General features: G+C 36.6%; 62 protein-coding genes. 17 read left to right on the top strand and 45 right to left on the bottom strand.

Annotated elements, in window-relative coordinates; all coding sequences use genetic code 11:
* Positions 1–319: 319 nt before the first annotated feature.
* The gene (gene bioH, locus ACE1OF_RS12460) at positions 320–1,177 is read right to left on the bottom strand and encodes a pimeloyl-ACP methyl ester esterase BioH (protein ID WP_448894894.1); all 858 of its coding nucleotides are present in this window, start codon (positions 1,175–1,177) and stop codon (positions 320–322) included.
* A gap of 56 nt (positions 1,178–1,233) precedes the next feature.
* On the opposite strand from bioH, the gene ACE1OF_RS12455 reads away from it, so the two are divergent.
* On the top strand, positions 1,234–2,022 hold the full coding sequence (locus ACE1OF_RS12455) for a ComF family protein (RefSeq protein WP_448894893.1): 789 nt from the start codon (positions 1,234–1,236) through the stop codon (positions 2,020–2,022).
* A 30-nt stretch (positions 2,023–2,052) separates the two neighbouring features.
* On the opposite strand, the gene ACE1OF_RS12450 is transcribed toward ACE1OF_RS12455, so the two are convergent.
* Positions 2,053–4,623 carry a M14 family zinc carboxypeptidase gene (locus ACE1OF_RS12450; protein WP_448894891.1) on the bottom strand — a complete coding sequence of 857 codons (2,571 nt, stop codon included), beginning with the start codon at positions 4,621–4,623 and terminating at the stop codon, positions 2,053–2,055.
* Positions 4,624–4,845: 222 nt separating this feature from the next.
* Here ACE1OF_RS12450 and nfuA point away from each other — a divergent pair, with 222 nt between their 5' ends.
* From nfuA to ACE1OF_RS12430, 4 genes are all read left to right on the top strand, one after another.
* Positions 4,846–5,424 (top strand): Fe-S biogenesis protein NfuA, encoded by a 579-nt coding sequence (nfuA, locus tag ACE1OF_RS12445; RefSeq protein ID WP_448894890.1) that lies wholly within the window; start codon positions 4,846–4,848, stop codon positions 5,422–5,424.
* A 294-nt stretch (positions 5,425–5,718) separates the two neighbouring features.
* Complete coding sequence (locus ACE1OF_RS12440) at positions 5,719–6,069, top strand: VanZ family protein (protein ID WP_448894889.1); 351 nt, start codon at positions 5,719–5,721, stop codon at positions 6,067–6,069.
* 95 nt (positions 6,070–6,164) lie between these two features.
* A complete protein-coding gene (locus ACE1OF_RS12435; protein WP_448894888.1) occupies positions 6,165–6,404 on the top strand; it encodes a hypothetical protein in 240 nt (79 codons plus the stop codon).
* A gap of 103 nt (positions 6,405–6,507) precedes the next feature.
* A complete protein-coding gene (locus ACE1OF_RS12430; RefSeq protein ID WP_448894887.1) occupies positions 6,508–7,557 on the top strand; it encodes a polysaccharide deacetylase family protein in 1,050 nt (349 codons plus the stop codon).
* 72 nt (positions 7,558–7,629) lie between these two features.
* On the opposite strand, the gene ACE1OF_RS12425 is transcribed toward ACE1OF_RS12430, so the two are convergent.
* Genes ACE1OF_RS12425 through ACE1OF_RS12405 form a run of 5 tightly spaced genes read right to left on the bottom strand, consistent with a single transcriptional unit; the run spans position 7,630 to position 11,614 of the window.
* Entirely contained in the window at positions 7,630–8,250 is a 621-nt protein-coding gene (locus ACE1OF_RS12425) for an SCO family protein (protein ID WP_448894886.1), read from the bottom strand.
* Between the two features lie 12 nt (positions 8,251–8,262).
* Positions 8,263–9,177 carry a heme o synthase gene (gene cyoE, locus ACE1OF_RS12420; protein WP_448894885.1) on the bottom strand — a complete coding sequence of 305 codons (915 nt, stop codon included), beginning with the start codon at positions 9,175–9,177 and terminating at the stop codon, positions 8,263–8,265.
* A gap of 20 nt (positions 9,178–9,197) precedes the next feature.
* Positions 9,198–10,220, bottom strand: coding sequence for a COX15/CtaA family protein (locus ACE1OF_RS12415; RefSeq protein ID WP_448894883.1), 1,023 nt, complete (start codon positions 10,218–10,220; stop codon positions 9,198–9,200).
* Position 10,221: 1 nt separating this feature from the next.
* The gene (locus ACE1OF_RS12410) at positions 10,222–10,815 is read right to left on the bottom strand and encodes a hypothetical protein (protein ID WP_448894882.1); all 594 of its coding nucleotides are present in this window, start codon (positions 10,813–10,815) and stop codon (positions 10,222–10,224) included.
* A gap of 1 nt (position 10,816) precedes the next feature.
* Positions 10,817–11,614 carry an SURF1 family protein gene (locus ACE1OF_RS12405; protein WP_448894881.1) on the bottom strand — a complete coding sequence of 266 codons (798 nt, stop codon included), beginning with the start codon at positions 11,612–11,614 and terminating at the stop codon, positions 10,817–10,819.
* Between the two features lie 44 nt (positions 11,615–11,658).
* On the opposite strand from ACE1OF_RS12405, the gene ACE1OF_RS12400 reads away from it, so the two are divergent.
* Complete coding sequence (locus ACE1OF_RS12400) at positions 11,659–11,871, top strand: DUF2909 domain-containing protein (protein ID WP_448894880.1); 213 nt, start codon at positions 11,659–11,661, stop codon at positions 11,869–11,871.
* A 151-nt stretch (positions 11,872–12,022) separates the two neighbouring features.
* Here ACE1OF_RS12400 and ACE1OF_RS12395 read toward each other — a convergent pair whose 3' ends face one another.
* The 5 genes from ACE1OF_RS12395 to lexA form a co-directional block, all read right to left on the bottom strand.
* The gene (locus ACE1OF_RS12395; RefSeq protein ID WP_448894879.1) at positions 12,023–12,907 is read right to left on the bottom strand and encodes a cytochrome c oxidase subunit 3; all 885 of its coding nucleotides are present in this window, start codon (positions 12,905–12,907) and stop codon (positions 12,023–12,025) included.
* Between the two features lie 67 nt (positions 12,908–12,974).
* Positions 12,975–13,532, bottom strand: coding sequence for a cytochrome c oxidase assembly protein (locus ACE1OF_RS12390; RefSeq protein ID WP_448894877.1), 558 nt, complete (start codon positions 13,530–13,532; stop codon positions 12,975–12,977).
* A 2-nt stretch (positions 13,533–13,534) separates the two neighbouring features.
* Complete coding sequence (ctaD, locus tag ACE1OF_RS12385; protein WP_448894875.1) at positions 13,535–15,148, bottom strand: cytochrome c oxidase subunit I; 1,614 nt, start codon at positions 15,146–15,148, stop codon at positions 13,535–13,537.
* A gap of 3 nt (positions 15,149–15,151) precedes the next feature.
* Positions 15,152–16,315: a cytochrome c oxidase subunit II gene (gene coxB / locus ACE1OF_RS12380; RefSeq protein WP_448894873.1), complete on the bottom strand. Its 1,164-nt coding sequence runs from the start codon at positions 16,313–16,315 to the stop codon at positions 15,152–15,154.
* An 821-nt stretch (positions 16,316–17,136) separates the two neighbouring features.
* On the bottom strand, positions 17,137–17,763 hold the full coding sequence (lexA, locus tag ACE1OF_RS12375) for a transcriptional repressor LexA (protein ID WP_448894897.1): 627 nt from the start codon (positions 17,761–17,763) through the stop codon (positions 17,137–17,139).
* Positions 17,764–17,976: 213 nt separating this feature from the next.
* On the opposite strand from lexA, the gene ACE1OF_RS12370 reads away from it, so the two are divergent.
* The 5 genes from ACE1OF_RS12370 to ACE1OF_RS12350 all read left to right on the top strand — a co-directional run bounded on the left by ACE1OF_RS12370 (position 17,977) and on the right by ACE1OF_RS12350 (position 23,139).
* Positions 17,977–18,339, top strand: coding sequence for a hypothetical protein (locus tag ACE1OF_RS12370; protein ID WP_448894871.1), 363 nt, complete (start codon positions 17,977–17,979; stop codon positions 18,337–18,339).
* A 179-nt stretch (positions 18,340–18,518) separates the two neighbouring features.
* Entirely contained in the window at positions 18,519–18,848 is a 330-nt protein-coding gene (locus ACE1OF_RS12365; protein WP_448894869.1) for a hypothetical protein, read from the top strand.
* Between the two features lie 180 nt (positions 18,849–19,028).
* Positions 19,029–20,717: a phosphoethanolamine transferase gene (locus ACE1OF_RS12360; protein ID WP_448894867.1), complete on the top strand. Its 1,689-nt coding sequence runs from the start codon at positions 19,029–19,031 to the stop codon at positions 20,715–20,717.
* Complete coding sequence (locus tag ACE1OF_RS12355) at positions 20,717–21,082, top strand: diacylglycerol kinase (RefSeq protein WP_448894865.1); 366 nt, start codon at positions 20,717–20,719, stop codon at positions 21,080–21,082. Before ACE1OF_RS12360 ends, ACE1OF_RS12355 begins: the two co-directional genes overlap by 1 nt.
* Positions 21,083–21,177: 95 nt before the next feature.
* Complete coding sequence (locus ACE1OF_RS12350) at positions 21,178–23,139, top strand: LTA synthase family protein (protein ID WP_448894863.1); 1,962 nt, start codon at positions 21,178–21,180, stop codon at positions 23,137–23,139.
* A 95-nt stretch (positions 23,140–23,234) separates the two neighbouring features.
* On the opposite strand, the gene ACE1OF_RS12345 is transcribed toward ACE1OF_RS12350, so the two are convergent.
* From ACE1OF_RS12345 to gspC, 12 genes are all read right to left on the bottom strand, one after another.
* Positions 23,235–23,999 carry a type II secretion system protein N gene (locus ACE1OF_RS12345; RefSeq protein WP_448894861.1) on the bottom strand — a complete coding sequence of 255 codons (765 nt, stop codon included), beginning with the start codon at positions 23,997–23,999 and terminating at the stop codon, positions 23,235–23,237.
* A 35-nt stretch (positions 24,000–24,034) separates the two neighbouring features.
* Positions 24,035–24,517: a type II secretion system protein GspM gene (gene gspM, locus ACE1OF_RS12340; RefSeq protein ID WP_448894859.1), complete on the bottom strand. Its 483-nt coding sequence runs from the start codon at positions 24,515–24,517 to the stop codon at positions 24,035–24,037.
* Complete coding sequence (gene gspL, locus ACE1OF_RS12335; protein WP_448894857.1) at positions 24,517–25,830, bottom strand: type II secretion system protein GspL; 1,314 nt, start codon at positions 25,828–25,830, stop codon at positions 24,517–24,519. The genes gspM and gspL overlap by 1 nt, the downstream gene beginning before the upstream one ends.
* Positions 25,830–26,849, bottom strand: coding sequence for a type II secretion system minor pseudopilin GspK (gene gspK, locus ACE1OF_RS12330; RefSeq protein ID WP_448894855.1), 1,020 nt, complete (start codon positions 26,847–26,849; stop codon positions 25,830–25,832). The genes gspL and gspK overlap by 1 nt, the downstream gene beginning before the upstream one ends.
* Positions 26,849–27,523 carry a type II secretion system minor pseudopilin GspJ gene (gene gspJ, locus ACE1OF_RS12325; protein WP_448894853.1) on the bottom strand — a complete coding sequence of 225 codons (675 nt, stop codon included), beginning with the start codon at positions 27,521–27,523 and terminating at the stop codon, positions 26,849–26,851. Before gspJ ends, gspK begins: the two co-directional genes overlap by 1 nt.
* Positions 27,523–27,909 (bottom strand): type II secretion system minor pseudopilin GspI, encoded by a 387-nt coding sequence (gene gspI / locus ACE1OF_RS12320; RefSeq protein WP_448894851.1) that lies wholly within the window; start codon positions 27,907–27,909, stop codon positions 27,523–27,525. Before gspI ends, gspJ begins: the two co-directional genes overlap by 1 nt.
* Positions 27,902–28,540, bottom strand: coding sequence for a type II secretion system minor pseudopilin GspH (gene gspH / locus ACE1OF_RS12315; protein ID WP_448894849.1), 639 nt, complete (start codon positions 28,538–28,540; stop codon positions 27,902–27,904). Before gspH ends, gspI begins: the two co-directional genes overlap by 8 nt.
* Before the next feature lie 187 nt (positions 28,541–28,727).
* Positions 28,728–29,174 (bottom strand): type II secretion system major pseudopilin GspG, encoded by a 447-nt coding sequence (gspG, locus tag ACE1OF_RS12310; RefSeq protein ID WP_448894847.1) that lies wholly within the window; start codon positions 29,172–29,174, stop codon positions 28,728–28,730.
* Between the two features lie 113 nt (positions 29,175–29,287).
* Complete coding sequence (gene gspF / locus ACE1OF_RS12305) at positions 29,288–30,523, bottom strand: type II secretion system inner membrane protein GspF (RefSeq protein ID WP_448894845.1); 1,236 nt, start codon at positions 30,521–30,523, stop codon at positions 29,288–29,290.
* Positions 30,523–32,106, bottom strand: a complete 1,584-nt coding sequence (gene gspE / locus ACE1OF_RS12300) for a type II secretion system ATPase GspE (RefSeq protein WP_448894843.1) — start codon at positions 32,104–32,106, stop codon at positions 30,523–30,525. Before gspE ends, gspF begins: the two co-directional genes overlap by 1 nt.
* Entirely contained in the window at positions 32,106–34,268 is a 2,163-nt protein-coding gene (gene gspD / locus ACE1OF_RS12295) for a type II secretion system secretin GspD (RefSeq protein WP_448894841.1), read from the bottom strand. Before gspD ends, gspE begins: the two co-directional genes overlap by 1 nt.
* Before the next feature lie 121 nt (positions 34,269–34,389).
* A complete protein-coding gene (gene gspC, locus ACE1OF_RS12290) occupies positions 34,390–35,361 on the bottom strand; it encodes a type II secretion system protein GspC (RefSeq protein WP_448894839.1) in 972 nt (323 codons plus the stop codon).
* 288 nt (positions 35,362–35,649) lie between these two features.
* Between gspC and hslR the strand changes: the two genes are divergently transcribed.
* From hslR to pckA, 3 genes are all read left to right on the top strand, one after another.
* Positions 35,650–36,063, top strand: a complete 414-nt coding sequence (hslR, locus tag ACE1OF_RS12285) for a ribosome-associated heat shock protein Hsp15 (RefSeq protein WP_448894837.1) — start codon at positions 35,650–35,652, stop codon at positions 36,061–36,063.
* Positions 36,064–36,068: 5 nt separating this feature from the next.
* Entirely contained in the window at positions 36,069–36,965 is an 897-nt protein-coding gene (hslO, locus tag ACE1OF_RS12280) for an Hsp33 family molecular chaperone HslO (protein ID WP_448894835.1), read from the top strand.
* Positions 36,966–37,286: 321 nt separating this feature from the next.
* Positions 37,287–38,897: a phosphoenolpyruvate carboxykinase (ATP) gene (pckA, locus tag ACE1OF_RS12275; RefSeq protein ID WP_448894833.1), complete on the top strand. Its 1,611-nt coding sequence runs from the start codon at positions 37,287–37,289 to the stop codon at positions 38,895–38,897.
* A 97-nt stretch (positions 38,898–38,994) separates the two neighbouring features.
* Here the strand turns inward: pckA and envZ are convergent, their stop codons facing one another.
* The 3 genes from envZ to ACE1OF_RS12260 form a co-directional block, all read right to left on the bottom strand.
* On the bottom strand, positions 38,995–40,284 hold the full coding sequence (gene envZ / locus ACE1OF_RS12270) for a two-component system sensor histidine kinase EnvZ (RefSeq protein ID WP_448894831.1): 1,290 nt from the start codon (positions 40,282–40,284) through the stop codon (positions 38,995–38,997).
* 82 nt (positions 40,285–40,366) lie between these two features.
* Positions 40,367–41,089 carry an osmolarity response regulator transcription factor OmpR gene (ompR, locus tag ACE1OF_RS12265; RefSeq protein ID WP_448894829.1) on the bottom strand — a complete coding sequence of 241 codons (723 nt, stop codon included), beginning with the start codon at positions 41,087–41,089 and terminating at the stop codon, positions 40,367–40,369.
* Positions 41,090–41,346: 257 nt separating this feature from the next.
* Positions 41,347–41,832 (bottom strand): hypothetical protein, encoded by a 486-nt coding sequence (locus ACE1OF_RS12260; protein ID WP_448894827.1) that lies wholly within the window; start codon positions 41,830–41,832, stop codon positions 41,347–41,349.
* Between the two features lie 322 nt (positions 41,833–42,154).
* On the opposite strand from ACE1OF_RS12260, the gene ACE1OF_RS12255 reads away from it, so the two are divergent.
* Positions 42,155–42,970, top strand: coding sequence for a mechanosensitive ion channel family protein (locus tag ACE1OF_RS12255; RefSeq protein ID WP_448894825.1), 816 nt, complete (start codon positions 42,155–42,157; stop codon positions 42,968–42,970).
* A gap of 110 nt (positions 42,971–43,080) precedes the next feature.
* Here the strand turns inward: ACE1OF_RS12255 and ACE1OF_RS12250 are convergent, their stop codons facing one another.
* The 11 genes from ACE1OF_RS12250 to ACE1OF_RS12200 all read right to left on the bottom strand — a co-directional run bounded on the left by ACE1OF_RS12250 (position 43,081) and on the right by ACE1OF_RS12200 (position 52,311).
* Entirely contained in the window at positions 43,081–43,878 is a 798-nt protein-coding gene (locus ACE1OF_RS12250) for a PepSY domain-containing protein (protein WP_448894823.1), read from the bottom strand.
* 75 nt (positions 43,879–43,953) lie between these two features.
* Entirely contained in the window at positions 43,954–44,481 is a 528-nt protein-coding gene (locus tag ACE1OF_RS12245) for an FMN-binding protein (RefSeq protein ID WP_448894821.1), read from the bottom strand.
* A gap of 122 nt (positions 44,482–44,603) precedes the next feature.
* Positions 44,604–45,782 (bottom strand): porin, encoded by a 1,179-nt coding sequence (locus tag ACE1OF_RS12240; protein WP_448894896.1) that lies wholly within the window; start codon positions 45,780–45,782, stop codon positions 44,604–44,606.
* 216 nt (positions 45,783–45,998) lie between these two features.
* On the bottom strand, positions 45,999–46,958 hold the full coding sequence (locus ACE1OF_RS12235) for a methyltransferase (RefSeq protein ID WP_448894819.1): 960 nt from the start codon (positions 46,956–46,958) through the stop codon (positions 45,999–46,001).
* Entirely contained in the window at positions 46,949–47,110 is a 162-nt protein-coding gene (locus ACE1OF_RS12230; RefSeq protein ID WP_448894817.1) for a hypothetical protein, read from the bottom strand. Before ACE1OF_RS12230 ends, ACE1OF_RS12235 begins: the two co-directional genes overlap by 10 nt.
* 53 nt (positions 47,111–47,163) lie before the next feature.
* The gene (locus ACE1OF_RS12225; RefSeq protein ID WP_448894815.1) at positions 47,164–47,967 is read right to left on the bottom strand and encodes a MipA/OmpV family protein; all 804 of its coding nucleotides are present in this window, start codon (positions 47,965–47,967) and stop codon (positions 47,164–47,166) included.
* A 72-nt stretch (positions 47,968–48,039) separates the two neighbouring features.
* Positions 48,040–48,765 (bottom strand): 3-ketoacyl-ACP reductase FabG2, encoded by a 726-nt coding sequence (locus ACE1OF_RS12220; RefSeq protein WP_448894813.1) that lies wholly within the window; start codon positions 48,763–48,765, stop codon positions 48,040–48,042.
* Positions 48,766–48,768: 3 nt separating this feature from the next.
* The gene (locus ACE1OF_RS12215; RefSeq protein WP_448894811.1) at positions 48,769–49,773 is read right to left on the bottom strand and encodes a BtrH N-terminal domain-containing protein; all 1,005 of its coding nucleotides are present in this window, start codon (positions 49,771–49,773) and stop codon (positions 48,769–48,771) included.
* On the bottom strand, positions 49,770–50,174 hold the full coding sequence (locus ACE1OF_RS12210; protein WP_242283527.1) for a hypothetical protein: 405 nt from the start codon (positions 50,172–50,174) through the stop codon (positions 49,770–49,772). The genes ACE1OF_RS12215 and ACE1OF_RS12210 overlap by 4 nt, the downstream gene beginning before the upstream one ends.
* Before the next feature lie 28 nt (positions 50,175–50,202).
* On the bottom strand, positions 50,203–51,348 hold the full coding sequence (locus ACE1OF_RS12205) for a beta-ketoacyl-ACP synthase III (protein WP_448894809.1): 1,146 nt from the start codon (positions 51,346–51,348) through the stop codon (positions 50,203–50,205).
* Positions 51,349–51,354: 6 nt separating this feature from the next.
* Positions 51,355–52,311 carry a dialkylrecorsinol condensing enzyme gene (locus ACE1OF_RS12200; protein WP_448894807.1) on the bottom strand — a complete coding sequence of 319 codons (957 nt, stop codon included), beginning with the start codon at positions 52,309–52,311 and terminating at the stop codon, positions 51,355–51,357.
* A gap of 75 nt (positions 52,312–52,386) precedes the next feature.
* Between ACE1OF_RS12200 and ACE1OF_RS12195 the strand changes: the two genes are divergently transcribed.
* Complete coding sequence (locus ACE1OF_RS12195; RefSeq protein WP_448894805.1) at positions 52,387–52,854, top strand: DUF2141 domain-containing protein; 468 nt, start codon at positions 52,387–52,389, stop codon at positions 52,852–52,854.
* A 36-nt stretch (positions 52,855–52,890) separates the two neighbouring features.
* On the opposite strand, the gene ACE1OF_RS12190 is transcribed toward ACE1OF_RS12195, so the two are convergent.
* The 4 genes from ACE1OF_RS12190 to ACE1OF_RS12175 form a co-directional block, all read right to left on the bottom strand.
* Positions 52,891–53,793, bottom strand: a complete 903-nt coding sequence (locus tag ACE1OF_RS12190) for a hypothetical protein (RefSeq protein ID WP_448894803.1) — start codon at positions 53,791–53,793, stop codon at positions 52,891–52,893.
* A 230-nt stretch (positions 53,794–54,023) separates the two neighbouring features.
* Positions 54,024–54,284, bottom strand: a complete 261-nt coding sequence (locus ACE1OF_RS12185) for a Txe/YoeB family addiction module toxin (protein WP_448894801.1) — start codon at positions 54,282–54,284, stop codon at positions 54,024–54,026.
* Positions 54,277–54,531, bottom strand: coding sequence for a type II toxin-antitoxin system Phd/YefM family antitoxin (locus tag ACE1OF_RS12180; RefSeq protein ID WP_448894799.1), 255 nt, complete (start codon positions 54,529–54,531; stop codon positions 54,277–54,279). Before ACE1OF_RS12180 ends, ACE1OF_RS12185 begins: the two co-directional genes overlap by 8 nt.
* 180 nt (positions 54,532–54,711) lie before the next feature.
* On the bottom strand, positions 54,712–55,170 hold the full coding sequence (locus ACE1OF_RS12175) for an HPP family protein (protein WP_448894797.1): 459 nt from the start codon (positions 55,168–55,170) through the stop codon (positions 54,712–54,714).
* A 101-nt stretch (positions 55,171–55,271) separates the two neighbouring features.
* Here ACE1OF_RS12175 and ACE1OF_RS12170 point away from each other — a divergent pair, with 101 nt between their 5' ends.
* Positions 55,272–55,826, top strand: a complete 555-nt coding sequence (locus ACE1OF_RS12170; RefSeq protein ID WP_448894795.1) for a TetR/AcrR family transcriptional regulator — start codon at positions 55,272–55,274, stop codon at positions 55,824–55,826.
* On the opposite strand, the gene ACE1OF_RS12165 is transcribed toward ACE1OF_RS12170, so the two are convergent.
* The 3 genes from ACE1OF_RS12165 to ACE1OF_RS12155 all read right to left on the bottom strand — a co-directional run bounded on the left by ACE1OF_RS12165 (position 55,816) and on the right by ACE1OF_RS12155 (position 56,850).
* Positions 55,816–56,124: a DUF6419 family natural product biosynthesis protein gene (locus tag ACE1OF_RS12165; protein WP_448894793.1), complete on the bottom strand. Its 309-nt coding sequence runs from the start codon at positions 56,122–56,124 to the stop codon at positions 55,816–55,818. The genes ACE1OF_RS12170 and ACE1OF_RS12165 overlap by 11 nt on opposite strands.
* Before the next feature lie 154 nt (positions 56,125–56,278).
* A complete protein-coding gene (locus ACE1OF_RS12160; RefSeq protein ID WP_448894791.1) occupies positions 56,279–56,572 on the bottom strand; it encodes a type II toxin-antitoxin system RelE/ParE family toxin in 294 nt (97 codons plus the stop codon).
* Positions 56,569–56,850, bottom strand: coding sequence for a type II toxin-antitoxin system Phd/YefM family antitoxin (locus ACE1OF_RS12155; RefSeq protein ID WP_448894789.1), 282 nt, complete (start codon positions 56,848–56,850; stop codon positions 56,569–56,571). Before ACE1OF_RS12155 ends, ACE1OF_RS12160 begins: the two co-directional genes overlap by 4 nt.
* Positions 56,851–57,354 lie beyond the last annotated feature (504 nt).

Below are 57,354 nucleotides of genomic sequence, written 5' to 3'. Positions count from 1 at the left end.
ATCCTGAGTTGTCTTAAATTATATTGTTCCTTGATAATGCACGTTACTCAATAAAAAGTGTTACCCCCAATGTAAAGGGTAATTTACTGCCCCGTGTCAGAATAAATTCTAACCTACATGGATATTTCAAATTCACTTCAAATTTGACCGTAGATCCCGAGTTGCCTTAAATTATGTTGTTTCATGGTAGCGCACTTCACTCAGCAAAAAGTGTTACACCCAATGTAGGGGGTAATTTATTGCCCCATGTCAGAATAAATTCTAACCTACATGGATATTTCAAATTCATTTCAAATTTTATCGTAGATCCTAAGTTGTCTTAAATCGCTTTGTTTTTAAGATTCACCATCAACCATTGAATCAGTATTTCTTTAAAATCATCCGCATGAGATATAAAAGGCGCATGAGAGGCTTGCTTAAAAATATACACATCACTTTTTGGCGTGAGTTCATTCACTTTTTCTATCACTGATTTCGGCACTAAACTGTCTGCATTACCATACAGGCGCAAAAATGGCTGAGTTACGTTTTGCAATGTGTGTCTATAATCACTGCTTTCTAATAACGTTAAGGATTGATCAAGAGTAGCTTGACTTGCCATTTTCTGTTGAAAAACTAACTGACTAATTTTTTTTATATCTTGGCGAATATGCGGACTTCCCATTGCTTGAATTTTTAAAAAGCCATCAATAGTTTTTTCTATATTCACTTGCAGTTGCTGATGAAACGCAGCAAGTACATTTGCTTTTATTCCTGGCCATATTACCTGAATATTCTCTTCAACTTGCACCTTTTCCTCAATAAATCGAGGTGTACTTGCTACAGTGATCAAAGCCAATACTTTTTCAGGAAAGCGCAACGCCATTTCAGTTGCGACTAAGCCTCCAAGTGACCACCCCACATAAATGGCTGGCTTGGTAATTGTGTTAGTAATGCTCTGACAGATATTTGCTAAGGAATAAGGAGTTATATCTACACTAACATTCACACCAAAACCAGGTAAATCTAACGTAACAACATTAAAAAATTGAGTAAAGTCATCAGGTAAGCTTTCAATTAACGGCTGCCACACAGCAGAATTAAGCCCCCAACCATGAAGTAAAACTAACGGTATTTTTTCACTCGTTTCTAAAGGCTGTAAATCAGAAGAACTGGAAATATTGAGAGTTTCTGCCATGCTCATCTCTAAGGGAATAAATAAATGACGCCCATTTTACAAAACGGATGATAACAATGAAATGGCAAATAATAGAATGGCAAAGAAAAATTCAAAAACTGTATAGGCAGTTTTTATTGTCAGTAGGTCAATGTGACTTATGTGGTAACAATTTAAACAGTACGCCTACACAAGCACCAAGCCTCTGTCAGCAACCCTTATATCACCAAACATTAATCTGTTCATCCTGTTTTGCGGATTTACCACTTTTTAAACAAGAAATAATTCAAAATGACTTACTCAATTGGCCTGCAATAAATAAAGCTTTACCCAACATTCATTTTGATCATTTAATTTGTCTTTCACCTTATTTACCACCATTCACTCAATGGTTACCACAGCTGAAATATCAAGGAAGATTTGAACTGGCTTCACTGCTATCCAATTCACTGGCGCGGTTATTTACTGATGAACTATTAGCAAAATATATATCATCTATTGATCTTGTTATGAGCGTACCAATACACAGCCAAAAGTGGAAAATTCGTGGCTATAACCAAGCTCATTTGCTGGCAAAACCACTCGCTAACTATTTACAACTGCCCTATGATGAAACGGCTTTAATTCGGGTGAAAAACAATATCAGCCAAGTGGGAAAAACAGGTAATGAAAGACGAAATAATTTAGCAAAGGCTTTTAAACTAGCTAAAAAATTACCTTGTCATATTAAACACGTTATGTTGGTTGATGATGTGTTAACAACAGGCACTACAGCCAATGAAATTAGTAAAATATTAAAACACGCAGGTATTAATAAAGTTACCGTGACAACGGCCTGTTTAACACTACCAAAGCCCAATAATTAAGGCACTAATGAATTTATATTTATTAATGCCTTAATTTATTGGCGCACTAAAAGCTTTCGCAAAAAACAAGCTATTTGCCAATAACTTAGCGCTTCCTAACCAATAGCCTCGAAATGCTAAAACATCAGCAGTAGCAATAACACGACCCTTACCATAATCATGGGCAACAACGGCGGCATTATGCGATAAAAGATTAACTAAGTTGTTGTCAGCATAGCCACTCAATAATGGCTCAGCATTGTAAGTTGCTACGGTGATAAAAGATTGCTGTTCTGTATTCATCATTAAAGTGCTGTTTCTAAATAAGGGCAAACTTTTATTGTCATACCCAAAAGCAAGCGGATGTGAAGTATCAAGCGTTGTTTCGAAAATAGCCCCTGCTATGCGCTTTCTTGCACTAAGTTTCTTTTTATCTTGATAGTTGAGTTCACGACTATCAAACAGGTTATCAATTTGTTTTTTATTGATGAAATCAACAAACAATACATCTTCTTTAGTTAACCATTTTGCTGCACGTTTTTGCGCAAAAACAATACCGCCTTGCTTCAGCCACTGTTTTAATTGGCTTATGTTCTTGTCAGACAATCGACTATAATCGCCATCAACCAGTATTAAATGACTATAATTGGCTAACTCTATGTTAGCTAATCGTGAGTGTTCAATAATACTCACTGGTATGTGCAATGTTTCATCAAGATAATAACGAATTTCGCCCGCTTCATATTGCGAAATACCTTCTCCACCTAAAAGCAGCACTTTAGGCTGTGCTAACGAATGAAACGAATGGCTGCCAAAATCGATGCCTTGGCTAGTTAAACCACTCTGGATGGTAAACAGTGAAATATTTTCCTTCGTTGCCAGTTCGGCAAGATTTTCCCGCCAATTTTCAGCTACTTGAATACCAGCTGGAATAATAACCGTGCCACTAGCAAATGTTCTTTCTTGGCCTTTAATTTGGCTAACAAAACTGCGGGTTGCCACTTTAGCTTTAATATTTTTATTTTGTAATTGGTTTAATAATTTTGGGGCCAAAAAATGATGCCATTCAAATGCGTAAGCATAATCTTCATTGCTGGTATTTATTTTACTTACATTAACTATATCGTTAATTGACCAAGCTTTTTTTGCTAACGACAATCCCCATGTACTGTCTAATGCTTGAAAATCAATATTCATTGCCAGTGGCATAGTCCAACCCGAAACATCATAAAAAGTGTTATCAGGGAAGTCTGTTCTTTGCTCAAACAATGCTTGAATTAAACGATACTGACTTTGTGCTAATGGCACATAATAGCTGTTTTCTTTACGATAGTTTTTGCCTTTATAACTGAAATCATCATTCAATTGAAAAACATTAATTTGATGTTGAGATAATTTTTTCAATAATGCATTCAAACGGTAATTATCTTTTGTTTCACTGAACAAATAACCATCAAACTTTTCTTTTTTTGCTTGGTATAGAGCTTGCCGATAAAAGTCTTTTTTATACGCTTTAAGTACATCACGATTTTGCCACGCTCCTTCAATGGTTGAAAGTGATGTTAAAACATGATTTTGAATACCATATTCAAAGGTAAGCAAACCATTAATCGTCTCTTGTTGCATACCTCGTGCGCTAGCCTGCTCAAATAAAATACCTACACCACCATTAATATCGGGGTAAGTAGAGCCTTTACCATAATAGAAATCGTCAAAGCTTTCTTCGCTATAATATAAACGCTGTGCTTTGTCTAATGCCTTTGCATGAAATTTTGCTAACGCTTTAGTTAAGGTAATATTTTGCTTTGGTGTCAATGGGTTTGTTCTACTAGCAATACCAGGTTGAAAGAAATAACTGCTGTTAGCTCCCATTTCATGATAATCACCTACAACATGAGGTTGATATTGATGAAAATATTTTAGTCTATGCTCACTCTCTTTTTGTGTTAACAACAACCAATCACGGTTGAGATCAAACCAAAAATGATTCGTTCTTCCACTGACCCAGCCTTGATGGTGCTCAATATGTTCAGCATCACTATTCTCTGCTGACCCACGATAGGTTGTAACCCAATTAACAAACCTATCCATACCATCAGGGTTAATACTCGGCTCTAATACAATAATAGTATTAGCCAATAAATTTTCTATGGTTTGCTCTTCAGTGGCCGCTAAATAATAGGCGACTACCATCGCCGCATTAGCGCCGCTTATTTCATCTCCGTGAACACTATAACCAAGCCAAATAACTAAAGGGTCATCAGATAATTTAACGCTTTCACTTTGATAGGGCACCTGCCGTTGAGCAAGAATATTGTCTAAATTTTCAAGATTTTCAGGACTTGAAATAGTCACTAAAAATTGTTCTCGTAACTGTGACGTGCGGCCAATACTCGTCGTTTTAATTCGAGTTGAATGCTGCGCTAGCTTATTAAAATACGCTTTTAATTGATCATGTCTTAAATGACGTTCTCCAATAGAGAAACCCAAAGTTTCACTCGGTACAGGTATTTTGGTGTTAAACGTTGCCTGCTCAGGCAAATACTTTTGTACGGGTTGAGCCCACAAAAAGCAACTTGGTAACAATAAAAATAAAAAAGTAAAAGCGCGATACAATGACATAATAAATCCTGATTTGATGAACCGTAATAAAATAACAAATAAAAGCATAAAAATCATTAGCACATCACAAGATTGCAGCGTAAAATGTCCATACTTGAGTAAAATACTCAAGTATACCCAAGCCTTTTGGTTCTCACTGATAATATCTTGTGAGTATTGTATTTTGAGAAGGTTTGAGTATATTCTGTTTCAAAATAAAGCAAACAAGCGAGTTACCGTATTATGATCACTATATCACCCACAGCCCAAGAGCACTTTATTAAACTGCTTTCTCAACAAGCAGAGGGCACCCATATTCGTGTATTTGTTGTTAATCCTGGAACGGCTAAAGCCGAGTGCGGAGTTTCATATTGCCCTGCTGATGCAGTAGAGCCTGACGATATAGAATTACCTTTCGACGGTTTTTCAGCCATGGTTGATGCCGATAGTAAAAGTTATTTAGAAGAAGCTGAAATTGATTTTATTACTGACCAAATGGGTTCTCAACTAACCTTAAAAGCGCCTAATGCAAAATTACGTAAAGTAGCAGATGATGCGCCATTATTTGAACGAGTACATTACTTTTTACAAGCCGAAGTTAATCCTCAATTAGCTGGGCATGGCGGTGAATGTACCTTAGTAGAAATCACTGATGATGGTTATGCTGTATTACAATTTGGTGGTGGCTGTAACGGCTGTAGCCAAATTGATGTTACTGTAAAAGATGGTATTGAAACACAGTTAATTGATATTATGGGTGGCGAAATAAAAGGCGTTAGAGATGTTACTGAACATCAACGCGGTGACCATTCTTATTACTAAAACCTGCTGATTTTCAATAAAGCTTATGTATAATTTGCTCGCTAGATTAGGCCAAAACCCCAAACGAAGTTTAACAATTTTTTTATGTGGATTTGGCCTTTTTATCGTGGGGTTATGCTTTATTGCTGTGGGTTACTTTTATCACCACTTATGGCAGGTTCTCGGTATTATCATCATAGTGTTTGCCTGCATAATTGCTGCTTGGGGGTATTTAGGAATATTTGCAAATCGTTGGTTTACTATTCTTAATAGAAATAAACCTAAACGGCATCCTACTACGACAAATAAAATACCATGATCCACTTCATCCAAAAATATTGGCTTATGCTAACTTGTTTACTCATTGCTAGCATTTCAACATTATCATTATGGCCCGCCACATCTTTACCCAATGTACCTGGTACAGACAAAACACACCATTTTGTCGCTTATGCGGCATTAATTTTTCCTACAGTAATAAAACAACCTAAAAATACTGTTTTTATTGTCATTGGATTTGTTGCTTTTAGTGGTGCAATTGAATTAATTCAACCTTATGTTAACCGATATGGCGAATGGCTAGACATGCTAGCAAATACCTTAGGCTTACTCTGTGGTTGGATTTTGGCAAAGATAACCTTATACATTTGCCAAAAAACAACTTAATAGAAGGATAAAAGATTGAGATATGTTGACGCTTATCAAGCCTATCAATAAAAAATCAACTAGAATACATTTAAAGACTACATAAGGTAACCAGCATGGAAACAGTTAAACACCACCCAAAACATTTTTGGCAAAAAATAATGATAATCGTAGCCAACATCAGTTTTGCCTGCGCAGCCATTGGTGTGGTGATAACACTACTCTATATTGGTGAAGTATCTGAAGAATATAAAGCAGCAATGGGCGCTATTACCTTTATATGCTTTGCTATTGGTGTTGTTTTAAAAGCTATGGGTAGTACTAGTATTCCTAATTTAAAACCCAAAAAAGATTGATTAAAGCTTGGATTAGATTATATTCTAACCATAACCTCTATTTTGTTAGGTATTATAATGAAAAAAAGCAGTTTTAGCCTATCGCTTTTATAAGAGAGACTTCATGAAATTAATACTTGCTGTCATACTTTTGCTTTTCATTCATGCATCGGCTTTTGGTGCCGTCATTTTACAATATCACCATGTCAGTAATACAGCACCTAAAAATACAAGTATAACACCAACACAATTTGAGGCTCACTTAACCTACCTAAAAGAACACAATTTTAACGTAGTACCACTATCACAAATTATAGAAAAAATTAAAAACCAGCAACCTATTAAAGATAAAACTGTCGCAATTACCTTTGACGATGCTTATGTTGATATACTAAATCATGCAACGCCTTTACTTGACCGATTTGGCTACCCTTATACTATTTTCGTTAACCCTGATACTATTAATCAAAATTTCCCCTCTAATCTGTCTTGGTCACAACTAAAACCTTTAGCGGACAAAGGGGTTATTATTGCCAATCACGGCTTTGATCATAGCTCGGTTATTCGGGGAGAAAATAATTTACCCCAAGCTCAATGGTTAGCTAAAGAAACTAAATTATTATTAAAAGCTGAATCAATGATTAAGGAAAAAACAGGCCAAAGTTGGCGATATTATGCTTATCCATACGGAGAGTATGATCCTGAAATACAAAACTGGGTAAGAGAGAATGACTTCATAGCCTTTTCACAACAATCTGGCGCTGTAGGTTTATATACTGATTTAACGAGTGTGCCACGTTTCCCTGCTTCTATGCCATACGACGAAATTGAAAGTTTACGAGATAAGTTAAATTCCTTACCTCTTACTATCCAATTAAAAGGCAATAATACTGAAACTATTGTGCAACACAAACAAGTATCCAAACTATCTTTTACTGTTGAAGTAGATGATTTTAATAAATCAGATTTTAACTGTTATATTTCTGGATTAGGTAAACAAAAAATAAAATGGCAAGACAAGAATTACGTCACTATACATTTTAACAGTCACTTACCTACGGGTAGGGTTCGTTGTAATTGTACAGCGGCTAGTATAAGTAAACCTGGCCGTTTTTACTGGTACTCAAAACCTTGGTTTGTGTTAGAAGAAGATGGCGGATGGTACCCACTTTAATTGAATACGCTTTTCACCATGAGCTGACTTCTACCTACAAATAATAGTAATTACTAACATTAAATAGGATTATTAATACAGTGCGACTATTTTCTGATAATCACTCAATAACTTATCACTATCAATACTAGGGACTTTTCCTATGGCTTGTTCTGGCTTAAAAATAGCCGTAATTTTACCATCAGGGTTAATCAATACTATCGATGCACTGTGATCAACTAAATAATCTTCATCTTTACCAGTTATCGCATACATTAACCCCAAATTACGTGCAAAAGGGAAAAGTGCTTCATGTCCCCCTCTTAACGCAATAAACTCAGCATTAAAATAAGCAATATACTGACTTAATTTTTCTTGGGTGTCTCGCTGTGGATCAACACTCACCAACAACACTTGGCTATTAGCAGCAATCGCTTTGAGATCATCATAAATAAAACCTAAATTTTGTAAGGTTGTAGGACAAACATCAGGGCAAGATGTGTAACCAAAAAAAATCAACGACCATTTACCATTGAACTGTTCTTTAGAAAATAACTGACCATTATGGTCGGTTAATTCAAAGGGCTTTATCTCTCTTGGCTGTTGATAATGAAGCGCATACTCTGGCTGAGGTAGCTCATTAACCTGTTTAAAGGTCAAAATACCAATAATAACGGCACATAACCCCGCGATGTAAATAACAAATTTTCTCATAACTAAGTAATTCTATCCTACGGGTAATAAATAATGGTCGAGCAATAAAATGATGAACAACACCATTAAATGAATAATCGAAAATTTAAACGTGTCCATAGCCGTATTCTTATCAGCATTAAATTTTAACTTCCATGCGTAACCAAAGAAAATTAAGTTTAATACCACGGCACCAATCAAATATAACCAATTGCTCATACCCACCAAATAAGGTAACAAGCCAACAATAAACAATAACACGGTATAAAACAAAATTTGGGTTTTAGTAAAGTTAATACCGTGCGTTACGGGTAACATAGGAATGTTTACTTTCGCGTACTCGTCTTTACGATGAATAGCCAATGCCCAAAAATGTGGTGGCGTCCAAGTAAAAATTAACAAGACTAATAATAATGCGTGTGGGTGAATTTCATTTGTCATTGCAGTCCACCCCAGCAAAGGTGGAATAGCGCCAGCTAAACCACCAATAGTAATATTTTGTGGTGTAGCGCGTTTTAAATATAAGGTATACACAAAACTATAACCCACTAAGCCTGCAAGTGTTAAAAATGCAGTTAATGGATTAACCAACGTATAAAGTAATATAAAGCCTAGTAAAGCAATACTAACAGCAAATATTATTGCATTATACGCTGTTATTCTTCCTTCAGGTAAAGGACGATTATGTGTTCGCCCCATAATAGCATCTATTTTTTCGTCAACAATATGGTTTATTGCCGCTGCTGCTGAAGATAATAAGCCTATCCCTAACATAGCAGGTAAAAATAATTGCCATGGTAATCCTCCAGGCACTGATAAACTCATACCCACAACAGCTGTTAGTACCAATAAAGCAACCACTCTAGGCTTGGTAATATCATAATATGCACGCCATTTAGGTATTATTAACGACGTCATTTGTGTTTCATTTATAGCTTCATCAGACATAATATTTCCTATTCTATCGCTTATATTTTGCAGCGGATACGGTAAGTCAGACTAATCAATGCCATCAACAAACAAACAGCAACAACATTATGACCAACCGCAATTGACAACGGCAATGAAAACAAAACATTAGACATGCCAAGTAATACCTGGCTAGTTAATGCTAAACCAACAAGTATCGCAGTGGGTTTTAACGTATTAGTGCTATCTTTAAGATAAATCATCACAACAAGCCACGCTAAGTAAAGGGTTGTTACAATAGCGCCAAAACGGTGCATTACATGTATGGTAACGCGTTCTTCGTGCTCTAAATGACCAAATTCATAACTTTCTCGCTCAGGTGGTATTAATTTGAAAGCGTTTGTAAAGTCAATATGGGCTTGCCACCCTGGTTGACAAATAGGTAATTCAACACAACTTAATGCAGCATAGTTTGACGAAGTCCAACCGCCTAACGCTATTTGACCCACCAAAATAATAATACCTAACAAAGCATACCTGCTATATTTTTTTACCGACAATGCTGACTTCGGTTTTTGCTTTGGCCATAAGCGTAAATAAAGTAGAAACAGCAAACATAGTGTTGTAAAGCCACCCAATAAGTGCCCCATCACCACAACAGGCATCAATTTCATGGTCACTGTCCACATTCCTAATGCCGCTTGAAAAATAACAACCAATAGAATACACAGTGGCAACCACAAAGGGGTTCCTTGTTTACGGTTTTTAAACGACAAAAAAGCAATCGCCAAAATAAGCAAACCTAAGGTGCCAGCAAAATAGCGGTGAATCATTTCATTCCAAGCTTTTTCTGGTTCAATCTGATGCTCAGGATAAGCTAACTCGGCTTTGGCAATTTGCTCTAAGGTTTCTGGTACATCAATGAAGCCATAACAGGTGGGCCAATCTGGACAACCTAAACCTGCATGCGTCAATCGTGTATACGCACCTAAAGCAACAACCACAAATGCCATTAAAATGCTAATAAACACTAATTTTCTAATAACACTGCTTTGCTGAGTAGACAAGACTTGCTCATTCATACTAACCAACCTTTGAGTATTTAAGCAGCTTTTTCATATCGGCCAAAATCTGTTTACCAAACTGTGGTAATTGCTCAGTATTATCGGGAATTTGATGACTTAAAAACACATTACCAAGCGGGTCAACAATGAAAATTTGAGATTGGTTGATAATATTATTGCCTTTAGTCGGCATTGACATTAACTGCCATTGACTTCCTGAAAGATGTTGTCTTTGATCTACTGATAGATCTTTATGAGATAAAGCAACAGGAATAACTCTAGGCTTGTCCTTGCCTAAGGCGATATAAGTATTATGAACAACAGAAAGTGTTTTTTGGCAATCAACCTCACAGTTCGTAGGGAGGTTATATACAATTAACCAATGATGAGTAAACGTTGCTGGATCTAGTCCTAAATCTTCTAACGTTAATTCATTGGTTAGCAACGTACCTTTATTAGTAACGCCTGTGGCTAACCACTGTCCGTTTAATGCAAATTTAGCCAATATAATTGGCAGAACAAAAATAGTAATCATCAAGAAAAAGCTTCGTCGATTCTTTTTTTGAATATCTTTTGTTTGAGTAACTAAAGTTTTATCTTGCATAGAACTCATACTAATCCGCCTTAACTTTATTTATATTATTGCTTTTATTCTTTACTCTATTACCACCAAATTTAGCCCATAACATCAGTAATAACCAAGCAAGTGCCAGACTAAACCATTGAAAAGCATATGCGCGATGTTTTTCTGGTGGCATAACAATAGGCTGCCAATTTTTTTCAAAGCCTACGACTTCATTTTTGTCTACATACACAATAAAGGGCAAGAGTGGGCGATTAATTATTACAGAAAATTTATCTAGTTCAATTTGCTGTACTCGTAATGGCCAAGTTACTTTTGAAAACACCTGCTCTTGCAATAAAATACCTTTTTCAATTAAACGAACATTGCCTTTAAACTTTTGTCTACCACGCAGTGCTGTAATGTTAGGTAATTCATCCCTGTTGATTGAGCCTTGTACCCAGCCTAAATTTATCAACACTGCATTTTCTTTTGTTCTAGCAACCTGATATACACGATATCCTAAACGCCCTTTATTCACTTGGTTGTCTAATAAAAACAACTCTTTTTCATTAAATTCACCATCAATAAAAACAGGATAATCATTAATGTCAGACTCACTATCCGTTGAAAGTGCGAGTACCTGTGTTAACGATACTGGCTTTTGGTTACTTAATTTTTCAATTTTCGCTAATCGTTGTTCCTTTTCTAATGCCCTAGCACTTTGCCACAAGCCAAGCTTTACTAATGCTGAAAAAACAAGCACAGTAACAATCAACCACAGTAAATTAAACTTAGTGATGTTGCTTTTTTTCTGTTCTTCTAAAATATAAGAAGTACTACTTGGCATTAAAAAAAGTCCTTACAACGCGCTAATTCTTAGGGTACAAGAGTATGTTATTTAAAATCGTTATCATCGCATTAATGATATTTATGGTTTACAACCTGTTTCGCGCTTTACTCCTTATGAACAAAAAACCAGATCCAAACCAACCTTCTATGACGAAATATATTGGCCGTAGGCTTTTGGTCTCCGTTGCTATCGTAGTATTACTACTGATAGGCTTATTCACTGGATTAATCACTCCAAACCCAAGACCTTATTAAAATTCGATCAGTTATATCTCTTATGTACTTTATCGATTTAATCCATTCATGCTAAGCTAAATTCGCTAGAGCAAAATGAAGACACGAAGTTGATGCTAGTCAATATGTAATCTTCGATGAAACTATAGTGGCTTTAGTAACGCATTAACAATTAAAGAATGTAGACAAATACAAAGAGTAATACCCACACCACATCAACAAAGTGCCAATACCAACTTGCTGCTTGAAATGCAAAATGATTATTTGGCGTAAAATGCCCCTTTAACACTCTGAAAAACATTACTATTAGCATAATGCAACCGAGTGTTACATGCATACCATGAAAGCCAGTTAGCATGTAAAAGGTATTACCATAAATTCCACTGGTTAAATACAATTGCATTTCATCAGAATAGCCATGGGCATATTCTTGTATTTGAAAGAAAATAAACGCTAAGCCTAATATAATAGTGAGCCCTAACCAGGCTTTTAATTGTGGACGATTATTTTTCTCTAACGCGACATGAGCAAAGTGAGCCGTAATCGATGAGGTTAATAACAACACCGTATTCAATAGCGGTAAGCCATACCATCCCATACCTGTAGTTTCAGTACCACCTGGAGTTTTAGTTAATGGCCATGTTGCTGTAAATTCGGGCCACAATACAGCACCTGTCATGGCATTATTTCCTGCACCATCTAACCAAGGTACTGAGAACGTGCGTGCATATAATAAAGCCCCAAAAAATGCCGCAAAAAACATAACTTCAGAAAAGATAAACCAACTCATACCCTGTCTAAAGGAATGATCCATCTGGTGGCTATACTTTCCTGCCATCGATTCATTAATAACATTACTAAACCAACCAACCACCATATAAATAACCAAAGCAATACCAGCTAATAATATATATCCGCCAAAGCCGCTTGTTTCGTTTTTAATGTCTGTCACATAATTAGCGGCACCAATCGCAATCATAAATAATGCCACGGCACCGACTATTGGCCAGTGGCTTTGTGCTGGTACATAATAACTTTCGTATTCTTTTGTTGTCATTTTGGTTCCCTCTCTATTATTCTATTTACCTCTGATAGCTACAATAGCTAACAAAGTTATCAATGCTTTAAGAGTTTTCTTTACCGCTAATGTCATACAAGGTGTATGACAACGTCAGTGTGTTAATCTCAACAGGTAGCTCACGGTCAACATAAAACTGTAAGCCCATCTTTACTTCTTCACCCGCTTTTAGCGGCTGTTGTGTAAAGCAAAAGCATTCTATTTTTTGAAAATATCCAGCGGCCAACCCAGGAGAAACAGAGGGGACTGCTTGGCCGATAATATCGTGTTGTGATATATTTTTAGCGTAAAAATTTACAAACTTCATTTCACCAGGATGCACTGATACTTCATTGATTACAGGTTCAAATTGCCAAGGAATTCCCTTAGCCATTCGTGTAATAAACTGCACTTTTACGGAACGTGATGTATCAATACCATCATCCGTATACAATGCAGCAACTGTATTAGTTTTACCATTTAGCCCCGTAATATCACAAAAAACATCATACAAAGGCACTAATGCAAAGCCAAAACCAAACATAGCAAAAACCACCAAGACTAGCTTTTTAATAACTTGGCTATTGCTTGGTTTATTTGTTCTATGTGCCGTCCCGTTACTCATTTTTAGTGCTTATCCTCATTGATTGGCGGTGGAGTGCTAAAAGTGTGATATGGCGCTGGGCTTGCTACTGTCCATTCTAATCCCTCTGCCCCATCCCAAGGTTTGGCAGGAGCTTTTTCACCACCTCTGATACATTTAATCACTACCGCTAAGAAAATTAACTGCGATAAACCAAAAGCAAACCCACCTATACTGACCCATTTATTAAAATCAGCAAACTGCAAGGCATAGTCTGGTATACGACGTGGCATTCCTGCTAACCCTAAGAAGTGCATAGGGAAAAACAATAAATTTACCGAAATTAACGAACACCAAAAATGCCATTTTGACAGGGTATCGCTATACATATGCCCAGTCCATTTAGGTAACCAAAAATAAGCACCCGCATAAATAGAGAACAGCGATCCTGTTACTAATACATAATGAAAGTGAGCCACCACAAAATAAGTATCATGGTATTGAAAATCAACAGGGGTTAACGCCAACATTAATCCTGAGAAACCACCAATGGTGAATAAAATTACAAATGCGATCGAAAACAACATGGGGATTTCAAAAGTCATAGAGCCACGCCACATCGTAGCAACCCAGTTAAATACTTTAACGCCTGTTGGTACCGCAATTAACATGGTGCAATACATAAAGAATAGTTCACCAAATAACGGCATTCCCGTCGTAAACATGTGATGAGCCCAAACAATAAATGACAACAAAGCAATAGAAGCTGTTGCATAAACCATTGAACTATAACCAAATAATTTTTTACGCGCAAAAGCTGGAATAATCGTTGAAACAATACCAAATGCAGGCAGTATCATTATGTATACTTCTGGGTGCCCAAAGAACCAAAAAATATGCTGGAACATGACAGGGTCGCCACCACCCGCGGCATCAAAAAAGCTGGTACCAAAATAGGTATCGGTTAGCAACATTGTTACTACGCCAGCTAAGACCGGCATGACCGCAATAAGCAAATAAGCCATAATAAAAAAGGTCCATACAAACAATGGCATTTTCATGTACGTCATACCTGGGGCACGCAAATTCATAATGGTTACAACAATATTAATTGCGCCCATAATTGATGATATCCCCATAATATGAACGGCAAAAACAAAAAAGGCAGTACTACCGTTTGAATACGTTGTTGAGAGTGGCGCATAGAATGTCCAACCAAAGTTTGGTGCTCCACTTTCCATAAAGAAAGAACTGATAAGAATGGCAAACGCAAAAGGTAATATCCAAAAACTCCAGTTATTCATTCTTGGTAAAGCCATATCTGGCGCACCAATCATCATAGGCAGCATCCAGTTCGCAAAACCTGTAAACGCTGGCATAATCGCACCAAATACCATGATCAATCCATGAACTGTAGTTAACTGATTAAAAAAATCAGGCTCCACAATTTGTAAACCTGGCTGAAATAGTTCAGCTCGGATCACCATGGCAAGTGCTCCGCCTGTTAACAGCATAATAAAAGAAAACCATAAATATAATGTGCCGATGTCTTTATGATTTGTCGTAAATAACCAACGCTTTAGCCCTGTCATTTTATGATCATGATGCTCATCGTGATGCACTTCATCAAGCGATTCATTTATTGTATTTGTTGTCATTTATTACTCCCCGCTTGCCGCTTTAACATCAGAACTTTGCACTAAATCACCCGTGTCATTGCCCCATGAGTTTCGTTCATACGTAACCACTGCTGCAATTTCTTTCAAACTCAATTGCTTACCAAATGGCGGCATCATGTTTTTACCGTGTAACACTAAAGCAATATGATTTTCAACAGGCCCTTGAGTAGCTACTGCGCTACCTTTAAGCGCTGGGAATGTAGGCGGCAAGCCTAAACCCGTAGGTTGATGACAAGCTGCACAATAAGCCATATAGGTAGTTTCACCCAACTGCATTAACTCTGCTTTACTCATAGAAGCACTTAAAGAGGCTTTTTCAGCATCAGCCGCTTTGGCGGTTAATTCATGTTGCTCTGTCAACCACGCGTCATAATCTGCGCTGGATTTAACATCAACAACAATAGGCATAAAGCCATGATCTTTGCCACAAAGTTCTGCACATTGGCCGCGATAAATACCTGGCTTATCTACATTCGTCCAAGCTTCATTAATAAAACCTGGGTTAGCATCTTGCTTAACCGCAAATGCAGGTACCCACCATGAATGAATAACATCGTCTGAGGTAATTAAAAAACGAACTTTTTTATTGGCAGGAATAACTAATGGTTTATCAACTTCTAACAGGTAATCTTTCCCTTTAAGTACACCGTTACCATCAAAACTACCATTATGATTTTCATATTGTTCCCGAGGAGTTGATAGCACTGAATAGTACTCTATATTTTGATCAAAATATTTGTAATGCCATTTCCACTGTGAACCAGTAATTTGAATAGTAACATCGGAATTATCATTATTTTCCATGTCGATTAATGTGCTAGTTGCCGGAACAGCCATAGCGATGAGTATAATGACAGGAATTGCAGTCCAGAGTATTTCTACTGTTGTGCTTTCATGAAAATCAGCCGCTTTTGCACCTTTTGATTTGCGATGAAAGAACATTGACCAAAACATAGCACCAAATACGACAATACCAATGGCGGTACAAATGTACAGGGCTAGCATATGTAAACCGTATACTTCCCTACTAACCGCAGTTACTCCTTTGGTCAGATTTATCTGTGCCTCCGACCAAGCTGAACAAGAAAAAAAGCTTGTAAAAAAAAGCCCGATTCCCATCCACCAACATTGATTACTTTTACTCACTCAACCTCTCCTCTATCAATACCTATTCATTGAAAATAGCTTGGTTAGCATTTTCTTTAAAACAGGGTATAGAAAACAGAAAGCAGCAATGTACATCACAACTCATTGAACTGATTATCTGTTAATTTAGTTATTATTATTTTCTAATTAAGCGCTTATTAATTAGTAAAGCACATCATTTAAATTTTATTAAATTAACCGACGTAAATAGCCAACTCATCTATGGTGAATAGTTAAACATTCGGTATAGGCATAGAATCAACGTATTGACGTCTTTTTATACAGTTTTGCTAGTTATTTTTTGTTCAACCTCCCCTTAAGAATCGCTCAAAACTTGATCTAGGTCAAACAATTATTATGATAAAAGTCAAAAGGATGCCAGTTTTTCAACTAGAGTATTAACTCAAAAACAAGCCTACCTCTTGACAGATATAGGCTAGGGATATTCTACCTATAAATAAAATAAAAAAATGAATAAGAGGTACAACAACTAACTGGGATTATTAGGAGTTTAGTAGAAGAAAATTGAGAAAGAGCGCATAAAAAGAGATAAACCGAGAATACAAAAACGCATTATCGCTAAAAAATTTAGCGATAATTCATATAATCAATATATAGATTAAGCAGATGAATAATATCAGTTTCATTAATTAGGTGATCTACTTTATACGCAGAAAAAACAGCCAAATACAAGGCATTTATTTTAATAACTAGTTGTTCTAATTATTAAATATTAATAACGTCGTAGTTGGTTGTTTTAACCAGTAGAAATGATCACATAGTTAGTGAGATTGGTATAAAATCAGTTTTAGTGAAAAATACTACATCCAATTTCCATTACGAATAACACCAACAGCTAGCCCTTCAATATTAAATTCTTGACAGGTAAGATCTACTTTTATTGGTTCAAAACTTTCATTTTCAGCATGTAAATAAACAATATTACCATCACGTTTAAAACGCTTAACAGTGACATCATTCTCAACTCTTGCAACAATGACTTGACCATTTTGTACATCAGTCGTTTGATGCACCGCCAATAAATCGCCATCTAAAATGCCAATATCTTTCATGCTTTCACCATTTACCCGAAGTAAATAATCGGCGGCAGGATGAAACAAGTTCCCACTCATTTGGTAATGATCTTCAACATGCTCTTGAGCTAATATAGGTTCACCTGCTGCAACTCTACCAATAAGTGGTAGTCCTGCTTCTTCAATAAATTGCTCGGCTAACCGTATACCGCGGGAAGTCCCAGGTATCATTTCAATATACCCTTTTTTTGCTAAGGCTTTTAAGTGTTCTTCTGCAGCATTCGCTGATTTAAAGCCAAAAAAGTCTGCAATTTCAGCCCGCGTTGGGGGCATACCTGTTTCTTGAATATTTTCTTTAATAAGATCAAAAATTTGTTGTTGGCGGCTCGTTAAAGGCTTTAATTCATTTATCATTGACATACGCTTTTCCTTTCTAGGCAAAGTCCTGTATTTATTTACAACTGTCAGTATATACAGCAACAAAATAAATGCAAGGCTTTAGTCATATACCCACACCACCTCATCAAGGTCTAAATTTAATAGAAATGACTAAAAAATATCTTTTATATCTTTGTTGTCTTATTCGTTATATCGTTAAGCATTACTAACATATAACGAGGAATAAATATGAATAAGAAACTTTCATTTATGGCTTTATCACTTACAGCATTATTAAGTTTAGGTGCTTGTAGTGATGATAAGCCCAAAACAACTGGTGAAAAAGTTGACGAGGCTATTTCAAAAACTAAAGATGTTGCTAAAGACCTTGGCGAAAAAGCCAAAGATGCGGGTGAACAGGCTAAAGAGGCTGCTATTGATGCTACCGAAAAAGCTAAAGAAATAGCAAGCGATGCGGGTGATAAGGTTAAAGAAGCAGCCAAAGGTGCTACCGAAAAAGCAAAACAGATGGCAACTGACGCTGGAGATGCAATTGAAGATGCCTGTGAAAAGGCTAAAGAAAAACTAGATGTAAAAGATACTGATTGCTAATTTTTAAAGTATAGATTATACCTACCGTAAGTAATAAAATTCCATCACTACAACACTATCTACTATAATAACCAATAGTAAGTAGTGTAGTGAAGGTGTTCAGAAAAACGGGGTTATTTCAGTAAAAACTCAGCAAATCTTAAGATAAGTTTGCTATGTTATTTACTTAATATATCAAAATGGAGAAGGTTGATCTTTCAACGCTAATTAATTCAACCATCGCCCTTGAAAATAAAGTGAACAGAGAAATAATTGTTCGTGTAAATGAACAATGCCCCGCAATTCATACTAATGAATTTGCATTAACAACCATACTGAAATATTTAATCAATAATGCTATTTTCTATAGCCCTAATTCAACCCCCATTATTATTTCTTCTGAACCTGAGTTAGCGCCTCTGCACATTAAAATAAGTATTGCTAACATCAGTAATATTGATTACTCAAAAGAAGATTTAAGTCTTTTTTTTGAGCCTTTAAAAACACTCCAACCTTACTCATCACACTAAACCCCAATAAAGCAAACAATTAAATCACATTCAGTTTAATTTCGACTGATAATCAGTTTTTCCTAAGCTTAACTTAAGCTTTCTTCTTTACTATATCTTCGTAGTCGTTATTCCACGTCTTGATGATCAGGGCTAATTGCAAGCTTACTACTCGTCAGGCAAATGTAGAAGGTTAATATAGTGAAAGCATTTATTTTATATTTTAAACACCGTTCTTTAACTACTAACCAATTATTATTACTTACCTGTAGTTATATTGTATTTGTTTTAAATAGCCCCTTTTTAAATAAAGCTGTGACTGCTGTTACAGCATTGCAAGACTACAATGTATTGTTTCTACTCTCGTTACCTATTTTTTTACTGTCATTGAGTATAATTATACAAGGAGTTTTAGCGTTTAAGTTAATAATAAAACCCCTGTTAATACTAACGATACTTAGTTCATCTTTAATCTTTTATAGCACCCTTAATTACGGTACTATTTTTGATTACACTATGGTTCAAAACACCATAGAAACAGATTCTGCTGAATTGATGTCTTATGTAAACCTGTACGCAATTTCATTTATTTTTATTACAGGTGTCATCCCCGCTTTATTGATTTATTTGGTACGCATAGATTACAAACCTTTCTATCAAGAAGTATGGAGTCGAATAAAATTATTTGGTGCATGTATTAGTGCGGTACTTTTAATTGCTATCTTTTTTTATTCAAATTACGCCTCTGTTGGCAGAAATAACAAAAATCTTATTAACTACATTACCCCCTATAAAATGGTAGACGCCTCAATTAAATTTGCACGAAAGCACTATTTTTATCCACCACTAGAATTTAAAGTACTCGACACAACACCGTCCATTGAACGAGAAAGTAAGAAAAAACACGTTACTGTGATGGTATTAGGTGAAACTGCTCGTGCCCAAAGCTTCTCACTCAATGGTTATGAAAAACCTACCAACCAATATACTGAAAAACAGGGGGTGGTCTCTTTTTCACATATGAGTTCCTGTGGTACCGCAACGGCTGTTTCAGTACCCTGTATGTTTTCACGTTTAGATAAACAGCATTACGATAAACGTATCGCCACAGCGCAACAGAATGTTGTTGACCTAATTCATTTGGCAGGCGCTGATGTACTCTGGATCAGTAATAATAATGGTAGCTGTAAAGGTGTTTGTAGCCGCGTAAAAACAGAACAAATAAAACCGAATAAAACCAACTCCTTGTGTGATGGTGAATATTGCTTCGATGAAGCACTTCTAAGCCCATTGAGTAATAAATTAAATAAATTATCAAGTGATAACACCTTGATTGTACTGCATATGATTGGCTCTCACGGACCAACTTATTTCAAACGATACCCTAACAAGCATAGACTCTTTACACCTGATTGTCAGCGCAGCGATATTCAACATTGTACCGAAAAACAACTTATCAATAGCTACGACAATACCATTGCCTACACTGATTTTGTTCTCTCTGAAATTATAAATAAGTTAAAGCGGTTGGCAGATAAAGAAAACATCGAAACATCATTGCTTTATATTTCAGATCACGGAGAATCACTTGGCGAAAGTGGTGCTTATTTACATGGATTACCTTATGCTTTTGCGCCAAAAGAGCAAACTCATGTTCCTATGATTTATTGGTCTGACGCGGAACAAACAGATTTGAGCCTTAACTGTTTAAATACAATCTCAGAGACACCACTTTCGCACGACAATGTTTTTGATGCCATGTTAAGTGTTATGTCAGTTCGAACAAAAGTATATACTAGTGATAATGATCCTTTCATTCATTGTAAATCACAAAGTGCTATTGCGCGTACAACGGTAGATACATCGTCACAAAAAGAGGCAAAATTCTAGTGTTTGACCATAAAAATAAACCCACAGGTATTAAACGAATCTATTTAGCCACATTAAATTCTTCACGGGCATTTTTATGGTTATATAAAAATGAGTCTTCCTTTCGGCAAGAAGTTATGCTGTTATTAATAGCAATACCCTTATCATTTTTCTTTAACATTAGTATTAAAGAACAAGTTATTTTGTTGCTTGCCATCGTCTTTGTCATTTTTACTGAAATACTCAATACTGCTATTGAAGCCGTTGTTGACCGCATTGGGCTAGAGATACATCCTTTATCAGGTTTGGCTAAAGATCTAGGGTCTGCCGCCGTGCTAATCAGCCTAATTATTGCCTGTAGTATTTGGATAATTGTCTTATTGTAATTTAATCGGTTGGTTTTATTTCAGTTTAACCTAAGCATTTCTTAAGCTTCAATCTTTAAAGTAATCATCGTGTTTTATTAATGATATGAAAAACGATGCTTACTTCTGTACTTAATTTATTGCGTCCCTTTTTACTTTTCTCTCTGTTACTTATTGCGATGCTTTTGCTGTCAAGAGTTGGATTAGCACTATGGCAAGTGGAGCGTTTCGCTGACTTAAACACTATAGTAACCCTGCTCATTAATGGGCTTAGAATCGATTTAAGTACATTAGGCTACCTACTTATTTTACCTGCACTCTTTCATCCTTGGCTTATGCTTTCCAGATATAACATATTTTGGCTTAACAGTTTAAAATGGGTGCTCTTTGTTGGCTTTATCTCTGTTTTATTTTTTGAGCTTGCTACACCTGCTTTTATTAAGGAATATGGCTTTAGACCAAATAGATTATTCATTGAATATTTAGCCTACCCAAGTGAAGTAATGAAAATGTTAGTTAATGGGCACTTACTAACACTTATTGCAGTGTTTTCACTACTCATTTTCACAAGCTATTGGGGTTGGCGCATTATTAATAAAATCGTATTCATAAGCAAAGTGAATATCGCACGGTCACCATTATCTGCTTCATTGGCATTTTTCATTTTATTAATAGTACTTTTTCTGAGCGCAAGAGGTACAATTGGGCATCGGCCTATTAATCCATCTCTTGTCTATTTTTCCACTGATCCGCTCATCAATTCATTAACCCTGAATTCTATTTATAGTGTCGCACATGCCTATAAGCAATTTGGTAATGAGAAAAATGCCGCGAAATTGTATGGAAAAATGCCAACCAGCAAAGTTATTAGCCTTATCCAAGAAAATACCAGCATAAACGCACGCGCATTTACTAATAAAAATTTACCTTCAGTGACTACTCGGTTACCCGTTTATCAAGGAAAACCTAAAAACTTAGTCATTATTTTAGAAGAAAGTTTGGGCGCACAATTTGTTTCATCACTAGGAGGGCTTCCACTTACGCCTGAGCTTGATAAATTAAATAGTGAAGGCTGGGCTTTTAAAAACATGTATGCCACAGGTACACGCTCAGTTAGAGGCATTGAAGCCGTTATAACAGGTTTTACTCCAACCCCAGCTCGCTCTGTTGTGAAACTTGATAAATCACAACACGGTTTTTTTACCATCGCAAGTTTACTTAAAGACAACAATTATTTAACACAATTTATTTATGGGGGTGAAAGCCATTTTGATAACATGAAAAGCTTTTTCTTAGGCAATGGTTTTACCGATATTGTCGATTTTAAGGATATTAAAAACCCGCAATTTGTGGCGTCATGGGGAGCAAGCGATGAGGATTTATTTCGTCAAGCAGACATTGAACTATCAAAGTTACATCAGGCTAACAAACCCTTTTTTAGCTTAATTTTTTCTTCAAGCAATCATGATCCTTTTGAAATTCCAGATGGTGTAGTGACACCAATAACTTATTCAAAAAAACAACTAGCCCACTATGATATAAAAGAAAAAATGCGCCATAAAGCAATTCAATATGCTGATTATGCCTTAGGAAAATTCATCAACAAAGCTAAACAGCAACCTTATTGGCAAAACACTATCTTTTTAGTCGTGGCAGATCATGATGCCAGAGCAATGGGCAGTGATTTAGTACCCGTAAAAAATTTCCATATTCCTGCGGTTATTATCAATTCAGGAAAGCCTCCACAACTAGATGAAAGAGTTGCTAGTCAAATTGATTTAGCACCAACCCTATTATCTTTAATGGGCATTACTAATCATTCACCAATGCTGGGCCATGATCTTAATAATACTACGGTGTCAGGTCGTGCAATGATGCAATACGCCGATAATTTCGCTTATATGACAGGTAACGATGTTACGATATTACAACCCCAAAAAGCAGCCGTTAATTTTAGCTATGATTTTCATAACAAAAAACTAACTCCTCAGAAGCTTAATGCTAAACTTGCTGACATTGCCTTAGCACATGTTTTATGGGGTAGTCTTGCTTATGAGCATGGCTGGTATACTAATTAACTAGAGCTCATCTTAATCCACCTCAAAATGCTGAATCCTGTATCTTGAGGTGATTTGGGTATAACACACATCAGTGGTGTGAAATTGAACCTTCCCTAAAACGCTAAACGATAACGCCCTTGGTTATCTTTTCTACCTAAAAACGGTAAGGCGTCATTCAGTTCTGCAGGAAATTTGGCACCTGGTTTTAAGAAACCATTGCCCGATACCTTACCTCCTTGGCGTACATAGGCTGTAAACGTTAACCCTAAATCATTCTTCGGTGAAATAATCACGGTTAAAGCGCCATTTTCACAACCTATATCAGCGTTCAATTGGTCAAGCTTAATATTTTTATTAAATGCTTCAACACCCGCTTTTGACCAAGCAATGTCGCCTTTAACCGCGAGACATTGATTATTATTTTTCAAATCAATGTCTGCATTTATCACAGTCAATTCAACGTTACCTTGTGCTGTTACAGGCAAAGGCAATGTTAATTGTTGTGCTACTTCACTTGCTTTTATGAACAGTTTTAGATCATTAACTGTTGCTTTATTCTGCGAAAGTAACAATTCAGCTTTACCTTCAGGCCCTGCTGAAAATGAATCACCAAAGGTAATTGTAAGTTTGGGCGTTAAGCTAAATAACGACCAAAAACTTAACTCAGCGTGCACTTTTTCAATTCGGCTGCCATTAACAGCCATTTGTGCAATATCGGTTTGCCATATACTGCCTGTTACACCAGAAAACTGAACAGCATTTTTAATATTAGTAGGCAGTGAAATTTGATTTAACACAAATGTAGTGGGTAACGTGGCGATTAAAAAAACCAAATAAGTGATTAAGAAAATACCACTCATGGCGAATTTGTTTTTCATTGAATATCTCTGCTTAACGCTTTAAATTAAAATTACTATTTTGCTAACTGTAAACGGCGAACGCGAACTTCACCCTCAACATCACCTTTGGTCAAGTCGATTGCCTGCACTTGCAAACCTTCTTTGTTCGCTAAATGCTCCAACCACGAAAGAAGTTGCGTAAAAGGTACACTATCAAGCCAAACCTGCAATAAATCTCCTTGTGGTTGCATTCGCGTAATCGTCAATTGTTGTTGGTTAGCCGTTCGGTTTACGATACTTGATAAACTACCTGTACTTGGTTTATTCGTTCCCAAAGATTGGGCACTTTGATAACGAGCTGCATTTTCATCAACCCAAAGAAGCAAGGCTTGGCGACTTGCAATGCTCTTTTTAGTGTTCGCTAAATTATCATTTAACGGTTGCCATACAAGACTATAAAGTAAAAATATAATCACGGCTGAACTCATGGCTATTACCAGCCGTTGTTCACGTAAAGCAAGTGTATGCCACCATGTTTTAATTGCAGATACATTCATTATGAGCCTTCCTTACTGCTTGCTTTACTAACAATGCTAAATGAGCCTGTAACTTGATCACCTTGATTATTTTGAGCCCCTTGTTGTACTGTTAAATTCTCCGCAACAAGTGCACTTTTAAAGCGTTCAAAATGCTGATAATCATCTGCTATTGCTTGTAAACGTAGTTCTTGTCGTTTACCGTCAAATTTTAATGATTCTGGTTTTAATGCAGACACTTTGGCAAATGCAGGTTGTACCTGAGACAACATAGTTAAAAAGCCTGTCTGTTCACTCACGCCACCTAATTGTGCTAATTGCCTACTTAACTGAGATTTTATCGTGCCAATTCGTACCTTCTTAGCACGGGGAAATACTTTTTTGTAACGTTCGAGAATTTGAGTTTCAATGTGAGCTTTCTCTGACGAAAGTTGCCATAATTGAGTACTTTTATAACCAACATTAAACAGCAAAGCACAAGCTGCAAAACCTGCTGCCCAGAGCCAATTACTAAGATTCTTTGAGCGATGCTCTTTTACTTTAAACTCACCTTGTAATAAGTTGAAACTACTTTTTTCACAGTTCTGTGCAAATAACGCTAGAGGCAATTCTTCCTCAGCACGCACAACAGTAATCCCTTCTTTATCTTGTAGATCCTCAACAAAAGGTAAATCAGAATAGGCATTAATTGTGACTGCTTCCCCTGCTTCAAGACTATCTAAATTTTTTGGTGAGGCAATAATATTATTCAAGGTAAACTGCCACGCGTCACTATCTAAGATAAAACCTTGCCACTCTCCATGACGAACGACTATTTGCGTTAATTTTGATGGGTTATTTGTCTCAGTACTTACACTATGAAGCGCAATAGCACTATATTGACCATCAACATAGGGCATAGTTAATACATCAGGTTGCATGCTTTTAGTAACAATATCAGCTTCTTTTAGCCATGACTGCCAAAGCAGCATTTGTTCACGTTGCGTAATAGCCACAAAACAGTTGTATTCACTTTTATTGTTAGTCATATTGGCGTAAGCAAAGAATAATTCATCAACATCTTGTGCTAACTCGTCTTCAAGCATGTAAGGCACAGCAGACCGCATCGCGCGTTGTGACTTCGTGGGTACAACTAAACGCTTTAATAATACATCGCAGCTAGGCACAAATACCTTAACGACGCGTTGCTTTGCTTTGTCAGTTAATTCACTTAACTGTTCTGCGTTCGATAATTCGCCACTAGCAATAATTTCTTGTTCTATTGTATTTATAATCAGCCAAGAAATTTCATCTTGAGCTTGACTACCTAGGCGTATGTATAAAATTTCGGCCATTAATTACGTCCTACAGTGCGACTTATCACATCAATATATTTGTTATTAGTTACTTTCATCACGGAGTTCATGGCAAAATAGCTATCATTAAAACTCGCACTCGTTTTTAGTGTAAAGTATTCGCTATCAACTACAAACTGATCTTTTTTATCATTAAAATTTTTGAGTTTTACAACTTCAGGTAGGTTATAAAAATCATCAATAGAAGCAAAACCTTTTTCGCCTCTTGCGCTTAATATATCTTGCGCTTCATTTGTCGTTACATCAAGCAAGGCTTGCAGCAGTTCAACATGTTCACTATTGAGTGTATTAATGTTTATTTTATGCATATCTGTGGCAGGTATAACGCAAACATAGGGTTTTATTTTTTCAATTACATTTGGGGTAAAATGTTCAACTACTCTTAATTCGTTTACACTCGCTAAATAATGGTTTGCTGCAAGATAAGGAAATTCACGTGACGCATAATCATTATCTTCTGCACCGCCTGAACTACTTATCCCGCTATTTTCGTCAAGCCAATCGGTGAGAGCATCTGCCATAGACTCTGCTTCAAATTGGCTAACATCGTCAATTTGCAAATTTATTAATAATGCTTCAAATGCCAAACGTGCTGGCACTTTATTTTCCTTTACATTGTTGCCGCCAGAATTATTGTTTTTTAATGGTGCACGCAAGGCATTTAGATTTAAACAACTTTGCAAATCTGATATTTCTCCCGTTATTTCACCAAAATCAACAGGGTAAGTGGTTTCACCTTGTGCCCAAATCTGTTCCAAATTTGTTACTTTTTCATCACCTTGAAACGCAGTGATCAATACTCTTTTTGCAAAGGCTTCCGCTCCCATAGCATACCAGTAGGCCTGTTGGTTAAATACCATATTAGCACTACGTTGCATCTGTACTTGCAAACGGGCCGTCATTTGACTTGCAATCACCGCACATAAAGCAACAATGAGCATCACAGTGATCAGTGCAACACCCTTTTGTTTATAAAGCCTAACTAGATTGCCTATCACTAGTTACTACCTATTGATTGCGTTTGTTGGCTTTGACCGTCACCAGGAACTAAAAACTGTCGACGAATAATACCGTAATCTTTTGTATCAACCTCAACGGCCATTCCTAAGGGTAAAGCATTACTTGACCATTTTTTTTGCCATGTTTTGCCATCGTAATACTCAAATGTTATAGCATTAACCTCTTTAATTAAGGGTCTTACTTTTGGCTCTTCGCCTACCACTGAATCAACAAAATTTGTGTGTAAACGTTGTAGTGTGCCTTCAACTAACCGATAAGCTACTGATTGCATATCACTACGTGGTAATAGCAAACCCGGATTAGTCCAGCCTTGTCTAACAAACGCAACAGCTTGGTCTTCAGTGGCAAAACTATCGCTAACGCTGTGTATATATTTCGTTGAAGGAGCCTCGCCTTCAATGCGCATGCTACGACGTGCTATTTGGATAATATCACGTTCAATAATCAAAAAAGCACGTTGTAATTCATTTTGTCGATTACTGCGATCTTTAGCCGTTTCATCACCTTTTAATACCGAATCAAAAATAGTAAAGCTCGATAAACTCACCAGTGAAAATATTGCAATGGCTATCAACACTTCTAATAAAGTAAAGCCTTTATCATTCGTATTAAATGGTCGCTGAAAAACTAACGTGGCACGAGTACAGTACATTATTTCTCCACTTTAGACACATAGGTGGTAAAACTACTGACGGCTAATTCGTCATCTTTATGTAACCGCACTTCCATCACAACAGCACGCATATCCTTATCCGTTGTTTTTATCACTTTTTGGGTCCAAAACCATGTTCGGCCAGCCATTTCAACCTCACCTTTAGCATTGTTTTTTGGTGGCCAAGTGGTATCTAAACTCACCGCAACTAATTGGTTTGATGCCACCCAATTAGCAAACATTTTATCTTCTAAGTGACCAATATTACGCGCATTATTGCTTGCAGCACTTAATAAGGCAACACCAGCAATTGAAAAAACACCCAATGCCAGCATCACCTCAATTAACGTAAATCCTAAAGATTTAGACCTAAAGCGACTAATCATCTAACACCGGACCTTCTATCGTTAACGGAATGCTATATATGCCCGTGACACGATATGCTAGCGTTGATAGATCATCATTGATTGATACTTGCTCTGTAAACTGAAAAGTGAGGCTAAAGGGGGTAATGTCGCCACCTGACAATATATATACTTGAGGTATTAATTGTTTTTCTTTTTCTGAATCACTGTCTTGTTCGTCAGAATCAAAAGACAAAAAATCGTCATCTTCATTGGTAAATACAGATGAATCAAACAATAAAGGTTCTTCAATGGGTAAATCATCTAAAGCTAACGTAAACTTTACACCTTCAGGTAACGTTTGTTCAGTTAACCAATCTTGCGACGCTATTTCACTCCACTTAACACCGTCATAACCTAAAAACTGATAGGTATTTTTATCAATATACAAACCTAATTCAATGTTATTCAATAAGCCATAGTTAGCCGCACTTTCAAAAAGCGTGGCAAACTTATAGCTAGCTTTTTGTAAGGTTTCTTCAGGTTTTTTGCCCGAAAAATTAAATTGCACTACAGACACTATTAAACCAATAAGCGCGATCACCATTAGGACTTCAAGTAATGTAAAGCCTTTAGAGTTTGTGATTGTTCGTTGCGAAAAGGTTTTTATCATTAAACTAAATCTAAAATTGATAGGGTATATATCATGGCTTTAATAGGCACAAAACACTCTGTTTTTATTCATTATATCGGTTGAAATTTATACCAATATAAAACAATAAAGGGCAATAAATTACCCTTTTAGCTTTTATACTTAAACCAACACATTGGTTTAAGTTATCGGTCTAAAGTAAGTTTAATTACTGATAGTCACCAAGGTTCCAATTACCAATATCGTCTTCTGTACCTACTTCACCGTCTGGTCCTGAGGTAAATACATCCATTTTACCTTGCTCGCCTGGGTTCAATAAAAGATATTCATTACCCCATGGATCTTTAGGAAGACGTTTCACATAACCACCATCAGGAAAACGACGTGGTATTGGTTCAATATCAGTTTGTGTTGTTAACGCTTCTAACCCTTGTTCTGTACTTGGATAATCATAGTTATCTAGTTTGTACATACTCAAAGAGTTTTCTAATGCCGTAATATCTTGCACAGCTTTTTGTAATTTAGCAGTATCTTGACTACCCATTAAATTGGGAACCACGACACTAAGCATCATGCCGATAATAACAATAACTACCATTACTTCTAATAACGTGAAACCTTGCGCACTTTTACTTTTGAGTCTATTTTTAAACATCATGTTTCCTACTAACTTATCTAATGTAAATGTTAATTTGATCTGTTTAACTGTATATGTTCACAACAATATGGAACGATAACTATCATGTTGAAATGAATTAATCATTTTAACTACCCGCCAATGAAGGTATTTAATTTTAATATAGGTTCTAATATTGCCATTACAATGAACAACACAACACCTGCCATCACAACCATCAATGCTGGTTCAAAAGCTTTTAATGAAATATTAACTAACGCTTCAAATTCTTTATCTTGGTTGTCAGCAGCCCGTCCTAGCATTTGATCAAGTTGACCACTTTTTTCACCACTGGCAAGCATATGTAGCATCATCGGGGGAAATAATTTTGTTTGCTCTAACGACAAATGCAAACTAGAACCTTCGCGCACTTTATCTGCTGCCAATTTAACCTGTTGTTTGATGTATAAATTATCAAGTACTTCACCAGATATTTTCATACTTTCTAATAACGGTACTGCACTGGCTGATAATATACTCAATGTTCTTGCAAAACGGGCGGTATTAAGCCCTTTAGCCACTTTGCCAATACCTGGTAAAGTAATAATACGTTCATGATATGCCATTTCAAACTTTGGCTTTTTCAATAACTCTGAGAAAGCCAACATAACAATGGCAATAAATAACACAATGAACAAACCATTAGCTTGTAAAAACTCACTACTGGCTATCAAAAATTTAGTTGACCCAGGTAAATTGGCACCCATATGCTCAAATTGGCCAACAATTTGAGGAACAACCTTGGTTAACAATATTGCAACAACACCAATAGCTACAACGGTCATAATAACGGGATACACTAAGGCTTGAATTAATTGTGAACGCATTTGCTCGCGCTGTTCAGTGTAGTCAGCTAAACGATTTAATACTTTGTCTAAATGGCCAGATTTTTCACCTGCGGCAACCATAGCACGATAGAGTCGGTTAAATACTTTCGGATATTCCGCCATACTTTCCGCTAAGCCATACCCTTCTGTGACCTTAGTACGAACCCCCATAATCATACTTTTAATACGATTTTTTTCACCCTGCTCAGAAACAGCCATTAAAGCCTCTTCAAGGGGCAAGCCTGATTCAACCAAGGTGGCTAATTGACGAGTAATTAATGCTAACTCGGCTGCAGAGACTTTTCCTTTGTCCTTTTGCTTTTCTAACTTGCCAGATGCCCCCAATTTTGATTTATTTCGCGCTAAGGTTGGTGTTACCTCGGTTGGCATCAACCCTTGTTCACGTAACAAAGCACGGGCTTGTCTTGGGGTATCGCCTTCAATAACCCCTTTTTTAGTTCTTCCTTTGCGATCTACTGCTTGGTAATCAAATGCTGCCATTAATCTTCTCTTGTGACACGTAACACTTCCTCAAGTGTTGTTTGTCCTGTCATCACTTTGTCAAAACCATCTCGTCGGATTGAAGCGGTATTGGTGCGAATATATTTTTCAATTGCCTGTTCGCCATGTCCGTTATGAATAATTTCACGCACATTGTCATCAACCACTAATAACTCATGAATACCCGTACGACCACGATAGCCTTTAAAGTTACATTCACTACAACCTTTAGCACGGTAAATAACTTGTTGATTATCAGCAGGCAAATTAAGTAGAGTACATTCTTCTTCGTTTGGTAGATGACTTTCGCGGCAATGAGGACACAAAGTTCGCACTAATCGTTGTGCCAGCACGCCAAGTAAGCTTGACGAAAGCAAGAAAGGTTCAACACCCATATCTTCCATACGGGTAATAGCGCCCGCGGCTGTATTAGTATGCAGTGTTGATAATACTAAGTGACCCGTTAAACTTGCTTGCACACCAATTTGAGCCGTTTCTAAATCTCGAATTTCACCTACCATAACCACATCAGGATCTTGACGTAATATTGCGCGTAATCCACGAGCAAAGGTCATATCAACTTTGGTGTTTACTTGTGTTTGTCCTATGCCTTCAATAGCAAATTCTATCGGGTCTTCAACCGTAAGAATATTACGCTCTTTTGAGTCAATTTGAGTTAAACCAGCATATAAAGTAGTACTTTTACCCGAACCTGTTGGCCCAGTAACAAGAATAATACCATGGGGCTTATCAATAAGCTGACTAAAGATACGACGGTTCTTATCTGTCATACCAAGCTCTTCTAGATCTAATCGTGCTGCATTTTTGTCTAATAAACGTAATACCACACGCTCACCATGCCCCGTTGGCATAGTTGACACACGTACATCTACCGCTCGGCCACCAATACGCAAGGAAATACGACCATCTTGAGGAATACGTTTTTCAGCAATATCAAGTTTAGCCATAACCTTAATACGAGAAACCAGTAATGAAGCAAGTTTTCGGTTAGGTTTCAAGACTTCCCGCAATACACCATCAACCCGAAAGCGAATCTGTAAAGCATTTTCAAAGGTTTCGATATGAATATCACTGGCACCTTCTTTAATAGCTTCACTGAGCATAGCGTTAATCAATTTAATGATTGGCGCGTCATCTTCATTTTCTAATAAATCTTCACTTTCAGTCATTTCATCAGCAAGTGAGTATAAATCAACTTCATTGCCGATATCTTCCATCATTTGCTGTGCTTCCGATGAATCGCGTTGATAAACTTGTGTTAATAAAAGTTCAAACGATGAGGCATCTTGAATAGCAAAACTAAAGGGTGCTTTAATTATCCGACGTACTTCAACAATTGTTTCTAAACGAATGCTGTCGAGGCAATGTAAAACATACTGGTTGTCTACTTTGGTCAATAACACACTATAGCGTTTGGCAAACGCAAAGGGTAAACGCCACGCTACAGCACCTTCATCGTCCAAGTTTTCGTCGGCATCCTCTACAAGTGACTCAACTATTTCATCAAGGGCAACCGCCTGTTCAACTGCGATATCGTTGTCTTTAATGGCTTCCTCAGACATTACTTATTCTCTTCTACTGCAAGCGGTTTCAATGATTCGTCTACTGCTGCATCTTCTTGATTAAATTTACCGTCTTTAATCGACTCTTGATACTTATCAAACGAAGGCGGCAAGGTTAATTGATCATTCCACTGCGGTAAAAGAGGTAATTTTTCATCACGCATCAAAGATAATCCTTCTTCTTGTTTACGTAATTGGTCTGCGCGAATAAAGTTATATTTCTCTTTGGCTAAATTGTGCATCACATCTGAGTCAGTCATAATTTGTGGTTTAAGAAAAACCATTAAATTACGTTTTCTTGTGGTGTTTGATGTTGATTTAAACAAATGCCCAATAATTGGTATATCACCTAGTAATGGCACTTTTTGCACACTTTCTTGTACATCTTCATCCATTAAGCCACCTAAAATAACGGTTTGACCACTTTCAACCATTACCGTGGTTTTAATTTCACGTTTGTTAATTGAAATATCAACACCCGTAGTACCACTCACTGATGAAACTTCCTGTTCAATCGTTAATTGTACACTGTTACCTTCATTGATTTGTGGGGTTACTAACAGTTTAATTCCCACTTCTTGACGGTCAACCGTTTGAAACGGATTAGAGTTATTACTACCTGTTTGTGAGCCAGTGATAATCGGAACTTCTTGACCTACTAAGAAAGAGGCTTCTTCATTATCTAAAGTAGTAATACTTGGCGTTGCTAAAATGTTAGAGTTAGTATCAGCGCTAACCGCCTGAATAATTGCACCCCAATCATTTTTCATAATACCGAACATACCACCGCTCACTGAACCTAGTACTTCTGCCAATAAGGTGTAATCACCTTCCGTATCTTGTTTATAGTAGCCTTTTTGAATGACTTCATTATCACTATTAACTAAAGCAGGTACAAATTCACCTTTTGTTTTTTCTGCCGCTTTAGCTGCTCCTGCAACAGATGAGATAGATGCTGGTCCATTAGTAAACTGGGTAAAACCACCCGTTTCGCTATACCATTGCACACCTAATTGAACGCCATCTGACTCATATACTTCAACAATAATGGCTTCAATATGCACTTGCGCGCGAGGCACATCAAGCTGACGAATAACCGATTCTAACGCACGTAACATATCAGGTTGCCCTGTAATGACTAACGTATTGGTTGATTCATGCGCTTCAATACTGGTATCAGTTTTTGAATTAGCCGCGGCACGTGATTTATTCACGCTGTCTTCTGAAGCAATCGTTTTACTGACGCCATTTAGCACTTTTACTAAATCTTCTGCTTTTGAATATTTAAGGTAATAAACACGGGTATTGCCGCTCGACTCTAATTCACTATCGAGTCGCTTAACTAATTGTGCTGCGCGTTCACGCGCTTTCACTTCACCACTAACAATCACACTATTACTGCGATCATCTGCCACAATTTTGGGAATAAGGAATGTTGGTTCACCTGCTTTACCACCAGAAGGCTTATACATGGCTTCAATTATACGCACCATTTCACCTGCTGATGCATACTGTAATTTGATAATTTCTATGTCTTGATCGCCCGCTCTGTCAACACGTTCAATAATATTAACCAATCTATTAACGGTAGCAGCAGTACCCGTAAGCATGATAACGTTGGCAGGATCATAATTAGTAACATTACCACCACCCGCTTGATCTGATAATTGTCTTAGCAAAGGTACTAACTCACGTACAGTAACATTTTTTACTTCAACAATGCGGGTAACCATTTCGTCACCCAGTATTTTCCCATCATCACCAATAACAGGAATAGCTGCCGTTTTTGCATCCTTATTACGAATGATTTTGATAATGTTATTATCTCTTTCTATCGCTGAAAAGCCATATACCTGTAAAACGTTAAGGAAAAATTGATAATATTGCTCTTCTGATAATAAATCATAACTACGCACATTAATTTTACCGCGCACGTTAGGATCAACAATCATGGTTTTTTTCAAGTTTTTGCCTACAATAGTGACAAATTCAACAATTTCCGTGTCTTTAAAACTTGGCGAATATTCCGCAGCACTGGATTGACCTACAACAAAAATGCCACTAAAAGCGACTGCAGTTGTCAAAACCAAACCAAATTGCTTAAGTTGCTTAAACTTGTGGCGTAACGGTTTAACCACAATGGCGTTTAAGGGTGTACCCATGAAAAATTCCTTATTGCTGCTTTATTTATATCAAAAGTTTTTACTAAAAACTTACGCGTATTTTAGTTAGTTGCTTATTTATTCAATTTAGTTGCTAATTTTTTACTTTATTATTCAATATTTATTCAATGCTGAACAGTATTTGAACTAAGTCATTGTTGCGGTTAACTAATAATGTAATATCTCGTTCAGTCTTCAATGCTGTCATTGCTTGTGCTGCTTCAATAGGCGCAAGTAAATCATATCCATTCATTTGCACTGCTATATCACCTGCTTTTAGCCCTGACAAATTAAAGAAGTCAGGTTCTTTACCTGCCGATAAACGATAACCAACAATTTCGCCATTCTTACGTGCTGGAGAAATACGAAGATAATCTGTTATTTTACCAGGATCATTACTTAAATCAGCCCGTAATTTTTTTGCCGTGTTACTTAAGCTTTGGTTAGCACGTTGGTCAACAACATTTGTTGTTGCCGATGAAGACGATTGACTTGCATCATTCTTATTTTGTTGAACACTTTGTTTAGTACGTTCTTGCTTATGCGACACCGTTTGCGCAGGTTGATTATAATCTGCGCCATCAAGCATTAGCGTTTCAGCGCGGCCAGACTGCTTTATGATAACACGATCAATTAACACTTGCTCAAGGCTGGCACGTGTATCTTTTATAATATCACCAATACCGTAAGTTTCTTGCTTGCCTTTGTTTTCAATAATGGCTGCCGCAATACCAACGTCATCACTTGCCACTAAACCAGATAAAGTAAGCTGTAACCGTGTTTCAGGCGCATTAGTAATTTGCTCCACAACCACCTCTTGCTCTTGAGTTTTATACTCACCAAATAAATTTAGCGCTTTTAATTTAGATAAATCATAATTTTTATCATGTGATTGATTTTTTGTTGGCTTAACACTGCCCATACCATTAATATTAATGGTATGGTTTGCGCTAGGTATTACCAGCCACGTTGTTTTTGCCACCATAAAAGCAATGTAAATTAACAACAATATACTAACGCCTTGCGCAATTTTTTGTTGAGGTAATTTTGCCAAAGCAGCAGAAAATGATGTTAGATTATTTGTTAATGCCATTGATTATTTAGCTTCTTTTATTCTTCATTTAAAAAAAGTTAACTAAGATAACTTAGGTAGCTTTCAATATAATACTTTTGTGATATTACAAAAAATATGTAATTTACAAATATAAGTTGACGATAATACTCGACCATTAGCCTACCAACAAGCAATGACCGCACTTTTTAACGAATATTTACAAAAGAAACAAAAAGTGTGCGAAGTTTATCCGTGAATATGTTATTTTTCGCCAAAATAACGACGGTTATTTACTATATAATCACGACGGATGTAATAGACACATTTATGGCAACAATAAATAAAGATAGTTCAACTTTATTAACATCAACTAGGCTTGACAAATGGTTGTGGGCTGCACGATTTTACCGAACCCGTGCTATAGCAAAACAAATGATTGATGGTGGTAAAGTATTTTACAATGGTCAACGTGCAAAATCAGGTAAAGCTGTTGCGGTGGGTGATTCAATAAAAATTCGTCAAGGTTTCGATGAGAAAGAAGTTATAGTAATTGCATTAGCTGATACGCGTCGTGATGCCACTTTTGCCCAAACCTTATATGAAGAAACAACCAAAAGTATTGAAACAAGAGAAAAAAATGCGCTTGCCCGAAAGCAAGGTATTTTACTCAGCCCAGCAAGTGATACTAAACCCGATAAAAAACAACGTCGAAAATTACGAGAATTTAAAGAAAGGATGTAAACATTATGTCTACAACTAAGACTAAAGCAACCGACATACTTAACCGTTACTTATTCAACGACAGGCACGTACGTGGTGAACTAGTTCAACTAAGTCAAAGCTATCAAAGCATTATTAAAAATCATCATTACCCTGTTGGCGTACGTATACTATTAGGTGAATTATTAGCGGGCACTTGTTTATTAACTGCAACGTTAAAATTTGAAGGTAGTATCACTGTACAATTACAAGGTAATGGCCCTGTGGGCTATATGTCTGTTAATGGTGACAATAAGCAGCAAATGCGTGGCATTGCAAAAGTTGTAGACCCCGAAGGTGCCAAAGATGCGCATTCTCTGCAAGCCTTGCTTGGTAAAGGCAATATGATTATTACCATAAAACCTGATCAAGGCGAAGCCTACCAAGGGATAGTGGCCTTAGATAAACCAAGCCTCGCTGAATGTTTTTCACATTATTTTGACGTTTCTGCCCAAATCCCCACACAAGTTTGGTTATTTAGTGATGATGAAAAACAGCAAGTCGCAGGTAGCTTGGTACAATTACTACCTGATGGTGACGGCAGTAATGAAAATAAAGCGCAACAACACGAAGATTTTGAGCATTTAGCACAATTGACAAATACCATTAAAGGGGAAGAAATTTTTTCACTTGAAGCGGAAGCTTTACTTTATCGCTTGTATCATCAAGAAGAAGTCAGTTTATTTGAACCCCAAATCGTGACTTATCAATGTGGTTGCTCAAGTGACAAATGCTTATCAGCTATCGCCCAGATAAAGGCAACAGAACTTAAAAACATGTTGGCAGAGCAAGGAAAGGTTTCAATGACCTGCGATTACTGTTTAACCACTTATGACTTTTTTGCTGAACAACTAGAAAGTTTCATTTCGAAAGATATCCATTAGTTGTTAACTTTCATTCTGATCAAAAAACGTCTTATCTACACTCTTTTAGGCAAATATTGCTTAAAAGAGTGTTAAAGCCTTACTTTACTGCAACCCTTACTACTATTATGTTGTAATATTACTAACAACGCATACCACTCTATTTTCACTATTTCTGTCGCTTATACTGAAAACTTTCATCTTAGGTTATTTTTTACTTTCGTTTTGTTCATTTTTAAAATAGAATATCGAATTATTAGCTCGATGAAAATTTTTACCCATTATTTCAGAATTAACTTAACCCCAACTTTATATTCGTCATACCCTAGGAGTGAATTTGCTATGACCGCCCAAGAAAACTCAATTGACTTGTCACAATACGGCATTAACGATGTATCCGAAATTATTTACAACCCATCGTATGAGTTACTATTTAGTGAAGAAACTAAAGCCGACCTCGAAGGTTTTGATAAAGGCGTAGTCACTGAGCTTGGCGCAGTCAATGTTGACACGGGTATTTTTACAGGCCGCTCTCCTAAAGATAAATATATTGTTCGCGATGACGTTACCCGTGATACGGTTTGGTGGTCTGATCAAGGTAAAAACGATAACAAACCAATGACACCTGAAACGTGGGCTGAGCTTAAAGGTTTAGTTACTACTCAGCTTTCTAGTAAACGTTTGTTTGTTGTTGATACTTTTTGTGGCGCTAATGACGATACACGCTTAAAAGTTCGCTTTATTACTGAAGTAGCATGGCAAGCACATTTTGTTAAAAATATGTTTATTCGTCCATCAGAGCAAGAATTAGAAAGCTTTGAACCTGATTTTGTAGTGATGAATGGAGCGAAAACAACTAACCCTAACTGGCAAGGGCAAGGGTTGAACTCTGAGAACTTTGTTGCTTTCAACTTAACCGAAAAGATTCAGTTAATTGGTGGTACTTGGTACGGTGGCGAAATGAAGAAAGGGTTGTTCTCAATGATGAACTACTACTTACCATTACAAGGCATTGCTTCAATGCACTGTAGCGCCAATGTTGGAAAAGACGGAGACACAGCTATTTTCTTTGGTTTATCAGGCACAGGGAAAACAACCCTTTCAACCGATCCAAAACGCCAATTAATTGGTGATGATGAACACGGTTGGGATGACAATGGTGTTTTTAACTTTGAAGGTGGTTGTTACGCAAAAACCATAAATTTAAGCAAAGAAAATGAACCTGATATTTATAATGCTATTCGTCGAGATGCTTTATTAGAAAATGTAACCGTAGCTAACGATGGTACAGTTGATTTTGATGATAATTCTCGTACTGAAAACACCCGTGTTTCTTACCCTATTTATCATATTGATAATATCGTTAAACCAGTTTCTCGTGCTGGTCATGCAAAGAAAGTTATTTTCTTAACGGCTGATGCATTTGGAGTATTACCGCCAGTAGCCAAATTAACACCTGAACAAACTGAATATTATTTCTTATCAGGCTTTACCGCGAAATTAGCAGGTACAGAGCGTGGTATAACAGAACCAACTCCTACTTTTTCAAGTTGTTTTGGTGCAGCATTCCTAAGCTTGCACCCAACACAATATGCTGAAGTTTTGCAAAAGCGTATGCAAGCTGCAGGCGCCGAAGCTTACTTAGTTAACACGGGTTGGAATGGCACAGGAAAACGTATATCAATAAAAGCAACACGCGCTATTATTGATGCTATTTTAGATGGTTCAATTGACAAGGCAGAAACTACCATAGTGCCTATGTTCAATTTAGAAGTTCCTAATGCCATTGATGGCGTTGAAGATAATATTCTTGACCCAAGAAATACCTATGAAAATGCAAGTGAATGGCATGAAAAAGCGGTAGATTTAGCCAATCGCTTTGTTAAAAACTTTAACAAATTCACTGACACAGACAATGGTAAAGCATTAGTTGCAGCTGGGCCTCAACTGTAATAACTGATGCAAATAAAAAAACCACTAACAAGTAATTGTTAGTGGTTTTTTTATGATTTTTCTGAGTTAACTAATACCATATATGGTATAACTACAATTAAAACTTCTTTGGTAAATAAACTTTTGCTTGTAAACCACCTGTGGGTTTATTAGATAATTCAACCCGACCGCCATGGGTATCAACAATACGTTTGATAATTGCCAACCCTAAACCACTTCCTTCAGTTCCCCTAGCTTTATCACCTTGAGTAAAAGGTTGAAATAAACGTTCAATATCAGCATCAGGAATACCCTCACCTTCATCACTCACAATGAAATAAACATACTTTTTTTCATGCCCTGTAATAACTTCAATATTCCCTTGAGTATATCGTAAAGCATTTTGAATTAGATTAGCCAAAGCTCGTTTAATTGCAACATAACGCAATGGTATTTCGGGGCAATTACCAGCAGTAAAAATAATGTTTCGGTTCGCAGGCGTTTCAACGTTAAGCACCTCCTCCACTAACAAATTCAAATCCCCTAACTCAGCTTTGTCTTTAGAACCATGACGTAAATAATCAATGAATTGATCGATAATATTATTCATATCATCAATGTCATTCTCAATACCTTCTTTCAAAAAATCATCCATATCTGACATCATTTCACTGGCTAAACGGATGCGAGTAAGCGGCGTTCTCAAATCGTGCGAAATACCTGCCATAAGCAGATTTCGATCATTTTCTAATTGTTTAATCCCCTTAGACATATGATTAAAAGCTTGCGTTACTGCCATAATTTCTGACGTACCATGCTCAGTTAAGGGTTCAGGAAAATTGCCTCGTCCTACTTCTTCTGCCGCACGTTGCAAAGATTTCAAAGGTCGATTTAACTGCCGTACAAATAGCCAACCGCCTGCTACGCTCAAGACACCAATAATACCAAGGAAGAAAATGAGGGGGGAAAAATTTGCTTCCTCTAAACCCATTAAAGGAATTTTAACCCACAAACTAGGGGCTTGTGGCGGACGAATCCAAAAAAGATATTCATCACCCTGAGAAATTCTTACTTCGGCTGGGCCACCCAACAATGCCGACATTTGCTCGCTGCGATATGGATAATAACCCGCAGAAGCTAAACCTAGCTTTAATGCATCTTGCTCACGATATACCCCAATACCCGTTTCATGATGAAACGCCTCGGCCATTTTGGGGCTTAAGCGAACATCATTAATGTCAATAAAAACAACCCTAATCTGTTTAGCTAATAACTGATTTATTTGTTGCTGATTTGGCTCAATAACATATAAGGCAAACGATATATACGACACAACTTGGTTTACAAATAACAAAAATCCGATGAGTAGAACGGTTTGTCCAAATGCGCTACGGGGTAATACTTTCATGAAAAACCTACGATTAAGGAAAAATCCCGTTTGCAACAAATAAGTTCAATGCGCGATAAAATCCCATCTATAACCAATAATGCTAAACAGATGTGCCGTCAGGCACAAAAACATAGCCTAAACCCCAAACCGTCTGTAAGTAACGGGGCTTTGCAGGGTCTTGTTCTAACATTCGGCGCAAACGTGATACTTGTACATCAATACTACGTTCAAGTGCTGAATAATCACGACCACGGGCTAAATTCATCAATTTATCGCGGGATAACGGTTCTCTAGGATGAGTTACTAACGCTTTTAATACCGCAAACTCGCCACTGGTTAAAGGCATATTAACGTCACCTTTAACCATTTCACGAGTGGCTAAGTTAAGTTCATACTCGCCAAACACAATGTTACTTTCTGCCATAGAAGGCGCACCAGGTGCTTCTTGTATCCTACGACGCAATACCGCTTTTATACGTGCTAATAACTCTCTTGGGTTAAAAGGCTTAGGCATATAATCATCTGCGCCAATTTCCAAACCAATAATTCGATCCACTTCATCACCTTTGGCTGTCAACATCACAATAGGGATACTATTATTTTGTTGGCGTAAACGTCGACAAATAGATAAACCATCTTCGCCTGGTAGCATTAAATCAAGCACTAACAAATGAAAGTTTTCTCGTTCAAGTAATCTATCCATTTGTTCTGAATTAGCTGCGCTACGTACAGTGAACCCTTGTTCGACCAAGTAACGTTCTAATAATGAGCGTAAACGCATGTCATCATCTACCACTAAAATTTTTTGAGTTTCTTGGGGCATTTTATTTTCACCATAATTTTGCATTGATTATAAAATTACTATAAGCGATATGGCAATGAATTCAAAAGAGCGATTAGTAAATGTTTCCAGCCATTTGTTACAATTTATGAATACGGCTGCAACACTCATTCATTAGGCTATGCTTTTTACTCACAACTCAGTTTAACACCTAATGCCGTGAATAATTTATTGCGCTGTGTCAGAATAAATTCTGACCTACATAGTGTATTTCAAAGTTAACAGTGGCTCCAGAATGTCTACTGTAGATAATTAATTGCTTGAGTAGATACACATTGAGTAAAGCTTTTCTTCCGTTCGCTGTGCGACAAAGCATTAATCGCTTTTTTTACTAAAGCCATTTTTTGTTTTCGTTCAGCATCAGGTAAATGCATTAATTGTTCTTCAAAGCAGCCTAATAGGCCAAAATTTAACGCAATGTCTGATTTCATACTATCAGTGTCAAGACAACGAATTAATTTTTCTGCTAAACGATTTTTATCCATACGCAAAATAAGATCATTAATTTTATAGTTAACAGGTTCTATTTGCCGTGCTTGGTTACATGCAAACAGCATATCTGCTACGGCAACCTTTGGTATAAGGTTTTGATGCTGTTCACTAAACTGTTGCTTTAACCAGGCATTATGTTGCGCAGATTCATCAATTGAATTTGCTTCAGAAGCGTGTACACATACAAGATAAAAGTTATTCAGAATAAGTAAAGTAAGAATGATAATTTTCATTTTATAAGCTTACTTATTGTACTTCTTAAATTCAAGTGATAACTCCGTAAATATCTCCTTGCGAAACATACACGCGAGTAACTAAAAATAATAGATATTCATTGTTTTATGTGATAAATATCACATTGATACGGTATGTATTTTTAACTGGCTATTGCAAGCATCCGACATTTTTATGCATTATCATTGCTTTTGTCGTATATTCAATAGCGTAACTATTAACTTTTAGCTCGCGTTCAAGAGAAATTTTACAAAATTGTAGGTGCTGCATACTAGCCTTTAAGCGCATTTTTTACCACTATGTATAAATCAGGGAAACATTATGAATACAGAAGAAATAATTAATCGAGTCACCGAAATGACATTGTTTTATGGTCCTAAATTAATTGGTGCCATAGCCGTATGGATCATTGGTGGCTGGATAATTAACGCCATTGGAAGCGCTGTAAAAAGAGCATTAGAAAAAGGAGGAACAGATCCATCTTTAATGCCTTTTCTAACAGGTATTGTAAACGGTTTGTTGAAAGTAATGTTGGTTATTACTGTGCTGGGTATGTTGGGCATCGAAATGACCTCATTTATCGCCATTCTTGGTGCTGCTGGTTTAGCTGTAGGTATGGCTTTATCTGGCACATTACAAAATTTTGCTGGTGGTGTGATGATACTCATCTTCAAACCATTCAAAATTGGTGATGTAATTGAAGCACAAGGCTATACAGGTAAAGTAGAGCAAATACAAATTTTCAATACCATTATGAAAACCCCTGATAATAAAACCATCATCATTCCTAATGGTGGTTTATCAACATCTTCAATGGTTAATTATTCAACCGAAGCTACAAGACGCGTTGACTGGACTATTGGTATTGCTTATGGCGATGATGCCGACAAAGCCCGTGAAGTTATTAAGCGTTTATGTGATGAAGATTCTCGTATTTTAAAAGATCCAGAGTTATTTATTGCCGTTTCAGCCTTAGCAGACAGTTCAGTGAACTTTGCCGTTAGAGCATGGGTTAACGCTGCCGATTACTGGGGTGTATACTTTGATTTAAATGAAAAAGTATACAAAACGTTTGAAAGCGAGGGGTTAAATATTCCGTTTCCACAAATGGATGTTCACGTACACAAAAACGATTAATTAATTTTTATATCCTGTTAAATACAAGAGCCACCCATTAAGTTGAGTGGCTCTTTTTATTTTCAACAGTGCAATCTATCAAAACCGAATGCCAGTTACCTACTATATTGCTAACGTTTAGCATTAGCATATCTCAACCAAATATAGATACCGCTCACTGAAAGTAAAATAAGCAATATCGCTACTGCATCCATAAACAACACACCAAACAATCCAAATATTCGGCCACTGTGGGCATCTAAGATAATGCGCTCTAACGTTAAAAACTGCGACCGATAAGCTAATTCGATTTTCGCCTTTAAAGTCTCTGATACTTCAGAAGGAGACAGCCAGCTTGGTTCTCGAACAAAAGCAACCTCTTGCCAAACTGAAAAACTGCTATCACTTTGAAAATACCCCGACGCTGTTTTAAAAATAATACTTTCTTGATTCACCTTTATAGCACTGATGTTAGTTGGAACGCCAAAATCTTCTCCTAGTTGATCGATTAAATCACCTTGCAGGTTAAATAAACTTATTTGGTTACTTTTTACCACCAAAATGATTGGTGAGTCTCCATATAAAGCTGAAGAAATTAATGTCGCGGCAATAATCTCAGTACTACTTTTCATCAATAAATGATTATTTAACCAAAGTAAATTGTTGCCAACTCGAAGGGTGTTCTGCTTTTGTTTGGAGTTTACCTGATAAATGCGAACATCGTTTGGAGGCGAAATACCATAAAGATCCAGTAACCAAAGATTAGAAATAGGTTGATGCGCTAGTGAAAGTGTTGTTGTATGATTTAGTGCAACTCCGCTGAGGGACAAGAATATAATGAAAAATGCGGCCATTATACCAAGCTTGCGATGCCACTCACGTAAATGTCGAATGAGGCGAGAATGTAACAATTTGGAGTTAAATTTCATTACGAATAATTTGAATAGGATAGTTTGGTTTAATTAACTATTTTGCCGTATCTACTACTTTTTATCCAGAAATTATCAATTATCATTCATCACTTTTGCATTCAACCAAAGGGCTACTCGAGCGATTTTAGTTGTTGCTCTCACAGATAAAGTGGCACCAGTAATGCCATCAATGTGTTGGTTTAGCTGATTGTCCTCTCCAATTTTTGCATTTAAAAATTGTTTAGTATAAAAGTCATATCGAACTTCATCACCTCGACTTTCTCTAAAGGTTAATACTTTAAAATGACTAATTTTCTGCTCTTTTATGTGCACACCAATAGTAATTGGCTTTTCTTTACCAATTTCATCTAAAATCCAGACGGTTTCATTACCTAACTGCCAATATCTAACTCGTATGAGGTTATAATTATGCTGCAAAATTTCAGCAATAACAGCTTTATCTTCTGAAGTAAGCCAAACCATTCTGGCTTCAGGTGCTTGGTCAGGAAACACATAACTAATAAAGTCTTTAGACGTTTGATAGACACCTTTGGCCGCAGAATGACTACTCGAAAAAAATAAAAGCAACGCAATAAACAAAACGAAAGAAAACTTAATCATAGTTAGATTCACCGTTTACTGAAAAGTGTCATTGAAGTAATGAAAATAACGATACTTAATTATCCGAAATGACATCATACCGTTATTCACTTATTTTATCCTGATATCAATATTAGTTAACCTTAAAACTGGTAACCAACACCGAGGTTAAAACCTTTAGAATCTTTGGCTCCACCCAAATCTTCATAATCAGCTTTTAGCACAACATTTTCGTGTAGATAGTAATTTACCCCCACATTGGTTGATTTCACTGCTGTAGCATCATTATTGCCTGCATTATTGTCATATTCTGCATAACGAGCAAAAACACCTACCTTTTCATTAATTGCATATGAAGGCTCTATATACCAACCTGTTTGTTCATCACGACCCAATGCAGCAGCTTCATCACCATTAATATCCCAACGAGCATATAGTGCTCGTACAGTGAAGGCATTCACTTGATAAATAGCATGTGCTTCTAACAACGTTGCCTCTGCTGTATCAATAGGAGCACTAAAGTTAGTGCCGCCTTGTGTAATATCAGTTTGGTATTGCAATGTTGCTGCTAACTCTAAACCGTTAATAGCGGTGTACTTAATACGTGCTGTATACGCTAAGTTTTCTGCATTTGCATTAGCTACTTTTTGACGACCACTTCGCACTTTAAAGTTATCACTTACTGCTAAACCACTTGTTGCCGCGCCATCAATACTGACACCAGCTGCTGGTTTAAAGTTAAATAAAACACCTGCTTCCCACCACGTGGCAGGTATAATGTTTTTCTCAACAGCATTACGCTCTACACCATAAAAAGTGGGTGGCTCATGAGTTTCATTAATAATACCGACAGGAATAAGAAACAAACCTACTTTACTGCTTGTCAATTCAGTAATATCTATTTCAATAAAAGCTTGCTCAAGTTCAACTTCACCTGATTGACCTTCACCCGCAATTGAATGCTCTAACTCAAATTCTGAAAAAAAACGAATACTGTCATTAAATTCATGGCCAAAAAATAAAACAAAACGGTGAAAATCAATTTTTGCATCGCTATCATCATAATTATTATAGTGTAATTCGCCATACCCACCTATGCTGGTGTTCGCAAACAATCCTTCTTGATTTTCTACTTCGGTTTCAATGTGTTCTGCCGTTGCATTAAGTTTCTGGTCTGTTTCATCTAAGCGTTTTTCTAACGCTTCTAAAACTTTTTGTTGTTCAGCAATCGTTTGTCTAAGCTTATCTGTTTCTTCGTTAGCAGTGGCAACATTACTAGCAAAAAGACCTAATAAAGCCGACGCAATAAGTGTTTTTTTCATCATGTTTATTATTCCAATATAAATGTAATTATGTTTTTGATACTCGTGGTATCAACAAAATCAAATAATAGGAAGGCTTTATTATTAAAGTAACAGGGGCGCCTTCTCAAAAGAGGCGCTATTAAATCACGAGACTGAATAACAATCAATATCGTTTGCATTATTCATACTATAGGTGTACTAACTTTGATTTAAATCATGAATAACTTTCATATATTAAGTTAATGAAGTAAATGCTTTACCACAAATTAATAAACTGTGGCCCAAACCAATATTATCAATACGTTTTTCAATAGCTAAACCACTCGCCTCAACCAAGGCTATGAATTTATCTGCCGCGTACATTCTACTATTACCGTTAGCAAAACAAGTAAAATATAGTGACGTTGCATTTAAACTGAATGCGGCAGCATCAAACTGTTGTGCGTCCCAAAAAGTTTCTAAAATAAACACTTTTTGCTGACCCGTAATACCATTAACAATGTTGGAGAGAATAATTTTGATTTGAGGTTCAGAAAAACAATCTAAAAACTGACTCATCCAATAGATGTCTGCCTTGTCTGCAAGCTTTTGCTTAGGATCTAACATGTCGCAAGGAAATTGGTGAAAGCGTTCAACTAAATCCGCGGCAGAAATATTTTGGCTTGCTTTAGCTAATTGAGGCGGCAAGTCCATAATAGTCATGTGTACTTCGCTATTATATTGTAAACACTTAGTGGTAAATCGCCCCGTATTACCGCCAATATCAACAATATGTTTTGGATTAGACTCAAAGATTATAGGTAGAATTTCATCAAAGGCGTGATCAGAGTAAAAATGATCAAATGAAAACCAACTTTCTCTTATTTGATCAGGTAATTCAGCAAGATGCGGATAGAGTGTTTCCCAATTGCCAAATACTTTTAATCCTTCTGGTTTGCCTGTTTTAATTGACTCAGTAAGTTTGGCTAAACCCTGGTAACCAAAATGTTGAGTAAACTCAAAGTTTACGACTGACATTTCGTCGTGTAGAAGAAAAAAAGCAACCTTGGTTAAGCTATAACGATCCAAGTTCTTTTGATCATTTTCATCATCAGAAATAATCGTAACTAAACCACAGGTCAGCGCAAAATCTAACAAAACACTTACGCCATATTCACTTACATTTACAGCCTCAACAATCTCACTTAACAGCACCCCTTACGTCTATTTTTATCAATAAACTGTAAAATACCAAGCTCTTTCATTGCCACCGTTGCTTGAAAAATATAGGGCGAAAAGGCGATATGCTGTGCCATTGATTTAGCATCTAATGCCGATACTTCATCCTGTTTAGGTAATTGAATCATTTAATTTTCGTCCATTTCAATTTGATTTTTTATGGGGTTATATTGTGAGTATTTTATTTTTCCATAAATATATAAGATACTGATAACCCTATTAATAGGTTTGCATTTGATTTCATTAGTGGACTATCGTCAAAGGATGTATTTTTAAGGTAAGTATATCGAGTAAATAAACCTAGCCAAATATTTTCTCGTCGCCATGTACCGCCAAACGATACTTTAATACCAGCATAACCACCTTTAGCACTGTATTCAGCCCTATTGTCCTTTGCATCATCAGCTGATACAGAATAAAAATATTGGGCATACTTATCGGAATAAAATAATGCTGCCACGGAGGAGTCTATAATGGTTCTACCCCCCAAAATATCAGCGTTAAATTGATATTTATTATTCAGGCTAATTTGACTAGTCCATCCTGCATCTGCAATTTTTTTAAAATCAGTATGAACCGCTTTTCGTACAGAAAAATCAATAAAAGTGCGGTTTTGTGAGCGACTATCTCCAGCAAAGTAATATTCTAAAGAGGGGCCTAATTCACCAACCCAGTCTAAGTCATCCATACCTTGTCGGGTTTTATTTTTACTACTATCAACAGGAATAGAGCCAGCTGCGTCCAATGCCAAATGCCATTTTTTATTATTAAACAAATCACCTTCAAACGCATTTCGGTCAATAACAACAGAATCATTTTGATAATATATATAAGGAGTAGGAATAAAATAAAAACGCGACTCATCAGCGCCAATATAATCATCAATGGTCATCATTGATACCCCAAAACCTATTGAGTAATGGGCAGTGTTTTCACTTTTATTCCTATTTGTTTCCGTATTAGCATTCTGTTCTTTGGGGATCACCTGTTCGTTTGCCCATATCGTTTGAGCAAAGAATAGTATGAAAAATAAAAGTATTTTGAATATATTCAATGATTACGCAATGCCACCGTTAACTGAAATGACCTGACGAGTAATATAGCTTGCCCCATCAGACATTAAAAAAGCCACCGCACTTGCAACTTCATCGGGCTTGCCCATTCGTCTTAAGGGGATCATATTTTTTAAATCCGCAATCGGCAGCTCATCGGTCATTTCTGTTTCAATTAAGCCTGGTGCAACGCAATTCACGGTAATTTTTCGTTTAGCTAGTTCAAGCGCAAGCGCCTTTGTTGCGCCAATAATCCCGGCTTTTGAGGCGCTATAATTGACTTGCCCTCGATTACCTATTTCACCAGAGAGTGACGAAATAGTAATAATGCGACCGCCTTTTCTAGCGCTTACCATTGGCATAACTAACGGATGCAATACATTATAAAAACCATCTAAATTGGTATGAATAACGCTATCCCATTCAGCGCTAGTCATGGCAGGAAAAGCGGTATCGGCTGAGATACCTGCATTACAAACAATGCCGTAAAAATTGCCATATTCTGCAATATGTGTTTCTAACGCTTTTTTTGTGCCTTCTCTATTAGCCGCATCAAACTGCACAATAGTTGCTTGTACACCTTTAGCTGTAATGGCTTGAGCCACTTGCTCTGCGCTTGTCATGTCAGCACGACAATGAAGACAAATATCAAAGCCCATCTCTGCCAGTTTTATCGCAATGGCTTTACCAATGCCTTTACTGGATCCTGTTACTAAAACACGGCGATTCATATCCTATTTACTCCATTGTAATAATTTTGAACGCAATAGTGCTTCTTGCTCAGCACAAACCTCAAGGCTAGCGGCAACATCATCTATTGTCACATTTTTTCTATTTTTACAAAACAAAACCGCTTTCATTGCAAACTCACGCCATAAATCACCAATTTCAGTAGTAAATGTTGAAATTTCGAATAAAGCATCATCGTTAAGAAAGGCTGCGGCTTCGTCCAAGAAACTAGCAAACATAAAACGGAATCCAGCGCCTCCTGTGCCAATTTCTTCTTGCATGCGCACGATGTTTCCTAAAAACATGGCTGCGTCTTTATGGGGTTTATCCTTTAGTGTTTTAATTTTTTTAACTAGGTGTCTAATACCTTTATTACCAAAAAAGGGTAATAACAAACCATTCATCATTTTGGCTGTTTTCTTAATGCTACTTTTAATTTGTGGGGCTAAATCAACCTCAGTTGTTGGCAAGGTCATTTCATACATTAACCCTTTTGCAGCTAAAACCCCTTTTGCAAAACGAGCACGCTTTAAATCATCTGCAGGGCAAGTCACCACGTCTTCAAAAACAGGATCGCTAATTAAATAATCACCTTGCTCATTTTTACCGTAAACTGTTAAGTTATGGGCATTAAATTGAAAACGCATATCTTCAGGAAAATAAGGTAACCAATAAACTGATGTTTGTAAGCCAACCAGTTTTCCTTCGCTTAACGCTTTGTCTAACGCCTTCATGCCAGCTTCAGGGTTGGAAAATTTTTGTGAATTAACTTTTACGTTTAACTTTTTACACACAGAAGAAATAATAGATTTTGGTGGCATTCTGTAAGCAATAAGTGGTAAACCTCCTACCTTTACAATAGGAAGATAAACAAAAGTTAACGCTGAGGATAAACCAAAAACCATTGGCTCTGACAGGTTCATTCCTTGAGAATTAAGCATATTGGCTACAACGCCAGATTCACAATGAGATGATTGTTGATGGCTTATTTTATTTTCAATTGCGTTCATTCTTTAATAACCGGTTGTTTTAAGTCTTCAAGTGAAATATTAAACGCTTCACAATATTTAGTTAATTTTTTGTCTGATAACTTGGCAAAGATTTCTGGTTTCATGTGACGTTTAATTTGCCATTGAAAAAAGCCAGAAGCATGAGCAAGCGACATTAAATCAAACCGATATAGGGGTAAATAATAGGCAATGGGAGATACTGTACCCGCTAAAAGCGCTTTTTTCATGTCATTTAATTGCTCATCAAGTGCTTGAACAGCCATTTCAGTGGCAAAACCTTCCACTTCCCACCCTGACGATTGTACGCCTTGATAATGGCCATTTTCATCCACAGCATAAATAAGCTTTTTATGACCGTCATAAGATTTGCAACTATCTTGTGGTACTTGCTCTTTTTTCATAAAATAATGCTCGTTACAATGTTGTTAGTTAACATACAGTTAATTGCATAAACCCACTAGAAAACCGTCCACTTTCGGGTACATAACACAATAACTTATCTCCCGATTTTAATCGACCCGAATTAAATAGCTCTTCCAACATAATAAATATAGAAGCAGACCCTGTATTTCCCTTGGCGGTTAAATTGGTAAACCATTTGTCATAAGGTATGCTAAAGCCAATATTTTCTAGTCCGTCAAACAGTTTTTCGCGAAAGTACGTTGAAGAATAATGGGGCAAAAAATAAGTGAAATCTTCTGCTTTAATGGCACGTTTAGCCATTATTTTAGATAATGCCTTCTCTACCGTTATCGATACAATATTTTCATTTAATATCTTAACATCTTGCTTAACTGACATAATCGATTGTTGTGAACGTTCGTCGTCATCAAACCTCATCCAGCCCTGTAAACTGCCCTCTACTTTATCAGCTCCTGCATACATACAAGGTTCCATTTGATCAGCAAAAGACAAAGTTTCAATCCAATCAATTTCAAGTGATAGCTTATTAACATTAGGCTCATTAGACAGTAAAGCAGAGCCAGCACCATCTGATAACATCCAACGTAAAAAATCTTTTTCAAAGGCAATTTCTGGTTTTTGATCTAATTGTGCTAATTTGTATTCACTCTCAGCTTCAAATCTTTCCGATCGCATAATACTTGAGGCCAACTCACTTGCCACAACAACGCTACGGTGACTTTCACCCGCTTTAATGTTCAAAAAGGCATATTTAAGTGCGGTAAGTCCACACAAACAAATGCCCGCTGTTGATACAACTTCACATGGTGGGTTTTTTAATTCGCCATGAACCATAACCGCATGATTTGGCATAATTTGGTCAGCCATAGACGTACTGGCCACTAAACAATCAATGTTGTTTAGTTCGTCTTCATGCTTAAATAACCCTTTAACCGCATTCGCAGCTAAAGCAGCGTTAGTATAATTAAACTCACCCGTATTTTTATCAATGGCGTAATAGCGTGATTTAATACCATTGCTGCGTAATATTACCGATTTTGCTCTAGATTTTTTGCCCGAAATTTTACCAATTATATCTTCCATTTCAGCATTAGACACTTTTTCGTTTGGAAGAAATGCTGAAATACTATTGATGAAAACGCGTTTTCCCATGGTTTTCTACTCTCCTGATGGTTGTGCGTAATAAGCTTTTTGTTTCGCTATTTTTGTTTTAAAAACTGGGGATATTAATTTAATGATTAAGGCGGTAATAGGTACAATAGTGACAATTAAAGTCAGCAAAAACATAAAATAAAAACATAAACCAACATCTCTTCTAATAGAATTTTGTGGGCCTAGTAGCATTAACAATTTGCCCCATACTTTAAAGCTTCTGTGTCCAATTTTTTCACTCATAATTAATTTTTCATTAATTTTTACAGCAGACAAATTTGTCATCATAGGCTCTGAAATTTTACTATGGTTTTCGCTTAACCGTTTATGTAGTGCTACGCCAAAACGCTGTGCTTGCGCAATTTCCTGATCTGAGACTCCCGCTTTAGGCACCCAAGATACAGGCTTTTTATTACCCGTTAGCATCCACAAAGGTGTAGCTAAAAAACTAAAACCAGCTCCGCATTCATCTGTTAGCACAATATTGTCAACCAAATTAGCATTTAACTTGGCTAATAGCGCTTTCATTTTTTCTTGAGCCGTTAACCACATTCCTCGGCAACCAATAACGGTCATAACGGGGGTGTCTTGAAAAAGTATTTTAGCTTGTTCTGATTGTAAAAAGCTTGATATAGGCAATGAAGGTGATAAAAACCACACTTGGTAAGATAAAACAATCAAATCGTAAGGCTCATTAATAGCATCGGTCGCACCGTCAAAACGACTATCAATACGACTGTGTATGGTCACTTTATCTAGCTCTATTTCCTTCATATAAACCGACTCTGGCATTACTTGAAAGAATTTAAAAAATGACCAAGGAAAAGGAAATTTAACTTTGGACTGAATGGCAAGTGAATCAATTTGGATATGCTCATCATTAAGCAAAGGTTCCATTATTGAGTCTACTATTTTAGTTAACTGACCCGTTTGAGAGTAGCTAACAACAAGGATTTTTCGCACCAACAACCACCATAATTGCTCATTAAATTTAAGTCGCGTATCATACCAAAGTCACTTCTAAATAAAAACAAACTCATGACTAAGTTCATAATAACCATCCTCCTTTTTAGCATTGCTTTATATTCAAACCCATCCTTTTCGCTTGCATTAACCGTTAAAGTAGAAAAAATAAAAAATATCGATCCAAAGATAGTGATGGAAGTGTATTTATTAACTGATACAAACTCTCAAGATTGGCAAGGTCTTCATTTAATTGATAAAAAAATTACTGAATCCGATACCAACAATCAAGATATTATTTTTACTGGGCTGCAAGAAGGTAATTATGCCATAAGACTATTTCAAGATATGAACAACAATGACATGCTTGATAGATCGTCTAATAATATACCCTTAGAGCCTGTGGGTTTCTCAAATAATCCCAGTTTATTTGGGGGTGAACCAACCCCCGAAGATAGTGCCTTTGTATTAATCAAAGATCAGAGCATTACCATAAACCTTAAACACAGAAAACCCAAAAAAAGACGTAAAAAACGCCCGTAACAAACTAACTATCAAAATAAACTTAGCTAAAGATTCTTACTTCTGTTGAAATTCATCTAAAATTTTCTGAAAATTAACGCTATCAATAATGTAAGGTGTTGTATTCAAAGATAATGACCGACTTGCCGATAATGCATAATTACGAAGTTTTTTGTTACTCACTTGGTTAGCAACCTTCTGTAAGAGTGTTTTATAACGCCCATTTTTACTTTCACCTAAGGTTCGGCAAATCCATGCGAGCACGTCTATTTTTTTATTATCTAAATTATAGGCATACATCTCAGCTAAAAACTGCCCTAGTGCATCATATACCTCTATCTCTGCTGCTCCAATTTTCTTCACTTTGCTTATGTGCTGAGCAATATACTTAATTGTTTGCCATTCACCTTTAGCAATAGCAAATATTTGCCTTTGATTAGCAGTAAGTGAGGCTTTGGGAATTAATTTTTCGTTTTCCCCCCGTTCAAGTAAGTACTTACTACTTGCATTAGTTTTACTTTCTAAGGTGGCTGTACTTTCACTTATTACAGCCAATTGTGCGGTATTAAGTAAATTTTGATAGGCTTTATTTGCATATTTTTTTAATTTTTTATGTGCGACTTTGCTTTGGTATATGCTTTGCAAAAGTGGCATATATTGGCTATCACTCGTTGCCCCCAACGCTCGACATCCCCATGACAAAGCATCAATACGATTTGTAGGCGCAGTTTCGTACTCTTGTTTAATAATATTAGCCAATAAACGTAAATTTTCTGCCGTATTTTGCTTACCTGTTGTCATCAGTTTCGCTGCTTGCCTAAGCTGCTTAGTGTTACCTGATATAAGTAAGCTATGCACATCATTTTGCGCATAAGTGATATTACAAAATAGTCCTAAAAAAGCGGTTACCAGTAAAACAATTTTAATGTTCATCATATGGTTGAAAGCCAAAATAGACACAATAACTCCCCGCGAGATACTAGCCTCTAAACGTGGGTTAGTTTTACAAACCAGAGCCATAATATATGTATCAACAATAATATTTTACTGTCGGCGAATAATATCTATTAGATCACAGACAAAAACAGGCTTCAAGCTTAAAAAACAATCAATGGGTGAAATATGAGCATAATAACGAGTAATAACTAGGACATTGTCGGAGTTGAGGCGCTTGTTAGCTGCCGCCTAAACTAATAATGGTAGCAACAGGAAATTATAGTTAAATACGAATCAGATACGGCATAAACTAAACGATTAGTTTCATCTATTCGTCTAGACCAAAAGCTCGATAAATTTTCTTTTAGTGACTCAGGTTTACCAACACCTTCAAATGGTGAACGCTTGGTATCATTAATTAATTTATTAATACGTTTAAGAGTCTTCTTATCTTGGCTTTGCCAGTATACATAATCACTCCAAGCTTCATCAGTCCATGCAAGTTGCCTAGTCATCAATTAAATCTCTAGACTGCACCTTTCCTGAATTATACTGTTCTATTGATTTAGATAAATGTGCAGCGTTAGCTGGAGATTTAAGTAAATGAACAGTTTCCATAAGACTGTTGTAATGATCCATAGACATTACTACTGCATCTTCTGCATCTCTGCGAGTTATAACGGTGTAGTCAACATCGTTCACAACATGATCTAATACCGATTTAAGCCCATTTCTTGCTTCAGTAAAAGACACTATTCTCATAATTAACTCACTTTAAGTTGTACAACTAATAAGACAAGTTTAACTAAAAAGAGGTACATGTGCAATGTTTAGTACAAGTTATATTGAAGCAGCAACGCCGCATTAAAGTGTGAGCGGCGCTTGGTTATACTTGAGCGAAGCGAAAACGCCAAGCGTTGCGAATCACTCTTAAATGCTTTATTAGCACTCTGATTTTAAACTGTATAGTTGAATTTTTTGAAGACCTTTACTCATTAAAACTATCACGACAGAGCCAATCAAGACAGGTGTAACTAAGAATGACCAACTATGTCCTGCCAACATAATTAGAATTGGATTCGCTCCTGCCGGTGGATGCGTTGTTTTAGATACCAACATGCATGTAACCCCTAACCCTGTCGCAATAGCCAAACTTATTGGTGTTACGCCTACATATTGGGAAAATATTATACCAATACTAGCTGTAACTAAATGACCAAAAATTACATTTTTGGGTTGAGCCAGTGGGCTCTGTGGTAAACCAAAAACTAATACTGCTGTTGCCCCAAATGGAGCCATTACCAAAGCTGCACTTTCCACATTAGCTTCTACCATCAAAAGAAGACCAAGTGCAATTGAAGCCCCAACTCCTGCTACTAAAGCAGACACATAATGATTCATACAAACCTCACAATTAAAAGTAGAACAACTTGTCTACCTTTAATTGTAGACAGGTTGTTCTACCTTTGTCAATATACGTAAAACCGACTTTGAGGTGTTTTATGAGCAAAAAACGAGACTTACTATTAAATACAGCATTAGAACTTTTTTACCGACACGGTATTAATTCCATTGGAATCAATGAAGTAATCAAGGTTTCTGGTGTGGCTAAGAAGACGCTATACAGCCACTTCAACAGCAAAGAAGATCTGGTACTTAAGACTTTAGAGAAAAGACACCTTACCTTTGTGCAATGGCTTGAAGCTAAGCTTGAAAACACAGCCAATAATAATGAGTTGATTGACACACTATTTCGTTCTTTAGAGAGTTGGTTTGATGGTGATGAGCCTGAACTAGGCGATTTTAACGGTTGTTTCTTTATAAACACTTCGGCGGAATTCCACGACGCTAAAAGTGAAATATCTACCTATTGTCGCTTCCACAAAGCGCAAGTACGCCAATTAATACAAAGCAAGCTAAGTGGGAATTCAGAAGATTTACTCAATGCGATATGTTTATTAAAAGAAGGGGCAATTACAACTGCTTATATGACAGGTGCAAGTTCTGAAGTGATAGAGAACAGTGTGAAAATTTTGCGACGCCTTGTTATGTGCTGATTCTCAAAACTAATTTCCTTACACCAATTAAAACACCGCCAAATGAAATTGGAAAGAGTATTAATACAAAGATTAGTGTATCAATATTAGAGACATCCATACCTGGACTTCCAATAACAGCGAGAGTATTTATTAACAGCAACACTAAACTCGATTGAAGGAAGCCCTTGTAACCAATAAAGCCCGCAAACAACAACATAATAAATGAAACACCTATCGCTGGAGTAAAAGGTGCAGCTGCTAGCAACATACAAATAAAAGAAAGTACAATAGAAAATCCGATTGCTACTTTGAACATTGAAACCTCCATGGCACATAACGAGCCTGTAGAATTTCTCTTTTTGAAAAAACAGGCACAAAAATTATTAAAAATTAAGCCTCAAAACAGTTTGCTAAAATATGAAACGAAGTGGCACCGAGAAAACTGTTACGAATCCGACTTTATTGCCTTGTTATAACTCAATATTATCAGAATTTAACAGCTGACGACTATTGCGTAAAGTTAGTATTTTAATCTTCTTTTCAATTTTATAGATAATGCGATAACTACCAAATATGACTTCACGATAGTTTGCTCCTAATAACTCTGGAACTTCTCGGCCTATTTCAGGTTGAGTAGAAAGTAAATCTGTGCGGTCGAAAATGTCGTTTACCCATTTATCAGCTGCCAATGGTTTATCAAGAGCAATATACTTAGCAGCTGCCTCCAGTTTTTCTAGCGCTAGAGGAGACCAAATTACTTTCAACGCTTAATACTCTGTAATATTCTTTCGCGAGCATCTGAATTAGAAACACCTAAACCAGCATTAAGTTGAGCTTCTGCTTTTTGCACTTCTTCAAGTAATTCGATCTTTTCTTGCATAGATTCATATTCAGCTACATCAACAACAACGGCTACACCTTTTCCTCTTTGGGTAATAACTATCGGTCTTCTTGTTTCATTAACCTGACGTATAAATGATGCCGCTCCAGCCCTAAAATCTGAAAGCGGCTGAATATCTTGATCAAAATGAAGTCTACTCATAATAACACCTCTAGTTGTACTTTATATGGTACAAAGTATAGTTAAAATCTGTAGGCAGCACAAGAGTTTGATTTTGAGTTATAACGAGCCTGTAGAATTTCTCTTTTTGAAAAAACAGGTACAAAAAATATTCAAAATTAAGCCTCAAAACACGTTGCTACGTGAAATCTGAGACAATAATACATTAAAACTTGCCTTTTAGAGACTCTGTGAACATAAATTTAACCCGTGATTTTCTACTTTGGAGAAATTCTACAGCCTCAACGCTTTGCTATGAGGCCAAAATGGTTGGCTTGCTTTTTTGCGTTACTTTGCAAAAAACGAGTAGACTGTTTTAGTCCTTTTGAGCAACTGTGTTGAACGAAGCCGCTACGCGGCAGAGTAGTATTTTACTAACCGTCCATACTCAATAATAACATCGCCATGGTGGCGATGTTCTTTATTGGAGTATACCCTCATGAATAAATTACAAGCACAACGCTATCATTACCTTTATGAACAACA

The sequence above is a fragment of the Colwellia sp. E150_009 genome, from assembly GCF_053543955.1.
Note: the sequence above shows the minus strand (reverse complement) of the source record. Positions and strands in the feature narration are given on the sequence as shown.

Bases quoted from the DNA above. Each gene is read 5' to 3' on its own strand.
- bioH (WP_448894894.1), bottom strand. From the start codon at position 1,177: ATGGCAGAAACTCTCAATATTTCCAGTTCTTCTGATTTACAGCCTTTA.
- ACE1OF_RS12455 (WP_448894893.1), top strand. From the start codon at position 1,234: ATGAAATGGCAAATAATAGAATGGCAAAGAAAAATTCAAAAACTGTAT.
- ACE1OF_RS12450 (WP_448894891.1), bottom strand. From the start codon at position 4,623: ATGTCATTGTATCGCGCTTTTACTTTTTTATTTTTATTGTTACCAAGT.
- nfuA (WP_448894890.1), top strand. From the start codon at position 4,846: ATGATCACTATATCACCCACAGCCCAAGAGCACTTTATTAAACTGCTT.
- ACE1OF_RS12440 (WP_448894889.1), top strand. From the start codon at position 5,719: ATGATCCACTTCATCCAAAAATATTGGCTTATGCTAACTTGTTTACTC.
- ACE1OF_RS12435 (WP_448894888.1), top strand. From the start codon at position 6,165: ATGGAAACAGTTAAACACCACCCAAAACATTTTTGGCAAAAAATAATG.
- ACE1OF_RS12430 (WP_448894887.1), top strand. From the start codon at position 6,508: ATGAAATTAATACTTGCTGTCATACTTTTGCTTTTCATTCATGCATCG.
- ACE1OF_RS12425 (WP_448894886.1), bottom strand. From the start codon at position 8,250: ATGAGAAAATTTGTTATTTACATCGCGGGGTTATGTGCCGTTATTATT.
- cyoE (WP_448894885.1), bottom strand. From the start codon at position 9,177: ATGTCTGATGAAGCTATAAATGAAACACAAATGACGTCGTTAATAATA.
- ACE1OF_RS12415 (WP_448894883.1), bottom strand. From the start codon at position 10,220: ATGAATGAGCAAGTCTTGTCTACTCAGCAAAGCAGTGTTATTAGAAAA.
- ACE1OF_RS12410 (WP_448894882.1), bottom strand. From the start codon at position 10,815: ATGAGTTCTATGCAAGATAAAACTTTAGTTACTCAAACAAAAGATATT.
- ACE1OF_RS12405 (WP_448894881.1), bottom strand. From the start codon at position 11,614: ATGCCAAGTAGTACTTCTTATATTTTAGAAGAACAGAAAAAAAGCAAC.
- ACE1OF_RS12400 (WP_448894880.1), top strand. From the start codon at position 11,659: ATGTTATTTAAAATCGTTATCATCGCATTAATGATATTTATGGTTTAC.
- ACE1OF_RS12395 (WP_448894879.1), bottom strand. From the start codon at position 12,907: ATGACAACAAAAGAATACGAAAGTTATTATGTACCAGCACAAAGCCAC.
- ACE1OF_RS12390 (WP_448894877.1), bottom strand. From the start codon at position 13,532: ATGAGTAACGGGACGGCACATAGAACAAATAAACCAAGCAATAGCCAA.
- ctaD (WP_448894875.1), bottom strand. From the start codon at position 15,148: ATGACAACAAATACAATAAATGAATCGCTTGATGAAGTGCATCACGAT.
- lexA (WP_448894897.1), bottom strand. From the start codon at position 17,763: ATGATAAATGAATTAAAGCCTTTAACGAGCCGCCAACAACAAATTTTT.
- ACE1OF_RS12370 (WP_448894871.1), top strand. From the start codon at position 17,977: ATGAATAAGAAACTTTCATTTATGGCTTTATCACTTACAGCATTATTA.
- ACE1OF_RS12365 (WP_448894869.1), top strand. From the start codon at position 18,519: ATGGAGAAGGTTGATCTTTCAACGCTAATTAATTCAACCATCGCCCTT.
- ACE1OF_RS12350 (WP_448894863.1), top strand. From the start codon at position 21,178: ATGCTTACTTCTGTACTTAATTTATTGCGTCCCTTTTTACTTTTCTCT.
- ACE1OF_RS12345 (WP_448894861.1), bottom strand. From the start codon at position 23,999: ATGAAAAACAAATTCGCCATGAGTGGTATTTTCTTAATCACTTATTTG.
- gspM (WP_448894859.1), bottom strand. From the start codon at position 24,517: ATGAATGTATCTGCAATTAAAACATGGTGGCATACACTTGCTTTACGT.
- gspL (WP_448894857.1), bottom strand. From the start codon at position 25,830: ATGGCCGAAATTTTATACATACGCCTAGGTAGTCAAGCTCAAGATGAA.
- gspJ (WP_448894853.1), bottom strand. From the start codon at position 27,523: ATGTACTGTACTCGTGCCACGTTAGTTTTTCAGCGACCATTTAATACG.
- gspI (WP_448894851.1), bottom strand. From the start codon at position 27,909: ATGATTAGTCGCTTTAGGTCTAAATCTTTAGGATTTACGTTAATTGAG.
- gspH (WP_448894849.1), bottom strand. From the start codon at position 28,540: ATGATAAAAACCTTTTCGCAACGAACAATCACAAACTCTAAAGGCTTT.
- gspG (WP_448894847.1), bottom strand. From the start codon at position 29,174: ATGTTTAAAAATAGACTCAAAAGTAAAAGTGCGCAAGGTTTCACGTTA.
- gspF (WP_448894845.1), bottom strand. From the start codon at position 30,523: ATGGCAGCATTTGATTACCAAGCAGTAGATCGCAAAGGAAGAACTAAA.
- gspE (WP_448894843.1), bottom strand. From the start codon at position 32,106: ATGTCTGAGGAAGCCATTAAAGACAACGATATCGCAGTTGAACAGGCG.
- gspD (WP_448894841.1), bottom strand. From the start codon at position 34,268: ATGGGTACACCCTTAAACGCCATTGTGGTTAAACCGTTACGCCACAAG.
- gspC (WP_448894839.1), bottom strand. From the start codon at position 35,361: ATGGCATTAACAAATAATCTAACATCATTTTCTGCTGCTTTGGCAAAA.
- hslR (WP_448894837.1), top strand. From the start codon at position 35,650: ATGGCAACAATAAATAAAGATAGTTCAACTTTATTAACATCAACTAGG.
- hslO (WP_448894835.1), top strand. From the start codon at position 36,069: ATGTCTACAACTAAGACTAAAGCAACCGACATACTTAACCGTTACTTA.
- pckA (WP_448894833.1), top strand. From the start codon at position 37,287: ATGACCGCCCAAGAAAACTCAATTGACTTGTCACAATACGGCATTAAC.
- envZ (WP_448894831.1), bottom strand. From the start codon at position 40,284: ATGAAAGTATTACCCCGTAGCGCATTTGGACAAACCGTTCTACTCATC.
- ompR (WP_448894829.1), bottom strand. From the start codon at position 41,089: ATGCCCCAAGAAACTCAAAAAATTTTAGTGGTAGATGATGACATGCGT.
- ACE1OF_RS12260 (WP_448894827.1), bottom strand. From the start codon at position 41,832: ATGAAAATTATCATTCTTACTTTACTTATTCTGAATAACTTTTATCTT.
- ACE1OF_RS12255 (WP_448894825.1), top strand. From the start codon at position 42,155: ATGAATACAGAAGAAATAATTAATCGAGTCACCGAAATGACATTGTTT.
- ACE1OF_RS12250 (WP_448894823.1), bottom strand. From the start codon at position 43,878: ATGAAATTTAACTCCAAATTGTTACATTCTCGCCTCATTCGACATTTA.
- ACE1OF_RS12245 (WP_448894821.1), bottom strand. From the start codon at position 44,481: ATGATTAAGTTTTCTTTCGTTTTGTTTATTGCGTTGCTTTTATTTTTT.
- ACE1OF_RS12240 (WP_448894896.1), bottom strand. From the start codon at position 45,782: ATGAAAAAAACACTTATTGCGTCGGCTTTATTAGGTCTTTTTGCTAGT.
- ACE1OF_RS12230 (WP_448894817.1), bottom strand. From the start codon at position 47,110: ATGATTCAATTACCTAAACAGGATGAAGTATCGGCATTAGATGCTAAA.
- ACE1OF_RS12220 (WP_448894813.1), bottom strand. From the start codon at position 48,765: ATGAATCGCCGTGTTTTAGTAACAGGATCCAGTAAAGGCATTGGTAAA.
- ACE1OF_RS12215 (WP_448894811.1), bottom strand. From the start codon at position 49,773: ATGAACGCAATTGAAAATAAAATAAGCCATCAACAATCATCTCATTGT.
- ACE1OF_RS12210 (WP_242283527.1), bottom strand. From the start codon at position 50,174: ATGAAAAAAGAGCAAGTACCACAAGATAGTTGCAAATCTTATGACGGT.
- ACE1OF_RS12205 (WP_448894809.1), bottom strand. From the start codon at position 51,348: ATGGGAAAACGCGTTTTCATCAATAGTATTTCAGCATTTCTTCCAAAC.
- ACE1OF_RS12195 (WP_448894805.1), top strand. From the start codon at position 52,387: ATGACTAAGTTCATAATAACCATCCTCCTTTTTAGCATTGCTTTATAT.
- ACE1OF_RS12185 (WP_448894801.1), bottom strand. From the start codon at position 54,284: ATGACTAGGCAACTTGCATGGACTGATGAAGCTTGGAGTGATTATGTA.
- ACE1OF_RS12180 (WP_448894799.1), bottom strand. From the start codon at position 54,531: ATGAGAATAGTGTCTTTTACTGAAGCAAGAAATGGGCTTAAATCGGTA.
- ACE1OF_RS12175 (WP_448894797.1), bottom strand. From the start codon at position 55,170: ATGAATCATTATGTGTCTGCTTTAGTAGCAGGAGTTGGGGCTTCAATT.
- ACE1OF_RS12170 (WP_448894795.1), top strand. From the start codon at position 55,272: ATGAGCAAAAAACGAGACTTACTATTAAATACAGCATTAGAACTTTTT.
- ACE1OF_RS12165 (WP_448894793.1), bottom strand. From the start codon at position 56,124: ATGTTCAAAGTAGCAATCGGATTTTCTATTGTACTTTCTTTTATTTGT.
- ACE1OF_RS12155 (WP_448894789.1), bottom strand. From the start codon at position 56,850: ATGAGTAGACTTCATTTTGATCAAGATATTCAGCCGCTTTCAGATTTT.